We start from the raw sequence: 57,671 nt of genomic DNA on the forward strand, positions 1-57,671 counted from the left end.
TTGCATGCCGCTTCAACCCGGAACTCAGCGCCAAATACGACCTCCTCATCAAAGCCGGCAAGCCGCCGAAGGTCGCCATCACAGCCATCATGCGAAAGATCATCCTGCTGGCAAACGCACTCCTGCGGAAAAACCAAAAATGGACACCAAAAGCCGCTTGATCAAAACGGATACTCTAGCCTCGGCTGCAGCAGTCCGGCCGCTACGATTTACTCGTATTTTCATCGAGTGCTGAACGCAATTTCGCCTGCATCCACTGGAGGTGCTGTTCGAATGCATGCGCGCGGAAACTGGCGTTATTGAGGAAGTTCAATGTGAAGTCCGACAAACGCGTAGGGACGTTGTTCGGCAGAGCCTGCCATTCGGCAAGCGCCACAGGAAGATATCCGCGTATTGCCTGACGGTTCAGCCACGGACGGAGGTGCCGTGCGTCCCACGGTTCGGCACCGATCTGGTGACACATGTCGCCGACGAGTACAGTCCCATTCACGATACGAGCAGCGAGGGGTCGACGTTCCGCCAGCATGGCTTCGGCTGCCTCAAGGCCTTGGTCGAGATTGATCTCGAGCACCTCGATTTCGTTGGCCGAAGCAGTCGGATCCGGCGGAAGCCGCCAATCCTCACCCAACACTTCGGCGGCGCCGCGAAGATAATGATATCCATTGAGCTGCCGCTCTACCTTCTCATAGAGCCTGCGAAGGCCAGCCTTTTCCAACATTTGGAGGACGCGTGGACCAGCCTTGACGAGGGGGTCAAGGACAAAACCGGCTCGGGTGGCGATGATCCTTCGCAAACGTTTCTTCCACCCCTTTCTTCCGGCAAACCGATGGATCTCGAGCAGCCGCTGTATGTCGGGGTGCTTGCGAGCCATCAAGGCATCGGAGCGTCCCTCCTGATGCCTGCGCACCATCTTTCCGGTGAGTGTCATCGTCTGATGTTCGAGATGATAGCCGAGTGCGTCAGGAGCAAAACGAATTGGAACTCCCTTTTTGATCAGACGGAGACCAAATTCGAAGTCTTCTCGTGCACGGGCGAATTGAGGATCGAGCCCGCCCATAGCGTGAAATAGTTCCGCATCCAGCGACAGGTTTCCTGTCAGCACATCGGTAAAAGCGAACCGATGTCCAGGGAGGGACACGCGCTCGAAGTGCCTCGTCCACCATTCGCGGGCGCTGAGGCGGAAGCGGTCCGTCGCAATGTGCGGAAGTGGCGGATAGGGGCCTATCACTACGCCCCCGGGGTGGCGCTGATGTTCACCGACATGCGCCCCAACAAAGTTTTCCCCGGGCTCAATGTCGTCGTCAAGGAAGATTAATAAACGGCCGCTCGCGACCTGCGACCCCGCATTACGGGCGAGTGCCGGACCGACGCCCGGCAACGACAGGGTACGAAGGGGAACGCGGGTACGAAGCGACGCGAGCATTGTCGACGTGTCGTCCTCACAGCCGTCCGCCACAACCAGGATTTCGAATGCGGGGGTCCCATCTCGCTGAGCGTCGAGCTTGCCCAGAAGCGACCTCAGCATGGCGGCACGGTTATGCGTTGGTATGATAACGCTGATGTCAACCATCCTTATGCCCTGCCTTCGCTGCTCGCGCCCGCGCGCGCAGATAACGGACCGGGCCGCTCGCAGCCCCTCTGAACTGGGTTAAGGCGTCGTTGTAAGGCAGGCTGAATTGGTGTGTCTGTCGACGTTGAAAAACTCGCCGAAGAAGCCTGATGTAGGAACGAACCATGCGAGGGAGCGCACGCGGGTTTCCCTCGAACACGAGGGCTTTCGTCAAGATGGCGAACGATGCAGCCTCGTAGCCATACATCTGCTGCTGCAGTTCCTTGCTTGAGCGACGATGGCGGTGCCAGTTCAGAGCCTCGGGATCGTAGATGATCCGATAACCGGCTTCGAGCACACGCCGGAACATGTCCGTGTCGCCACCCGCCAGGCTGAGCGTTCCGGCGTCGAGGGCCTCGTCGAACCATCCTACCGCGTCAACGATGGTTCGGCGCAATGCCATATTGACGCCGGCACCCGCATGCCATCCGGTGAACGGGTCAAGGTTGTGGGCGTCATAGACCTGGCGCCTGAAGCCACGGCAAAAACCGCCAAAATGTTGAAAGGCGATCTGCGAGTCCGTTTCCAGCTCTGCCGCCATGGTGAGGCCGGTTACGGCCAGCACCAGGGGGTCCTCGAAATTGCGAAGCAAGGTTCTAAGCCATAGCGGGTCGGGGACCGCATCGTCGTCGATGAACGCAACGACGTCTGCTCGTGCGTTGCGAAGGGCAGTATTGCGCGCGACGTCGAGACCAGGGCGCGGTTCGCGCAGATATCTCACAGTGTTGAAGCGGCTGACTAAATCTCGCGTGGCGTCGTTCGATGGGGCATTGTCGACGACGAGGATATCGGCCTTATCGGGCATAGCCAATAGCCCGATGAGGCAGCGCTCCAGATCTTCGGTACGATCGCGCGTGCAGATCACGACGGAAGCCTTCGGCAGCTGACTTGGCCTCGGTGACGGGTCAGGGAGGGCCAGCCGATGCCTCAACCAGGCCTCGAACACCGACGAACCGGCCGCAGACAGAATTCGTTCCTTAATTGGCGTCTTGCCGCCTTCGGTGTCGAAGGCGATCACGGCTTGGCCGCACGGACGACCGGCGACCCGGATCAGCACAAGTGCACCCTGATAGTCACCCGTCGGTTCAAAATCCGGCGGAAGGTCAAGAATGTCGATGTCTCGAACCGCAAGGCGCATCAGGAGTTCGGATCCAATCTGGGCTGACCCAATGAGCCGTGGTCCGGCGAGGCGGCGGGGCGCGACTGCACCTGCTGCCACAGTGTCGGAGGATTCAGCATACCCTTTCTTGGGCCGGGTCCGGTCACGGCGAGCGGATAGACTTCGGCATGATAATCGTAAACCTGCTGCCAATCTGCCGAAAAAAGGCCTACCGTAACGCGATAGTCGCCCGGAGCCAGGTCGATTCGATTGAGTGTTGTTTCGATGCGCACCGTGTCCGAGTCTACGACAGGAGCGAATTCGGCCAACTTGCTGTCGATCTCGAAGCAGCACGTATCGTCCGCAGCGTAGACGCCGATGACGATAATGGCATTGCGATCTCTGGTGGCACCAACATAGGTCAATGAAATTGACAGCCGGTCGCCCGCAGCGATGGTGCTTGTCGGCGTGCTTTGCTCATTCAGCAACGCCACGGCTGTGATCTGGAGTTCACCATTGCCGAACCGGCTGACCTGCGGCACCAATTCGACGGGCAATTTTGTAACGGCGAACTGTTCGTGCTGGACGCTGGCGACCTTCGCCTCGACAGCCGAGGTATAAAGCGGCAGCATTTCGTCGATTGGCCCGTAGCCCACGACGCGGCCGGCTCTCAGGAACAGCACGTGATCGCAGATTTCTCTTATCTGCGAGACGTCGTGTGACACGAAGAAAATAGTGGCGCCGCCATTCAGTATCTCCTTCACCCTTGCAATGCACTTCTGCTGGAAGGCTTGGTCGCCCACGGCGAGGGCCTCATCGATAAGCAAGACGTCCGGGCGCACATGGACTGCCACGGCGAATGCTAGGCGCATGCGCATTCCGGTGCTGTAACTGCGAACCGGGTTCTCAACCGCCGCCTCCAACTCGGCGAAGGCCACAATCTCGTCAAACCGCTCGGCAACCTCGGTTCGCCGCATTCCCGCGATAACGCCCAGCAAGTAGATGTTCTCGCGCCCCGTCAAGTCGTCGGTCAGCCCCGCCCCAATATCGAGCAAGGCGCCAATTCGACCCACCACCTTGATCCGCCCTTCGTCGGGACGACCAACGCCGCCGATCAGACGCAGCAAAGTGGACTTCCCGGCCCCGTTCAGCCCGACAACGCCCACAGCTTGCCCTGGCGTAACCGCAAAGCTGATATGGCGCAGGCCCCAAAAGCTTTTCGACTGCACCATGGACCGCCTGGACAGAAGGTAACCCTTCAAGGTGGTGGAGCGCCCCCCCCCTTGCGCACCATAGCGTTTGCCGACGTCGTGGACGGTGATGGCGCCTTGTCTCATAGTTCGTCCACCAGGCGCGCGCTGCCACGCTCGACCAGCCAAATGCCGGCGAAGAGCATCGGCAAAGAAATCAGCGCAGTCTTCCAATAGATCGCAACGGGAGGCCACGCGTGTTCGACGAAAATGGCGCGGTAGCCCTCGAGAATCCAGGCCATCGGGTTCAAGGTGTGAATTAGCGCCATTGGCTCACTCGCCTTAAGCGGGCTGTAGAACACGGGCGTCAGGTAGAAACCCAGCATCAAAAATACACCTACCAAATGTTGAGTATCGCGGAAATGGACATGCGCGATCGCAACAAGATAGGACAGACCCATCGTGAACAGCGCCTGCGCAATGAAAACGAGTGGAAGTGCCGCGATGCTTAAAGTAAGGCCCCCGGTCTCGATAAACGAGATGATGAAGAGGAGTGGCAGAGCGAGCAGAAGGTGCACTGCCTGTGTGATGACTGCGACAACAGGGAGTATCCCGATCGGAAAGCCTGGCCGGCGCACCAATTCGCTGCTGCCGGTTATGGAAGTCGCCGCTGCGGGTACAGCAGTGCTGAACCAACCCCAGGCCAACACACCGGAAAAGACGAAGGTGGTGTAATGGGGAATATTTAGGGGAAGGACGTGACGAAAGATCAGGGAAAAAATCAGCAGCTGGCTCAATGGCCGCATCAAGGACCAGCCGAGGCCAATTGCAGACCGTTGATATCTCATCTTCAGATCGCGTGCCAGAAGTGCTAACAGCAGATCGTTCCATTGCAGACAGATGTGAATCAACGCCTTCCACCGATCACGACGCCAGTATTGGTCCCCTCGCTTCGCGCGATCCAGCGCATGATCCTTGAGATGCTCAGGCATTTCGGCTCACTTTTGCCATCGGTTAAATACACCTTGCCTCAAAGTAGTAAAGATCATCATACTCGCGAACTGACACGGTAACTCCAGCGTGATCTTTATCGCAGGAAGCAACAATTATGCCCATAGTTTCCATCATTACACCGGCGCATGGAGCGGAAACAACACTTTCCTCGACGTTGGAGAGCCTGATAGCGCAAAGTCATTCTGACTGGGAATGCATCATCATTGATGATGGCTCAACCGATCAGACCGCCGAGATCGCGGATCGTTTCGCAGCTCGGGATACGCGCTTCCGAGTGCTGCGGCAGGAGCAGAGCGGCGTGTCAGCTGCTCGCAATGCGGGGCTGGCAGAGGCGAAAGGCGAGTGGGTCGTCTTTCTCGACTCAGACGACGCGTTGGCACCGTCCCATCTCGAGATCATGCTGCATCACACACGAACTTTGCCGCAGGCCGACATTCTGCATTGTGGTTGGCGCCGCCTGAGACATGGGGCTCCCTGGTGGCAGCCTCACCCCGCGGTGAAAATGGACAATCCGTTTGCCGAAACAGCGCGCTATTGCCCCTTCGCGATTCACGCCGCCTTGCTTCGCCGGTCCCGGCTTGCAGAAATCGGCGGCTTCGATCCAGAGATGAAAATGTGCGAGGACTGGGACCTGTGGCAGCGCCTCGCCCGGGCTGGCGCCGAGTTTGCGCCTGTCGAAGGCCTGATGGCTGATGTTAGCGTAACGGCCGGCTCGCTGTCGTCAAACAGGGTCAAACATCTCGATTTTGGTCTTAAGGTGATCCGGCGCGGCCACCATTCCGATCCCCGCGTCACCGATCCGGTGCCGGCGCTCGCCCAGGGAATAACGCAGGCCGCGTTGGGAACAGCGTGCTGGTATCTCGCAATCTGGCTCGTCGGCGCCTCAATAGGCCAAGGCGACAATCCTGGCGAACTGCTCGACCGAGTGGCAGAGCCTATTCCACCTGACGCCGATGTCTACGCGCTCATTGCGGTAATGATAGACGGCATTGTGGTCGGCGCCTTCGCGGACGAGCCGATTTGGCCCGGACTTTGGGCGAAGATCCAGGACAAGCTTCCCGAACTGGAGGCTTGGTTTAATCGGCATGGTCCCCAAGAAGCTTTTGGTTCCCTGTTGGTTCGTTCAATGGAGCGAAAGGTCGCTGACCAACTACCCACCAACGTGCTCACCACGATCGGAACAACAAGGATACAGCCAATTGACTTGGATCGCCCTATCGTCGACCTCATCTTGCCCGGCATTGAGCGGTTGCGCTGTTGCATCTGGCGAGGTCCGACCCCGCTAGGGCAAGTGGAGTTTGTTGTCTTTGGAGCAATCGAAGCCGATACGATACGAAATCGACTCAGGATGGTGTTCGGCCCGGAGTTCGATCAGGATGACCGGCGCGCCTCCTCCGCCAACAGGGCAGCGCCAAGCCACCGCGGAGTAGCTCGACGGGTGCTGAAGCTCATGGCGAAAATATCATATTGGGCCAAAGCTAAGAGAGTCGCGCGTCGGTGGAGCAGAGAGGAGCCGACACCGACACGCGTCGAGTCGATATCGGGCATCGCGCATGCTGGGCGCGTTGAATTCGATCGAATCGTCGAAGAGGAACGTCAGCGGGCGGTTGCAGCCTCGACCCGGATGTTAAAGGAGACGCCGTCGAAAAAAACCGGACCGGTGGGCGATGAGGTGCCAAGGTACGATACGGAAGCGTACTGGGAGGAGCTTTTTTCCCAGGTCGATCCTTGGGACTACCGAAACAACTATGAGACTGTGAAATATTTCCAAACACTGTCATTGTTGGACGATCGGCGCTTTTCAAACGGCCTTGAGCTGGCCTGCGCGGAAGGAACCTTTACACGGATGTTGGCCGCCCGCGTCGACAACCTGCTGGCAACCGACATTTCGGCGTCGGCGGTCGCTCGAGCGGCCTCGCTTCAGGACCATGATTCCACGGTAGCCTATCGCCAGTTGGATCTTTTGCGCGACGACCTGGAAGGGCCTTACGATCTCATCGTCTGCAGTGAAGTTCTGTACTATTTCGAGAACAGAGAAAAGCTCCGGCAGATAGTCGATAAGATTGCGGGCAGTCTTCGCACTGGTGGTTGGTTCGTTACCGCCCACGCCAACCTCCTGGTTGATAGGCCGAATGAGACAGGATTTGGGTGGCCGCATGAATTCGGCGCGATTGGCATAGGTGAGATGTTTGACCAGCATCCGGACTTAACTCTCTCGGTTGAAGCCAAGAGTCCGCTTTATAGAATCCAAAGGTTCGAGAAGGTAGAGCACGGGGGCTTCCTTGAGCCGACACGCGTGGAAGTAAACACGGCGCAGCCTTTGCCTCTTCAGGTCGCCAGCCAAGTGCGCTGGAGAGGCGGGCAGGTTGTGGAAGCGGCCGCCGACTGGAACGATGTCCCGATCTTGATGTATCATCAGGTTTCCGACGACGGCCCGGAACAGCTTTCTCGATACCGCCAGTCTCCGGCGGCTTTTGAATCTCAACTGGCCTTCCTGCGCGACGCCGGATGGCGCGGAATAACATTGGATCGGCTGCTTGCCTGTTTCGACGAAGGTGCCAAACCGCCCGAAAAGACATTAGTTCTGACTTTCGACGACGCTACACGCGATTTTATGACGCATGCCCTTCCGCTGCTGCATCGATACGGCTTCCCATCCTCTCTCTTTGTCCCAACCGAGAGGGTCGGCGGCTCTGCAATATGGGATTCGGCCTATGGACCGCCTGCTCCACTGCTAACTTGGGAGGAACTTGCGGCGGTCGCGAACAGCGACGTGACGCTGGGCGCCCACGGTGCCCGGCACGTGCGTTTATCTGCCCTGGCACCGGAGAGCCTGTTGCGAGAGCTTGCTGGCTCCAAAGCTATGCTTGAGAAATGCCTAGGTCGCGAAGTGCTGGCGGTCGCATATCCGTACGGCGACTTCGACCCCGCTATCCGGGACATAGCCGAACAGTGTGGCTACCGGATCGGGCTAAGCTGCGTCGGTGGCACGGTGCGGGCGGATGCAGATAAGCTCGCATTGAAAAGACAGGAGGTTTTTCGCGGGATCACCCAGTCAGAGTTCGCAAATCTGCTATTTGGCTGAGACAAGAACGGAGGGTTCCACCGTCCAACCCGCATCGTACTTTGTTCCTAGAGCAAAGCGATGATTGGCGTTTGGAGAGAAACAAGATTCCCGTTTCAGCCATGATCGGGCCTTTCTTTTGAGGCTCCTCATTGCCTTTGATCCCGTGTCGACCGCAAGCATCTTGGCGGCAATTGGCTTGTCATGTCGCGACATTGTTGCCACAAGTTCGATGAGCGCGCGGTATCGGCCCTGTTCAACCGCCTTCTGGACGAGCCACCGGCCACAGCGGCGTAGGCCGACACGGATTACAAAATCCTTTTCCGGGTGTCTCTTGAGCATTTCCTCCGCGACCAGAATCCAGGACCTTAGCATTCGCGTCAGGTTGGATGACATGTTGTCGGGGGTCTGGCGATAGCCGACAAGATGATCCGGCACCACCACAAAAGATGAGAATTCAGCGGCCAAGCAGTAGAAGAGGAGATCTTCACATCCCTGCGCGTCACGCTGTTGGAGTGAGGCGTCAAATCCTCCCGTCGCGTCAAGAATATTCCGCCGTACGAGTGGCGAGCTTGCATTTCCAATGAAGTTATCCGCAAGTACCTCGTCGAGCACATCTCCCTCGATGGAAACTTCATTGCTGCGGTAAATGATGTAATTCTTGTGGTCAATCATCGCATACCAAGTGTAGACCAGCCCGACTTTAGGACCGCCTCTCTCCAATGCCGCCAATTGTCGCTCAATTTTATCAGGTGACCAAAGGTCATCCGCATCAAGGAATGCCACTAGGTCGGCAGACGTAGAGCGCCAACCCGCATTTCGAGCAGCCGCGACGCCGGAATTTCTTTGCTCTAATACTCGCACGCGCGGATCTATGTCAGCGATTGCTTGCGCAATAGCCAGGGTATGGTCCTTAGAACCGTCGTCCACCACGACGATATCGAGCGCTTGATGTGTTTGATTACGAACGCTGCTGATTGTTTCAGCCAGAGTTCGTTCCGCGTTATAGGCCGGGATTACAACAGCAACAGTTACATCACTTCTTGCCGATTTCTTCAAGCTCTCAACTCCGAAGTCTCCACGATCGCAATTAAGATACACCAAGATGCAGGCTTGAGTGTCAATAGATGGAATAGTGGTTACTCGACAAAGGTATTTCTAGCCAGCAGCTGTTGGTATTCGATAGATTGCCGGTCCCGCTGCGCTTTGGCGCGGGCCGCGCCAATCATGCGCGTTCGCAGGATGCCGAGCTCAAACTCGCCGATGCCGACATTCATGCCCAACAACGAACTTTAGCCCGACAAGGAACCCACACCCGTCGAGATCGATGACGCGCAGGGCTTTGGCCAAAGTGCGGCCGCTCAGAGGAATTGGACCCCCCTATCCCGCTGGTCGGCGGATGGTGACGCTTCAGGACGAAGGCCTTGTTCCGGCACCTATCGAAGATCGGCCGGTGCGGCGGAAAGTCCGTTGCGACGCCTCGAAGATGGAGCATCTCCGCCAATCGAGAGAAAACGAAATGCTTCGGAACGCCGGCGCTTCCACTCTATCGGCAAGACCCCTCCTTTTAAGTACAATTGAGAAAACCACAAATATTAGGCACACTGAAAAGGCGATAAATTGTGGGAAAAGCATAATCCACAATAATAATCCGTGACAATATCGAATTTAATGGCAATCATAGCTTCGTACTGCGCAGGCAATCTTGCCCGAGGACCCGTCACCACCCCGGCGGGTCCTCAGCTTTGCTGACCAGAGTCTTTCAGGGTTAGCTTGAAGCATTCCGCCGGGCCAGGTTTTCGTCAGGGCAAAGGCGATTGGCGACGGGCATACCCCTGGTAGGTGCGAGCCGATCGCCTTCGGCTGGAGATGCCGGACTGATCGCCGGCCGACTCCGTTTGAGCCAACGGCGATGGTTCCGGGGTCGGACAAGACGAAATCAGCGACAACACAAGCAAGGACCGAAGCTCCGGTGCAATGACGGGGCAGTTACGCAGGTGATATTATTGTCGATCAGAGATCATCCTGCTGTGGGTTATATTTGGTCACCGCATCTTATACATATCATTAGCAAAATCTCATTCATCTTTCGGTAGAAATATAAATGCAACTTTTGTCTGAAATGAATGTTTTCATGGTTTGATATAATTTGATTTGTATTATGCTCTCCTTGGGGCTTATTAATTTCTGACCGGTAGATAACCGATATGAATTCTTGTTAGAAAACACAAAACCGCTCCGGTTATTTTGCCCATCGCCGTGTCGGCTGCGCAGCAACCAAATAATACTTTTGAAGGGGCACAACGACCGGCGACCCGGCAGTCTTCGGATCGACCGGCACCGAAGACGTGGCGGCGCAATTCGATATCAAAGAATGATGATCTTGAGGCGAATGACGCTTTGAAACAGCGGTGAATCAAGGAATTATCGCCGTTCATCACGCCACCGACCAGATGGCATGAAGCAGCTTTCGACTGGTCATGACAATTCGCGTGATGAGCCGAGACCCTCGGTACGACAAGCCGCAGCCTAAGAGACGTCCACCCTTGTTCAAGCGCCCCCGCATGGAACGATGGCTCCGGAGCACCCAACGCCTCGCCGCAGGCAACAAGCCCCGAATGTCCGCTCACGACCAAACCTGTGTCGAAATGGTCGCACCTCGTCATCGAATTAACCGTTCATAAAGCATTTACTTGCTCAACTTGTAATTTGTGTCATGGTCACTGCAAGTAGTGAGGAGCCGATCTGATGAGTGATATGGCATCGCAGATTCCGGAATTTGGTTATGATGAACGCGTGATGATCTGCCGGAAACAGATTGAGAAGGCGGTTTATCAGTTCATTGCAAACACGAAGGTCGAGGGGTGCGATCCGGCGGAAGTCGCAATGGCTATCGCCGACATTGCCGACGATTACATTTTACTGCTGGCACAGAAGCGCAATTTGACCCATTGAAATCAGGGATCGGCCAGGCCGGCCGGCGCCAGACGCCCCTGAAACGAGCATCGCCGCCGTCTCCTTGCCCGGAGACAACGTCAACGAAACCGCTTACCATTCATTTGAGCCTATCTTTCTGCCGGGCATCGAACAAATTCTGACCAAGCGGCAATCATCCGACAGCCCACGAGGCGCCGGGCCTCTCCGAAGCTAATAATTCAGATGGATTGCCGATACACTGGGCCTGCAGAGCAGCTGGCATTTCAGCCGGCAGCACCCGTCTCTTGAAACGATCGAGACCCTGCTGTTCGCGACCATCACCGGTACACGGGCGCCCATGACCTCGGAGCCCACGCTATTTTTCACGGTTATCCAAAGTTCTGAAGCAGCAAGGCACCGACCGGCACATCGCCGGGAACCGCAATCGATTTTCGGAAAGCGCGATGCCTGGATCAGGGTGTTAAAGCGTCCTTTGTGCGTCCGATAGGACGCACGGGGCTCTAATGACTTTTTATGCTCACGAGGGGAACCGGAGAGCTCAATTCGGCCAACTCTCTGGTCAGCCCCTCCCCGACTTCCTGCTTCACCGCCTCAAGAGCAAGGTCGAGGCAATTCGCCGCGAATTGCAGTTTGACATCCTGAGCAACCTGGCGTGCATAGGCGATCATCCGTGCCAGTGCGACCAGTTCGTCCAGACCGTCTTTCGCCCCTAAATCTCCATCTATTTTAACAGTCGATGTCACGCCCATGCCCATTTCTCCAACGAATGGAAGGGATGATACGCGGGCTGACGTGGTCGGGCCCGTGAAAAAAGCGTGACACAACTCTCGGTGACGGTCGTCGGCTTCACTTCACAATACAGGCCGTGTGGAGAACGAGGTTTCGCGCAGTTTCCAGGACAAATCGGCATGCACGCGAATATCGGCGGTCGACTGCACCACCTTTAGCAATTCCAGTGCATCGACGCGCTTTTGATCAACGGAATGCGACACGAGGGCAGTCAGAAGCTGCGGGCGATCCGGCTCAGCTACGCCAGCGCATTGCTCGACGATTGCCCGCCACGTCCGTCTCTTGAAGAATATTGCGCTCGCGGCGTCCTCGATGACTTGGCGCCGCGGATCTGGGAGCAACTCATTCCTTTCCATGGCATCGAGCGTGGCGCTGACATTTACGAGCGGTATCGTCAGCGGCTTGCCGCCCAGTGCGCTCGGCGCATGCACGAGCGCGACGGCGGCATCATCGACCAGCCGACCCGTCCGGTAGTCTTCGAAAATGCGGCCGATCCCGATCATCCCGAATGAATGACATTCCGCAGCGCGCAGCGCGCCCATGCTTGCCGCCCCAAAGACCGTCACGCCAAGCGAAAGAGCACGGAGAATTTCCTTGTGCCAGACCGGCGCGGCGTATTCGAAACCGCCATCGATCAGGCCGATGACATTGGCACCCTGTTCCACCACAGCCAGAACATCGCCCTGCGTGGCGGGCGGCAGGACGCGTATCCCCTCGCCGGCAAGTGAGGCTGCGTCGGGAAGACTGGGACCCGCGAAAATGACCTTCAAAAACCTATCGCTCTAGCGAGCGCCCTTGTTCCAAACTGGCGAGCACGCGGCCCCTCCGGATTTTCGAGTTCGGGGATAACGACCTTGACGACGCCAAAGGGAAGCGTGTTGTCGCTCAGGCGTACGGCAATGACCGAACTGATCCCCTTGTTTCGCAATGTCTCCAACACATGCTGCAGCAAATGCGCCAGATCCCGTTGTTCCGGCGTTCGGTGGCGGAAAGGACCGGCAGCCGGCGAGACCGGAACTGCGTCGAAGGCTCGCCGCATCAGCGGCGGCAAGGATCTCGAGAACGTGGCGGGAGAAATATCGTCCCTGGCTCCGCTGATATAAGTAAGTCTGGATTGCGCGGCTTCCGTTACCGCCCGGATGGCCGCGCGCACGGGAGACGGATGGGCTCCCGTACCACCGGTCACCTCGACAAGGCGAATGTCGCTGCCGCCGCGGCAATCCCGCTGGCCTGGAGCGGAATCGCCGGGACCCAGAATGGCGGTGAAGCAGGGAATGGCGATGTCGCTTGTGATATCGAAGAGCCTGAGCGCCAATCCTGGTTTTTCGATCTTGTCGATCAACCCGGTCAGTGCATCGTCCCGGAAGCCGCGGGGGTCGACGCAGCCGGCATAACGATCCCTTTCCGCGCCAACCTGCCACAGCACATGCGCATCCCGCTCGATCCGTTCGAGCACCCCGTGGAAAACGGCCTCCTCGATATTGTTTCCCGATGCCAGGCCGTCAGATGACATCCAGTATCGCGCATCACGCGTGCGGTCGAGCAGCACTGCTTCAAAAGGGATATAAATCGTTTCGCCGGTGAGGATGTTGATGCCGGCCACCCATTCCGTCTCCTCGTCCGGCCCGAGATCGGGTTTATGCATGGCGATCAGGCAGTTCAGCGTATCGATCTTGTGCCCCATCGCCTGCAGACCGAACGAGGTGCTGCGGACAAGATCGACGAAAGGTTCGCCGGCAACTGCCCGTTCAATGGCCTCCATGACAGTGGACACCTTGGCATCGAGATCGGTCAGGCCCTTTCCTTGAGCAATCACGATTGATCGCGAATTCGGAGTATAGGCGCACCAGACGGGAATTCCGACGTCATCAAGCCCGGTATGTCGCGCAACCCTCGTTATGCCGAACCGAGCCAAAAAAGGCTCGACGCGGGAAAGGGTTTCCCGCGGCGATAGGATCCTGTCGGAATACATGGACCGGTCCGTCAGAATGCCGGCTCAGCCGTCGACGTGACCGGAAAGCGCGACCTGCGCCGACGAAACGGCGACGGCTAAATCGACGCCCTTCACGAATATGCCGCCGGCTTTGCGCAGGCTGCTCGCAGTCGCCAATTCCCCCGTCGGATTGAGCGGCTTGACGGTGCCTGCGTCGAGATCGGCTAGCCAAAGACCTTCCTCGCCCGGTATTCCTATAATGACAGCTTTCGCCATGGTATGCCCCTCAGCTATTGTTAAAAACCAGCCTTCAACAGGCCCTCCCGATATAGCTCTTTTTGCCAGTGCTCCTTGAAGGGAACGATGGCGAGCCACTTCTCGACGTCGAACACCGGGTTGATGCTTTCGGCGCGCTGCCGATGGAAGAGTGCCCGTTTTCGATCGCCGATCATTGCGCAACTGGCCGCGGCGATACGATGGGCCGGTGCTTTGTCTTTCATCGCCTCGACATAGGCGATGGCCTCCTCATACTGTTCCAGGAAGAAACTTGCTCCCGCGGCACACCAGAGATAGGCGTCAGGTGCGATCGGATTGAGCGAAATTGCCTTTCTGATCTTGGCGAGCGCGTCGCCGGGGCGGGATGCATGCACGAGCGTGTCGGCATGACTGTAGATGACATCGGCAAAATGCGGACTGAGCTCTTCCGCCAGATTAAGGGCTGCGACGCTGGCATCCACATCACCCAGATAAAGTCTGGTGACCCCGAGCTCACGATGGCCCGCCGCCGATTCCGGATCTCGCTCGATTGCGCGAAGCGCATGCTGCTCCGCCAGGTGCAGCAGTTCATCGTTTCCCTGCGCCGTCACGAGCCACTCGCTGGTGAACGTTCTTGCCAGCCCCGTAAATGACGGGGAGAAATCCGACCTATGCGACAGCGACAGCCTGAATGCCTTCCTTGCCCGCCGGATATGCGGCAGCGTCAGCTTGCTCATCAGGCTCGAGCCGACGAGATAGGCGTGATAAGCCTCAGGATTGGCTTCGAAACGTAGCCGTTCCTCCTCGTTTTCAGCCAGCTCACGCGCCACCGACTCGGTCAATTGCTGGGCGATAACCCGCCTTTGCCGCGGCAATATATCGGGGGTCATCTTAAAGCGATTGGCCCAGACGATCTCATCCGTGGGGAAATAGATCAACTGGGCGAACAATCCCTCTTCGGAAAGTCGGGTATCGAGAAGATAGGCGATCGAGTGCCTGGCGACCACCGCGGCTTTTTCGGAGTCGCGGCGGATCTGTCCGGCCGTGTGCGGAGCGACAATGGAAATATGCCGAAGCGCACAGAGTTCGATTGTGACGTCTTCGATCAGGGCGTTGGCAAGGGCAAGTCCGGCATCGGCGTGCTTCGCCGTCGGGGGAAGCAACACCAGACGGGGAAGGATCCGCGGGATCGGCGATATGCGTTCGATATCGGTCGACTGGCTGCCGGACTCGGGACGCTTCACCTCCACCCTTGCATGACCGCCGCCATCCGGCAATCTCTCGCCGAACGATGAGCCGCCGGATAGCCGATGCAGCAATGCCCTGACCTGCTCGTCATTTGGATCCCGCTCGAGGATTTGCAGGGCGGCGCTGGAAATGATGCGCGCCGCACCCGGCTTTTGCACATCGGGCACCGCCTCCAGCAATGCTTGCCGCAACTGCAGCGCATGGGCGTCACGCTGCGCCCTGATCCAAGCCTCTATCTGCTTTGTCGCCGGCTTGATATTTCCGATGAACCCGCGCTGGGTCGATTCGGCGATCGCCTGTAGTCGATCCAGCGGCGGGCCGCTGGCCCGAAAGACATCCAGATCGCTGGAAACCGCCTGCTTGTTGAGGCACACCATCGTGGCACTGAAATCGAAAGCTATTTCGGTGCGTCCGCCGTCCATCTCGCGGATGCGGGACAGCATTTTGCGCAAATTGAGCCGCGCCAACTCGGGCTCGACGTCGCTCCATAGAAACTGGGCCAGTTCATAACGGCTGAGTTCATGGCTCCCACCCGCATAGATATGGGCCATCATCAACAGACCTTTGATCGGATAGCGAACCGGCTCGCCATCCGATTCAGTCAGCCGCAGATCGCCGAATGTCTGCAGATGAAGCACGGCCCGTCCTCAGTTGTGTATAAAAGGATCCTGCAGGTCGCTGTCGACGTCAGGCAATCCCGTCATCGCCAGAGTTTTGGCCAAGGCGACCAGCTTCTGCCTGATGTTGGGATCCTCGATGGCGATGAACGCTTTATTGAGCGCGAGCCCTTCCTTCGAGGATAAAAACTTATTCAATTCGCTTGTCTCGCCTTCGATCGGCCCGGAACCACCGTTCTCGAAGAAGAAGCCGACCGGCACCCGAAGGATCTCGGAAATGCGCTGAAGGCGGCTGGCGCCGATGCGGTTCGTTCCTTTTTCGTATTTCTGAATCTGTTGGAAGGTGATGCCAAGAAGTTCGGCCAAACCATGCTGGGTCATCCCGAGCGTCTTTCGCCGAACTCTCACGCGGTTGCCAACATAGACATCGATGGAATTCGGCGATTTGGCCTTCATCTGCTTAAGTCTCCCGCTTCATCAGTACGCGCGCTGTATAATGGAGAGTTTAAGCAAGAATGCAACTAAAAGTAAATATTTCGTAACGTTTTTTTTCAGCACAGCATGCAGTAGAAACCAACCCTGAACTACTGCGGCGAACGACACGATGTCGCGCCGACTGGCTAAAGCGGCTTGTCGGCGACGGCGATCATTGATTTGGCGAAGGCAGGAATTCTTCCAACATATTCGAAACGGACGTTATCGAAGCCGGTCTCCAGCAACAGTGTGCGCAACGTGTTTTTCGACCAGAACTTGATATGCCCATGATCCTTCAACGGCATGAAGTGATCGTCCATTTTTCCCGTCGCAGCCAGTGCAAGATTCTTCAGATAGCCGTGATAGGGCGTCGATATCACCGCGATGCCGCCCGGCTTGACGAGATCAAACATCGTCGAGGTGAAGCTCTTCGGATCGTAGACATGCTCGACGACCTCCAGGCTGATAACGGCACTGAAACTGCCATAATCCCGGGACAGGTCGTCATAGGCCGAGCCAACGCTCAGCGCCAGCCCGGGATGACGGATATTGGCCTTTCCGATCCCGTCGCTGGAGGGATCGACGCCGACGACATCATATCCTGCTTTCGCAAGAGCCGCGGCGGCCCCGCCGGTGCCGCATCCGAGATCGAAGACGTCATTTTCCGCAGACCCGTCGAAATGATCCCCCAGTACATCGAAGATTTTGGGCAATATGTAGGAGTGTGCGGTTGTCGGTTTGGCGTGAATATAGGTGGTTGCGTCTAGCTCGATGGACATGGTCTCTCCTTTCTGCTGTTGCACGCAAACCCTATCAATTAATACGTCGAAAATTTGATCGAATTCACCTAAATTCGTCAGCATATAAATATATGTTTCTGCAAAACCTGGAATTCGTTGGATAATTCTAAATGCTTTGCGCGAAAAAATTGCGGAAATTAAGCTAATTTACCCGATAAAGATAGGAAGTATCCAAATATTACCGATCGTTAGTTGAAATAAGCATGTCAATTCAACAATCTTTTCAAAAAACTCGAATTTATTTCAATCCAGTTCCGAGAATGCCCGTTTATGCGATCACAGAAGCGGCAAGATCAGCGGCTACCTCTCGCGGAATTGCCGAACGCTGTGGTGGAATTCTCGGCTGGAATGCTGTTGAAGCGCTTTCGGCGAACCTGTCGCGCTTTTCATGAGGGCGCGGATGAAAGAGCGCGCTCGGTTGCAGACACGAAGCCAAAGATATTTAACCGGGTCATGTATACTCCAGACAGACCAACGAAACCCTTCTCGCGTGCCGGAGAAGACAAGCTTGCCCGATAATTCGTCGCCCGCATATGCGAAACAGCCGGCAGGAAAACCGCGGATTCCCGTGATCTTCTGGTTGTTACTGACGCTTTCCCTCTCGCTGGTCATCGGAACGGTGCTTCTGTCCAACGACATGAAACATTTAAAGGCGGTTGGGCATTATTTCGGCGTCGACCTTTCCCCCCCTGAGGTTAAGCCGTCACCGCCCAAAACCCTTCCCCGACCGGCGCCGCCGGCAGTCTACAAGCTTCCCCTGCATGCCACCGAAGCGCCCATGGCACAGACCGCGTCGGCCTTTCTGCGCACATGGCGCATATCCGGGCCTGCAATGTGCGCGGCGCTGCGCCAAGCGGGCGTTCAGACCAGCGAATGGGCGGCGGCCAGCTTCAACGCCGGCACGTTCGAGTGCTTTTACGAGCACAGTGCCAAGCGCGAAAAGGATCAGCTCGCGAATTCAATCTTCGTCATTGTTCGTGGCGATGCCGCCGGCACGATCAGCAGTATGCGCGTAAAGGTCGTCAATCCCGGAACGGATCAGAACGGCCAGCTCGATCCGGCTATCCTGCGCATTTTCGAAACCATGCTGCGTCAACCGCAATGGCTCGATTTTCATGAGACCCTGAATGCGATAAAAAACCTGAAGGATGTCAAGGAAGACGGCTTCGGAGCCAACATCGCCTTCACCCACGAAGTGCTCAATCCGGAGCGCTACAATTTTACCCTCTCGCTGGATGCAACGTCGGGCCCCCAAAGAAGGGCGAGGAATTACTTTTCCGGCAGAACATGGCTTCCTGCGCCGGAGCCCACAATTGCGGCCAACCGCATGCAGCCGCAACTTCCCCGTCAAGAGCCGCCGGCAGAAAATCGCAATTAGAGCCGCGTGCGGCGCACTTCAGACGATGCGACTTGCATCACCGTGATGTCTGGACAGGATCCTGTAAAGCTCCATCAAGCTGACTGAACCTGGCCGTTCGGCCCCTTCACCGCCGGCCAGACGCCAGAGACGCTCCACATTGAGGTCCTGAGTAGCCTGCGCAAGTTCGTCGTTGAGCGAGCGGATGACGCGTGCCGATCGACGCAATCGCAACGAGGTTCTGACGAGCGCGCCGAACAGGAGGAGAATGATGCCGACTACCCCGAGAGCAAACGTCGCGAACTGCCGATCATCAAGAAGGGATACGCCGCTGCGAACAGGCGCCATAAAAAAAGCGGCATTTTGAAATGCCATACAAAAATAGTTCATCAGGTAATTAAACCATCTTTCATAGCGAGCTTCCTCCCGCAGCGGTTTGATATCTTGGATCATGCAGAAGAATCTGGAAATTACCGTTGTTATCCACATCGCTGAAAAGACATCGAAAGTTGTACCGATATCCTAATTAAGATCGACGTCGATGGATCGCAGTCCGCAAGCTTGACCCGTTGATTCCGCCGCAGACGTTAAACACAGCCAACAGTGAGAGAAAGAGTGAATAGAAGACGTTTCCTCGCCTCCATTCCGCTCGCCCTGTTATATGCCCGCGAGGGTCAGGCTTTGGCGCAGGTGCCGCCGTCCGCGGGGCTGCGCGCCCTTGCCGACAGAAAATCGTTTCGATTCGGTTCGGCGATCGATCCGGAGGATGTCGGCAATCCGATTGCGTCTCAGATATACATCGACAACGTCAATTCGATAACGCCGCGAAATGCGCTGAAGTGGAATGCAACGGAAAGGCGGCCAGGCGTCTTTTCCTTCGGGCCCGCCGATCAAATCGTTGCGTTTGCACGCAAAAACAACATGAGGGTTTATGGACACACGCTCGTCTGGTATCGCACGCCCGACTGGGTGTCCGCCATCACCGACGCTGAGACCATTCGGGCGGCGATGAACCGTCATATAAAACAGATTGTCGCTCGCTATAAGCGGTCGATCGATGCGTGGGATGTGGTGAACGAACCTTTGGAATATGATGCGCCGGATCTGCGGGACTGTATTTTCCGACGCCTTCTTGGCGACGACTATATCCGCATGAGCTTCGACATGGCACACGAGGCCAATCCCGACGCGGTGCTGGTTCTCAACGAGACGCACCTGGAGAAAAAATCCGGCGTGTTCGAACAGAAGCGTGCACGCATCCTGAAGATTGTCGAGGATCTCGTCGCCAGAAAGACGCCGATCGGCGCCGTCGGGCTGCAATCGCATTTCCGCCCCGGTCTCGATCGGATCGATCCGGAGGGAATGGGCCGATTCTGTGCAACGCTGAAGGGTATGGGTGTCGGGGTTTTTATCACCGAACTCGATGCGTCCTGCCACTTCCTCAGCCGCGACACGAGCTCCACGCCGGTCTCCTATGCCGAGATTTTCGGTGACGTGATCACCATCGCAGCCGAGCGTGGTGACTTGAAAGGCGCCACCGTTTGGGGCATGTCGGAGAAATATGGCGGGCTTGACGAGAAGGACACCAAACCCGGCGCGACATGCACGAAGCGCGTTAATCTTTACGACGAAAACAACGATCCGAGAAGTTCGATTGACGGCATCAAGCGGGCAATAGAGGCAATGTGATCGCCAAGACAGTGGAGACGCGAACAGATTCATGAGAAAAGCCGTTATTTACGTGGAAAAATTTCTGCCTGCCAGCCAGGCATTTGTTCTCAACCAGGCAGTGGCGTTTCGCTCCTTCGAAGCTGAAATTCTTGCCGGTTCGCGAATCTCTTCCGCCCATACGAAAAAATCCACTGTCCCGGTTCATGACATCCGCCGGTCTCCGGTCGCGCGGGCCGGTGAGCTGCTTCTGAAAATCCCGCAGATCGGGCTGCCCTTCCTGTTTCCCGCGATCAGCCAAGCCGATCTTGTCCATGCCCATTTCGGCAAGAACGGCTATGTCATCGGTCCCCTGGCGCGGGCCGCCGGCAAGCCACTGGTCACGACATTTCACGGCTTCGACGCCACCTATCGCGGCGATCCTAAAAAACCGGGCGGCTTCAATCAGGTGCGTTTCTTCGCCAAGGGCCGGAGCGAGATGGCAGGCTGGAACAGCTGGAACATAGCCGTTTCCGATTTCATCCGAGAGCGGCTGCTGGCGCTCGGCTTCCGCGCCGACCGCGTCTTTCGCCATCACATCGGCATCGATCTCGATCTCTTCAAAATGGAGCCGCGTCCCCGAAAAAAGGGATTGGTGGTTTCCATCGCCCGTTTCGTCGACTATAAGGGCCACCGCTTCATGATCGACGCGCTTTCACGCGTGGCGGCCGCCGGTACCCCGGTTGAATTCGTCATGGTCGGACAGGGACCATTGAAGGAGGAAATCGAGGCCTTGGCGCGCCGTTCCTTGCCAAGCGTCACGATCCATGAAAATCTGTCTCAGACTGAGATAAGGGATCTGCTCGCCAGTGCGGAACTCTATCTTCATGGCAGCGTGACGCTCGACAATGGTCATGCGGAAGCCTTCGGCCTCGCCAATCTGGAAGCCGAAGCCGTCGGTACTCCGGTCGTCGCATTCCGCTCGGGGGGCGTGGGCGAAGCGATCGAAGAGGGGAAAACTGGTTATCTCGTGGAGGAGCGGGATGTCGCGGGCATGGCGGAAGCGGTCGGAAGGCTGCTCAACGATCAGGCCCTGTGGACAGCCTTCAGCGCGCGGGCACCGCTTCTGGTGGCCGAGCGCTTCGACATATGTCGTCAAACGGGGATGCTAGAGGACTACTACAGTTCCGTTCTAGACGAATTTTCCAGCCGGGGTCGGACTTGATGGTGCAGACAGGAAAGAAGCCGAAATGGGGACTGAACGTATTTCGGCCGCTGCGGAACGGGATCGTTAAGGCCAAGTGGCTCTATTACACGAAATTCTGGGGTATGGACATCGATCCGACTGCCAGCTTTTCACTCAGCGTGCGCTTCGACAAGACCAATCCGAAGGGACTGCACATCGGCGCCGAAACCTACGTCGCCTTTGAAGCCGCCATCCTGACCCACGACCTCACGCGCGGGCTTTACCTTCACACGAGGATCGGCAAACGCTGCTTCATCGGCGCCCGCAGCATCATCCTGCCCGGCGTCGAGATCGGCGACGAATGCGTCATCGGCTCCGGCTCGGTGGTGACCAAGAGCGTGCCGCCGCGCTCGCTCGTGGCCGGCAACCCGGCCAAGATAATCCGCAGCGACATCAAGATCATTTCGCGTTACGGACGCATGGCCCGCGAGGACGAAACGGTCACGCAGATCGTGACGCACTTGCCGACTGGAGAAGCACGATGAAGATGTTTGCCTATCGCGGGAAACACGAGAATTTCGGCGACGAACTGAACCATTGGCTCTGGGAACGTCTGCTGCCCGGCTTCTTCAATGACGATGAGAGCCGGCTCTTTCTCGGCATCGGTTCGATCCTCTACGACAATTTCGACCCGAACATACAGAAGATCGTCTTCGGCTCGGGCTATGGCGGCTACACCAACGCGCCGAAGGTCGACGGCACCTGGACCTTCTACTTCGTGCGCGGAAAGAAGACTGCCGAGGCCCTCGGCATCGATCCGAGCTACGCCATCGGCGATTCGGGCATCCTCACGCGCAGTTGCTGGGATGCAAAGAGCGTTGAGAAGCGCTACCCCGTCTCCTTTATGCCGCACTACGAAAGCGCCATGTACGGCAGCTGGGACAAGGTCTGTGAGCTCGCCGGCATCCATTACATCGATCCCCGCTGGTCGGTGGAAAAGGTTCTGACCGAAATCAGCGCATCGCATAAGGTCGTCTCCGAGGCGATGCATGGCTGCATCATATCGGATGCGCTGCGCGTTCCGTGGCGGGCGATCCGGCCGATCGCACCAAGCAATCGCGCCAAGTGGTATGATTGGGCGAGTGCGCTCGATCTGGAGATCGACTTCGATCCCATCGGCCCTTCCAACCTCGTCGAGGCAGGCGCATCTTTGGTGCGGAAGAACACATATCTGTTGAAGAACATCACGTTCCGTCACCGCCGCATCCGGCAGCTGACCGGCAACTATGTGTTCGGCTCGACCGTCAAGACGCTGCAGCGGGTGGCTGAGAAGCCCGGACAGCTCAGCTCCGACGAGGCTATCGGAAGAGCGCACGAGAAAATGCTGGTCGAGCTGGATCGGCTGAAGCAGGATTTTTCCAACGACCAGCGCCCTTTGATGTCGCAGACCCCGTGACGAGGCAATAAGGCATGAAGCTTTCTAATTCCGCCAATATTCACCGCTCCCGCAAGGGCAAGAAGCACTCCGGATGGGACCGCAGCCCGCTGAAATGGTCAACGTCATCGACCTCAGGAGCCGTTCGCCCATGAGCAGTGTTACCGACCGGCTGATTCAGGGCAGCATGTGGCTGAGTTTGTCCCGCGCCATCGTCAACGGGCTCTCGGCGCTCAGCACCTTCGTGCTCGCCTGGTATCTGGTGCCGGCTGATTTCGGTCTCGTCGCCATTGCAACGACGATCCAGGTCATTCTGAGTTCGGTCACCGAACTCTCGCTCAATCAGGCGCTTATCCGCCACGAGTCGCCCAGCGAAACGCACTTCAGCGCGGTCTGGACCCTGAGCGTGACGAGAAGCGCGATATTGGCGCTGCTGTTTGCCGCCGCATCCTATCCGATCGCCGAGTTTTACAACGAGCCGCGGCTGACGAGCGTCATGCTCGCCTTGAGTTTCAGCCTGCTCTTGAGCGGTCTTGCCAATCCGCGCCGTGTCATGCTCCAGCGCGATCTGATCTTCTGGCAGGAATTCGTCCTCAACGTCTCGCAAAAGCTGGTCGGCTTCATCGTGACGGTGGCGATTGCGGCCATCTATCAGAGTTACTGGGCTCTCGTGATCGGCACCCTCGCCTATCAGGTGACCAATATCATCGTTTCCTATACCGTCCTGCCGTTCTGGCCGCGCATCACCTTTCGGCATGCACGCGAATTGTTTTCGTTCTCGGTGTGGCTCACGGCCGGACAGATCGTCAACACGCTGAACTGGCGGATCGAATATCTGCTGATCGGAAAGCTGCTCGGCGCCACGCAGCTCGGCCACTACACGGTCGGCAACACCCTTTCGACGCTGCCGACGCGCGAGGCCACGGCGCCGTTGAACCAGACGATCTACCCAGGCTTCTCCAAGGTCCGCAACGATCCGGTCCGGCTGGTCGCAGCCTATCAGCGCGCCCAGGCGCTGCTGGCCGCCGTGGCGCTTCCGGCGGGCATCGGCATGGCCGTGGTGGCCGAGCCAATGATGCGGCTTGCCTTGGGAGAGAAGTGGATTCCCGCCATCTTCATCGTCCAGGCGCTCGCATCGGTGTTTGCCCTGCAGACACTCGGCTCGCTCGTCCAGCCGCTCGGCATGGCGAAGGGCCATACGAAGATGCTGTTCATCCGCGACACGCAGATGCTGGTGGTCCGCATTCCCATCATCATCGCCGGCCTCATGATGGCCGGGCTTCCGGGCGTCGTTTATGCCCGCGTGTTGACCGGCCTGATTTCCACCGTGGTCAACATGCTTCTCGTCAAGCGCTTGATCAATCTGCCGTTCTTCCAGCAGCTCGCAGCCAATTTCCGCGCGCTTGCCAGCGTCGCCTTGATGGCCGCCGGCGTCTGGGGATTGTCGCACATTCTGAGCATGCCTACAGACAAGCTGCACTTGGCGCTCTATCTCGCATTGCTCGTCATCACGGGCGGCATCATCTACGCCGGGTCGAGCTTTGTTCTCTGGGTTGCGATGAAAAGGCCCAACGGCCCGGAAACTGAAGTTCAGCGTATCGCTGTCAAGTTCCTGTCAAAAGCAAAACGTATTGCCGTACCCAAATCGGCCTGAAGTTAAAACGAACATCAACAAGAGAGGCAGAATGACCAGCCAATCCAGATCGGAGCTGATCGCAAAACTCAACGGCATGATCCATGATTGCCTGAAGGACTATGTCTCGCGCGATGAACCGCTTGCGATTCTCGACTTTCCCGACATCCGCAATTGCGGCGACTCGGCGATCTGGCTGGGAGAGATGGCCTATCTCAGGGATCGCTTCGGAAAGCGCCCGGACTATGTCTCCAGGCTTCACGACTTCTCCGCCGACGAGCTGAAACGGCGTGTGCCGACCGGCCCGATCTTCATTCACGGCGGCGGCAATTTCGGCGATATCTGGGTCGCCCACCAGGACTTCCGTGAAATGATCATGGAACGCTTCCCGGATCGGCAGATCATCCAGTTCCCGCAGTCGATCCACTACAGCTCGCCCGAGCGCATCGAGCAGTCCAAAAAGGCCATCGGACGCCACAAGAATTTCGTACTGCTGGTGCGCGACGAAGAATCGAAGGAGTTTTCCGAGAAGCACTTCGACTGCACCGTGCGGCTGTGCCCGGACATGGCCTTTGCCATCGGCCCGCTGCCGGAAAGGGCGACGCAGATTCCCGTCCTCGCCATGTTGCGCGAGGATGCGGAACGCGTCGGCGGCGGTGATCGCAAGATTCCTTCCGATATTCCTGTGGAAGACTGGATTACAGAATCGAAGCGGAAGGTGGACATCGCCAAGAAGTTGGGCGTAGCCTCGGCTTATCTCGCATTGAAGCCGAGCGAAGTTGCCTTGCGCAGGCTGGACGCTGCGGCTCATAACCGCTTCGAGCGTGGCATCAGTCAGATTTCGCGCGCCCGCGCGATCGTGACCGATCGCTTGCACGTCCATATCTGCTCGCTGCTGCTCGGCCGTCCGCATGCGGTGCTGGACAACAGCTATGGAAAGATCCGCCGCTTCATGAATGCTTTCTCCGGCGGTACCGACCTTTCCTACAAAGCGACATCGCTCGAAGACGGAATCGAGTGGGCGCGTCAGCAGGCTGCCAACGGACGCGTCGCGGAGAAAGAAGCTGTGGGCCTGCGGGCTTAAGGGGGAATTCGATGCCACTTGTCACCTTCATCATCCCGGTCCGACATCAGGACAACGCGCGCGATTGGAGCAAGCTGAAGGCAAATCTCAGCCAGACCGTGGCCTCCATTTCCAATCAGACCAATGGAGATTGGCGCGGCATCATCGTAGCCAACGAAGGCGCCGACCTGCCTGATCTGCCGGAGAAATTTTCCGCCGTTCGTGTGACGTTTCCGCCGAACGACATGCACGAACTCGGAAAGGGCAGCAAGGAAGACTTCCTCGATGCCTTCCGCGCCGACAAAGGCCGGCGCGTTCTGAGCGGCATGCTGGCCGCGGCCGACAGCCGCTTTTTCATGATTGTCGATGACGACGATTTCGTCAGCTCCCGGATCGTGCAATATGTATCGGAAAACCGGGATGCCAACGGATGGACGATCGACCACGGTTACATCTGGGACGACGGCGGCAATTTTCTGCTCGGACATGACGACTTCAGCCATCTCTGCGGCACCTCGCTGATCATTCGCGGCGATCTGTATGAACTGCCGCAGCGGTTTGAAGACGCCTCTCTCGACTGGATCAAGTCGATGCTGGGCAGCCACGTCCGCATTGCGGACATTCTTGCCCAGCGCGGAGCGCCCTTGACCAAACTGCCTTTCCGGGGAGCAGTCTACCGGGTCGCCCATGGCGGATCGCACAGCCGCGCGCCGAGCCTGATGCGGCAGTATTTTCTCAATCGTGGCGTACTTCTGAAGCCGCGACGGTTGTTGCGCAATTTTCGCAAGCTGAGGGTTCTCGGCGGCGGTTATCGGCGCGAATTCTTCGGCGGGACGCGGTCGAATCCCGCATAGCAAAACGATCCGTCCAATAGGCATAGGCAGTCAAATCATGAGGCTTTTCTCTTTCGACTTCACCAAAAGGGTTGGTAACTGATGTCGGATCTTTTCGTCAGCGTGCTCTTTTCATCCTATAATGGCGCCAGCCGCCGGCTGCGCCATACTCTGGATTCATTGGTGAGCCAGGAGCTTCCCCATGATCGATGGGAATTGATCGCTGTCGACAATAATAGCAAGGACGATACGTTCGACCTTCTGAAATCGTATAGCGAGAAGCTTCCGATCACCATCCTGCAGCAGCGCAAGCCGGGAAAGTCCAGCGCGCTGAATCTGGCCTTGGATCGGGTGAAGGGGGATCTCGTTGTCCTTACCGACGACGACATCCGCGCCGAACCAAATTGGCTGAAAGCGATCGTCGACTGTGCCGCAGCCCATCCGAGCTATGGCGTCTTCGGCGGCAGAATCGTTCCAGATTGGGAGGAGGAGCCGAAGGACCGCTTTATCGACTGGATTCCCATGGGATCGACGTTCGCGATCGTCGATGAAACGCAAAGCGGACCGTGCGATCCGACAAAGGTTTGGGGCCCGAACACAATCGTTCGGCGAGAGCTGCTGGGGACAAGCGTACGCTATCGAGAAGATATCGGCCCTCTTCCGGGAAAGATGTTCGCAATGGGTGAAGACGCTGAAATCATCATCCGCCTGGCCGCGGGCGGAGCCAAATCCTATCGTTGCGCCGAAGCCGTGGTTCACCACTGGATCCCGGCATCGAGCGTGACCGAGGATTGGGTGCAGAAACGCGGCGAGCGGCTTGGCTACGGCATGCCGGCACTCTTTCCTGATGAGGTGCCGGAAGGCGTGAGGATAAGCGGCGTTCCATTGCCGACCTGGATCGAAAGCGCACAGTGGGCTTTCCGTGCTGCCCTCCTCTATCTCCTGCCGCGCTCAAAGAAGCGTTTCTGGGCGATTTGGAAATATTACTACATGCGTGGCTATCGCGCGGGTATTCGCCGGTACGTGCCTCAGACAATGGCACAGTGATCGATTGCCCAGGAGGCAGTAATTTGAGACTATCGGTGCTTACCAGTCATTTATGGCAGTATTTGCGTCCACGCATCGACAGCGTTCTATCGGAGGCCCAAGTCATCGGCAAGACGTGAGCCGAATTCGTACTGGCAGGCGATCCGACGGAAATGAGGGTCTGGAGCAGCAAATGAGCAAAGTCAAGGTTACAATACTTTTCTCGACCTACAACGGAGAGAAGACTCTACCAGCGATGCTTGAGGCACTCTGCGCCTCCACCCTGCCGAAAGAAGAATGGAAAATCGTTGCTGTCGATAACAACAGCAGCGACAACACCGCAGCAGTCCTGAATTCCTATAAGGAGCGGCTTCCGCTGGAAGTTTATTTTGAGCCGAAACAAGGCAAGCAGCATGCATTGACTTTGGGCTTCCGCCATCTGGAGGGAGAACTCGTCATCTTAACCGATGACGACGTCATTCCCGCGCCGGATTGGATCGAGCAGTTTCTGACCTTGGCAGATGAGCAACCGCAGTTTGCCATATTCGGAGGTTTGATCACGCCCGAATGGGAGGAAAAACCTGCGCCATGGTTGATTAAGTATGGGCACCTGGGAGTTCTTTATGCTCTCAATGACGATCTTCCCGAGGGCCCGATTTCAGCGGCGTTAATATCGGGGCCGAATTCGGCCTTCCGCCGTTCCGTTTTGGGGCCCGGCTATATCGTACACGACGGTCTCGGTCCGGATGCCACTGTCGCTCAGTTCCCGATGGGTGAGGATACTGCCTTCGCTCTGAGGTTGGAGAAGAATGGAGCCAAGGCTTTTCACTCGCGGCATCCCAGGGTTCGGCACATTGTAAAAAAGGGCTATGTCAAAGAAGGATGGGTTTTGCGACGCGGCGAGCGCTATGGCATGGGTCTGGTTATCGTTCGGCCGGACCTGTTCGAGAGCAAAACGAAAATCGCCGGTCTGCCGGTCGTCAGCGCCCTGAGATGGCTTCTGATGGCGCCGGCCAATGTCGTCGTCAAAAGGTTTCCCCTAAGCGGCCTTCGCTTCAAATTGCTGTGGGCGCAGTCGGTGAGACAGGGAATCCTGCGCCAATTTCTGAAGCAGCGATCTGCGACGAACAAAACGTTCTATTCTCAGGTTGGCGCCAAATGATGACAGCCCTCAGCCACAGCACCGACAGGAAACGCTCCAGCTGCGAAGGCAAGGAGCAGGATTTTCGCACTTCGGGAGGCGAATCGGTTTGACGACTGATTTAAAAATTAGTGTCATCTTTTCGTCCTTCAACGGCGCTAGTAGACGGCTTCAGCAGATGCTGGAGTCGATGCTGGGCCAAAACCTTCCGGCTGAACAATGGGAACTGATTGCCGTCAACAATAACAGTGAAGACGAGACGCAGCAGCTTCTCAATCAATATGCGGAGAAGCTTCCAATGGTTGTCGTCAATCATCCCCGGCCAGGAAAATCAGGAGCCATGAACGCCGCTCTGGCAATAGCTCGAGGAGCATTGATCGTTTTTACGGACGACGACATCGAGGCGGATGCGAATTGGTTGCGTTCGATTGCGAGCTGCGCAGAGACGAATCCGGATTACGGCGTTATCGGCGGCCGGATACTTCCAAATTGGGAGCATTATCCTCATGGAGACCCGCTGTTGGATTGGATTCCCATGGGATCAACCTTCGCCATAGCCGACCAGGAATCCAGCGGCCCATGCGACCCGACAAAGATTTGGGGTCCGAACACAACAGTGCGTCGTGAACTGCTTGGCAGCACTGTGCGGTTCCGCGAAGACATCGGGCCGCTTCCCGGAGGTCTTTTCGCAATGGGAGAGGATACCGAAATTGTCAATCGCCTGTCCCGAAACGGCGTGAAAACATATCGGTGCGCCGAGGCCGTCGTCCATCATTGGATTCCAGCCTCGAGTGTGACAGAGGCTTGGGTACAGAAACGTGGGGAGCGTCTTGGCTACGGAATGCCGGCGCTCTTCGCTGAGGACATTCCCAAGGGTTTAAGGATCGCGGGAGTGCCCTTAAGAACTTGGATCGAGAGCGCCAACTGGGCGGTTCGGGCAGCTCTTCTTTATCCTTTGCCGCGATCAAAGAAGCGGTTCTGGGCCATCTGGAAGTACTACTACATGCGCGGCTACCGCGCCGGACTTCGCCGATACGCACCGGCGGGAAATCATTCTGGTCGACTGGTGCAGGAGGTCGTGCGGTGAAATTATCAGTGCTCATCAACAATTTCAATTACGGCCAGTATTTGCGTCCATGCATCGACAGCGTTCTGTCGCAGACCTATCCAGATTTCGAAGTGATCGTCGTCGACGATGGCTCCACCGATGATTCCCAAGAGATCCTTGCTTCCTATGGCGAGCGGATCCAGACCGTTTTGAAGGAAAATGGGGGCCAAGCCTCAAGCTTCAATGCCGGTTTTGCGGCCGCGAGCGGCGATATCCTTTTTCTTCTCGATGCCGATGACGCGTTTTTGCCCGGAAAACTCGCGCGCATTGCCGAGGTCTATGACCGCAACGAGATCGACTGGTGCTTCGACCGTGTGACGACCAATGACGGCGACCAGCCTCCCGCGGAACTGCAGGTGACGCTGTTCGACAAGCGCGACACGTTGCGCAGGGGCGGCTTTCCCTCGCTTCCGGTGCCGACCTCCGGCTTGAGCTTCCGCCGCAACCTGCTGTCCCAGATCCTGCCGATGTCTGTCGCGAAAGACGTCGTCCTCAGCGACAATTACATCAAGTTTGCAGCCGCATATCTGGGACGCGGGGCCATCGTCGAAACACCACTGACCTTTCAACGTATTCATGCCACGAACCGCTATACGGGCACGAGCAGGGCAAGAACGCTGCGCCCGCGCATCATGATTGCGACAGGATTGGAACTGGCACGCCGCTATGACGGGCTGCATGCGCTCGGCAAGAGCTTGGTGGCCGGCGGCATTGCCGAAACGACGTCGCTCCTCAAGCTGAGGAGTGAAGCTCGCAGTACCGTGGCGGGTGGACCCTTCGGTGATGATGCCGTAAACGAAGTGGCCCTGATGGCCGCGCGCAAGCGTTTGGGAAATATGCTGCGGAGAGGGCAGTCATGAACCAGCAAGACACCTTTCCGCCTTCATCTGCCAGAGCTGATCAGCAAGTTGTGTCGCCGTTGAACATCGCCGTCGGCGTGCTGACCTATCGGCGGCTGGACGGGATTGCCAAGCTGCTCGATGTGATGACACGCCAGACCAGGCATCCGGCTCGCCCCTATCATCTGACGATGGTGATCGTCGACAACGATGCCGCCGGCAGCGCAAGAGCCACGGTCGAGGCTTTCGGCCAAACGGGCGCCTATGATCTGATCTATGTCGTCGAACAGAACCAGGGCATCCCCTTTGCGCGCAATCGGGCGCTCGATTCTGCCCCTGCCGGCACCGACCTCTTCTGCTTTCTTGACGATGACGAATGGCCGGTCGATGGCTGGCTCGATGCGATGCTGGAGACCCGGGAGACAAACCGCGCCGATTGCGTCTACGGTCCGGTCCAGCCGGTCTACCCCGAAAATCCGCCGGAATATTTCATCAAAGCAAAAGTTTTCGAGCGCAAGAAGAACAAGGACGGTCAGCGCATTTCCTATGCGGCTTCGAACAATGTGATGTTCGATTATCCCCTCATCCGCTCATGGAATCTGCGCTTCGAAGAGAAAATGCGCTTCACCGGGGGCACTGATTATCTCTTCTTCAATCAGGCAATTCGTCGTGGCATGCAGGTTTTCTGGGCTGACAGGGCGCTCGTCTATGATATCGTTCCCGCCAGCCGCATGACTTGGAAGTGGGTGTTGCAGCGGCAATACCGGCTTGGCAACACTTTCGCCGTCAGCGAGGTCCTGCACGGCAATCTCAAACGCCGGCTCTATCGCGCGGCCTACGGCGCCACGAGAGTGATGCTCGGGGTGGCCATGCTGCCGACGATCCTGATTTCACCCTATTGGGGCATGCGGGCGCTCACTCATGTTCTGCGTGGCGCGGGCATGGTCAACGGGATCCTTGGACATGCATACCAGGAATACAAGCCCAATGCCGCCCTCTGATACTGATTGCAGGAGCGCCCTCGGATGAGTTTCGGCCCTACATATGTTCGAGACGGAGATATTGGCGTGCGGCCGGCCGTCCGTGCGCGGTCACGCCATGGCATCAGAAAAGAGACGCTCGTCCGCCTGCTCCTGACGGGCATTTTCTACATCGCCCTGCTGCGGGCAACCGGCATGTGGTACGGTTATCCCTCGAATTTCGATGACGGGGCATCCGTCGATCCGCTGCCGCAGAAACTGATGCTTTATTCGCTGATCCCATTGATCGGCCTTTATGGCCTTCTTGAGCCAAACCGGTTTCTCGCTTTTTTCCGCGGCATTTCGCCCCTCGTCTGTGTCGTCATCTTTTCGATCGTCGCCTCATTCATCGGCTCGCTGGATTTCGGCGCTTCTGTTCGCGGTGCGGCGGCCGTAGGTCTGCTGGCCCTTGGCCCCCTGCTCTTTCGGCTGCGCTACGGCAACGAGGAAACCGTACGCCTGCTCGCCAACTTTGCCATTTTCTCTGCCTTCGCAAATGTCCTTTATACGGCAGCGTTCCCGCGTTTCGGGATCATGGGCGGCTCGCTGGCAGGAGCGGTGAAGGGACTGTTTTATCACAAAAATACAATGGGGCAGTTCAGTGCGATCTGCTTTATCGTGCTGATTTCACATCGGCTGCCCTCCCCTCGGCTCCGCTACAGCGGCTTGCTGAAAAGCATCGCCATCATGCTGACCCTGCTCCTCGTCGTGGTCTCCTTGTCGTCGACGGCGGTGGTTATGGTGGCGATCGGTCTCGCCACGATCGTCGGGCTGAAGATGATGGAAAATGTCCGACACAGCATGACGCGTGCTTTCATTGTCTTGTTCCTTTGCCTCCTCATCGGCTTAGCCGGCTCGATCGCCTATCTCGGCGTCGCACAGGCCGTCGCTCAGGCTTTCGGAAAGGACCTGACGCTGTCGGGACGGTCGGATATCTGGGAACAGGTCATCCCGCTGATTTATGATCGGCCAATCTTCGGCTATGGCTTCGCCACGTTCCGGCAGGCAGATATTGTCGAGGAATATGTCCGTCTCGGCCATACCGTCCACTCTCTGCACAACACCTACCTTGAGATTTGTCTCAACATTGGTATTCCGGGCTTTCTTTGTTGGATCAGCTTCCTGTTGACGCGACTTTTCAAGAAGATCGCCGTCGTCTACCGGAGCCATCAGCTTCAGACCGTTCAGGCCAAAGAAGTTGCATTGATCCTTCTCGTCATGATCGGCGCGATGACCGAAGCGGGAATGATGCTCGCGCCGATTGGTCTGTGGCCGGTCCTCGTCTCTGTCTTACCGATGAGGACGGAACCTGTTGTCCCCCGGCCACGTCAGCGGTCTCTTTTAAAGGGACCGACCGGGCGGCGCAGCCTCCGCTATCCACAACCCGCTTTAGGAGAATAGGCAATGACCAGCGCCCCAATGGCCGTGCCGGAAGCGAAAAGAGCCGCGGTCAGCGTTGAACGCGAAAAACTGCTGGATATCGAACGCGGCAAAGGCGTCGGCATCCTATTGGTCGTCTACGGCCACCTTGTGATGCAAGGCACGCTGGGCGAGCAGGCGTGGTACCAGGCGACGAAATCCGCGATCTATACGTTCCACATGCCCTTCTTCATGTATCTCAGCGGCTTCGTGTTCTTGTTCACAGGCGCCCATAATGCTCTTGATCGCAACTTCGGCCGGTTCTTCGCCAAGAGATTTGATCGGCTGCTGATCCCCTTTATCGTGATGTGCCTGATCAACGTCTTTGGCAAACAGATCGCCGAGACGTTTATTCATGTCGATGACGGCGTCAGCGGCTTTTGGCAGGGGCCATGGGCGGTGATTTCGAACAGCCCGAACAACCCGACAATTTCGATCTGGTATCTCCTGGTGCTTTTCGTCTATTCGGTGCTGACACCAATCCTGTGGCGGCTGAGCGGCCGACACATCGGTATTCTTTTCCTTTTCTCGTTGGCAATCTTCTTCATTCCCGCTTCAGAGAGGTTTTATGTCGCACGAATTCTGAGTTATTTCGTATTTTTCGTGGCTGGAATGGTGAGCTGCAGATATTCCGAATACTTTCTGAAGATATTCTCCAAATATATCATTCTCTGGCTGGTCGTTTTCGCAGCCGCACTTTATGTCGGTCGGAGCTTTCCTTATTGGCTTCTTCTGTGCGGGGCGGCATCGATTCCGTTCCTGCACGCTCTTGTCAGAATGCCGATATTTGACAACGACAAGATTCTTCTCTGGTTTGGCCAGAATTCGATGGTGATTTATCTGTTCAACACAATCTTCATTGGCATAGCAAAGGGTATTTATGTGAAGATCCTGCCGTATCACGGTCCGTGGTTTGCGTTTATGGTCGTTATATTGATGATTTCCGGAACGTTACTGCCAATTCTCGCCAAGATGGCGCTTCAGGCGGCCCCTATGGCGGGGCCGATTTATAAATATGTCAGGTAAAAGATTGTCCGGAGCTGAGATTTTTCTTAATCCGCGAGCTTCGACGTGCTGGTTAATAATGTTAGAATTCCATTGAACTGCCGCGATACAGCCACGGTTTCAGTGGAACGAACTTACCCTCTCGTCATCGGTCAAACATAGGAGATGCCTGTCTATGGCTGAGAAAAAATTGAAAGTTCTCGCTGCTTCATCAGGGGGCGGTCACTGGGAACAACTGATGGCCATGCGCGGCGCGTTCGACGGCTGCGACATAATTTTTGCAACGACCATCCCGGGGCTTCTTTCGAAATATGATATTCGCGACGGACTGGTCCTTCCTGATTGCAGCCGTGACTCAATAACCATGTCAATCCGGTGCTTTTTCAGCGCTTTTGCCATCGTTATCAAGCACAGGCCCGACGTCATCATCTCCACCGGTGCGGCGCCTGGACTCTTTTGCTTGCTTGCCGGCAAGATGACGGGCAAACGCACGATCTGGATCGATAGCGTCGCCAATGTCGAGAAACTGTCTTTATCGGGAAAATTGGCCGGCCATATTGCAACGCTCTGGCTCACGCAATGGCAACATCTCTCGCGGCCGGATGGCCCCCATTACGCAGGAGCTGTCCTTTGATCCTTGTCACCGTCGGAACGCAGCTGCCGTTTGATCGCCTCGTCAAGGCCGTCGATACCTTCGCCAAGGATCTGACCAGACCGGTGCTGGCTCAGATCGGCAAGGGCACCTATACTCCACAGAACATGAAATGGATCAAGAATATCGAGCCTGCGGACTTCGATAAGGTCTTTCGCGATGCGACTGTCATCGTCTCTCACGCGGGAATCGGCACGGTCCTCACGGCGAAGCGTTTCGGCAAACCGATCATTCTTGTTCCACGGAAGGCGGCTCTTGGTGAGCATCGAAACGATCACCAGCTTGCCACGGTCAGTCAGCTTGTCGGCCGGCCGGGCATCTATGTCGCCCAAAGCGATGACGAACTCAAGGATTATCTCCTGCAGGACCTGGAAAGCCCCTCTCATGAAGATGTTTCCGATGCCGGCCGGACGTCGCTGGTCAAGTATTTGAAGGGTTATCTCGCGGAAGGTTGAACCCGCCAACAGGCGCAGACGCCCTCGAGACAGAGGAGATTCATTCTCTGCAATCTCGGCCGGCTATGTGCCGGGCGAGTTGGGGAACGATGATCTTAGATGCGACTTCGGGCCGCGGATGGGCGCCGTCAGGAATTGCAGCGGCCAGATCGTCAGGGGTCAGACGCTCCCAATCGGGCCGATAGTCGATAAACTCCAGGCCCCGTTTCCGTGCTTCCGCCTGATGAGCCGAGATATAGCTACCGGCAAAAGGACGGATCAGCCCCCGCAGTCCCGAAAATGGATTCATCGCCATGAGGATGATCCGCGCCCGCGGCAGGCGTTGACGAAGCTGATCGAGGATGTCGGCAATATTCCTTCGGCTTTGTGCCAGGGACACGAACCGATGCAATGTCGCGTCATTGGCGTAGAGCTCGATCAGAATAATATCCGGCTGCTCGGCAACGACCCGATCCAGCTGGGTCAAAGCCCATGTCGACGTCTCGCCGCTCTTTGCGACGCTCTCCACTCTCACGGATCTCTGCAGGCAGGCAGAAAGCCTTGTCTGGAGGCCGGGCTGCCATCCCCCGCGCGCTGTCAGCGATGTTCCGAAAGCCACAATTTTCAGCGGCGGAAGGTTCTCGGCATCACTCTTTCCAGTCATCAAAACCATTACGAGGCACGCTAAAAGCAGAACCAGAACCGATGCCAGTCGCCTCTCGGTCGGCGCCGCTCGCCAAAGCCGCAAACATATCATGACAGAACCATATCTCGGCGAGAGCTATACGTCGCCCGGCAGGAGAACCTTGTGGAACGGCTGGCAGGCCCTTGGAGCCGACCTTGCAGCAGGCTTGAGACAATATCATGAAGGACAGATTGTCACGTCCGCTTCAGTGCGCAAATCAGCCTCGCATCCAACCGGGATAGCAGCTGCCTCGACATGCCGCAACGACGCCGAGGAGCGCCAATCACTCCTCACGAAATACGTGCTGCATCTGATCGGTCAGAGGTTTTGTGAGATAAGAGATGACGGTCCGGTCGCCGATCTTGATAAAGACTTCGGCCGGCATGCCGGGATAGAGCTTTATCGATTTCAGCTTCGCGATACTTTGAGCCTCCGGCTTGACGCGCAGTGGATAGTAGCTGATCCCCGTCCGCTCATCCTTGACGATATCAGGCGCAATTGAGGTGATCACCGCCTGCACATCGGGCGTCGTGCGCTGATCAAAAGCGCTGAAACGCACATCGACGGATTGGCCGACATGGACCTGGTCGATATCGCGGGTGGCGACCTTCGCCTGGACGGTAAGATCGTCATTTTCGGGAACGACGAGCCCCAGCGTCTGACCGGCTTCGATAACGCCATTGACGGTGTGCACCGACAATTCGTGAACGCGGCCGCTGAGCGGCGCGGTGATGTCGAGACGGCGGAGTTGATCGAGCGCAGTGCCGCGGCGCTCCTCATTTTCGGCGATCTGAGCTTCGACATCGGTCAGGTCCTTTGCGATCTCCGAACGGCGATCCTCATCCAGCTGAATCGACTGTCGGTCGATTTCGATCGCCTTGCCCTCGGCCTCTGCCTTTGCAGCGATTTCCTGACCGCTGTTACCCTGGAGATCGGCGCGGGCGCGCTTGAGCGTATTCAAACGCTGAAGCGTGACCAGACCCTTCTTGTAGAGAACATCGACGGCTTCGAGCTCCTGTTCGATTAAGCCGAGGGAATCGCTTGTGGCGTTAATCTGAACGACCAAGCCCTTGATCTGCTCGCCCAGTTGATCCTTGCGCGACGCCAGCTGGCTCTTCATTCCGGTCAGCGCCGATCTGCGGCTGTCGAACAACTTTCGCTCGCCGTCGAGCAGCTGCTGCGCCGCGGTGCTGGATGTCAGATCGCTGAGGTTTTCTTCGACTTCGAACGACTCGGCGCCAATCCGCTCCGCCTTCAGGCGGGCGCGGCGCGCATAAAGCTGAGCAAGCGTGCTCTCGACAATCGACAGCTGTGCTCTTGTCGCCGTTCCATCAAGCCGTATCAAAACCTGTCCGGCCGACACATGCTCGTTTTCGGAGACCAGAAGTTCCGAGACGATGCCGCCCGTCAGATGCTGGATCTTCTTGACGTCGCCGTCGACGACAACGACGCCTTCGCCGATGACGGCGCTGGAAAGTTCCGTCGTCGCCGCCCAACCGCCAATGCCGCAAACCAACGCAATGGAGAGCGCGCCGACAACCGCCACATGGCGATTGAGGGAGCGTTTGGATTCACTAATAACTTTGCTCACGATCTTCCTTCCGGCCTATTCCGCCGCATTGCCGTCGACCACGACCTTAAGCTGAGCCACGCGCTCGGCAATCGGGGTTCGTGCTGCCTCGGTCCGGCTGACCCGCGCCAGAACTTCTTCCTTAGGACCGAATGCGATCATCCTGCCCTCCTGCATCATCAGCACGAAGTCGCACACTGCCAGAACGCCGGAGCGATGCGCGATGACAACGACGATGCCGCCACGTGCACGCACGCTCATGATCGCAGCACTCAGCGCCCGCTCGCCTTCCTCATCGAGATTGGAATTCGGTTCATCGAGCACGACGAGGAATGGTTCGCCGTAGAGCGCTCTCGCAAGCGCGATACGCTGTCTCTGGCCCGCAGAAAGCGCAGCACCGCCTTCGCCGATTTCGGTCTCGTAACCGTTCGGCAGACGCAGAATGAGGTCGTGAACGCGCGCCGCCCTCGCCGCGGTAACCACCGCTTCCGGCGACATCTCTTTAGCGAAGCGGCAGATATTCTGCGCGACGGTGCCGGAGAAGAGCTCGACATCCTGCGGAAGATAACCGATATGCCGGCCGAGTGCGTCGCCGTCCCACTGGTCAAGCGCCGCGCCATCCAGACGAATGGATCCCCTGACCGTCGGCCAGATGCCCATCATCGCCCGCGCCAGCGACGATTTGCCAGAGGCGCTGTAGCCGATGACCCCGAGAGCGCTCCCGGCTTTCAGGCCGAAGCTGATATCGGAAATGACCAGCCGCTGGCCGGCCGGCGGTCCGCTGGCGACACCTTCAACCGTGACCTGCTTGGAAGGTGCAGCCAGCGCGAGAGGGGCTTGGATCTCCGGAATTGTCTTCAGCAGGTTCGCAAGCCGCGCCCAGCTCTGCTGGGCGGAAACGAAACCGCGCCAATTTCCGATCGCCGCCTCCACAGGCGCCAGAGCGCGGGACGTCAGGATGGAACCGGCGATGATAATACCCGAAGAGGCTTGACCCTGAATGACCAGGATCGCGCCTGTTGCCAGCGTTCCCGATTGCAGGGCGATGCGGAAAATCTTCGACAGCGTCGCATATCCGTTGCCGACATCCGATGCCTGCCGGGTGATGTTCCGGTATTCGCCGTTCTTGCGGTCCCAGATCTCGGCCATGGTGCCTGCCATGCCCATGGCATGAATGACCTCGGAATTGCGGATCGAGCTCTGCGCAAATCCGTTGCGCATGTTGGCGGCTTCCGATTGCCGCTTGGAGAGCGTGCGCGTGCCCTGGTTGGTCAGGAACGTCAGAATGGCGAGAACGAGCGATCCGCCGATCGCGATATATCCAATTGCCGGATGGAACAGGAAACAGATAACGAGATAGAAAGGAAGCCAGGGCAGATCGAACATTGCCGTCGGGCCCATGCCGGACAGGAAGGTTCTTATCTGATCGAAATCCCGCAGGGGCTGAAGCCCGTCTCCGCCGATCTTGACCTTCAGCGGCGCTTTGATCAACGCCCGAAACACCCGCCCATTGACCATCTCGTCAAGCGCACCGGCAACGCGAACGAGCATTCTGCTCCTAAGAACTTCGAATGCGCCTTGAAAAGCGTAAAGAGTTAACGCAAGTATTGCCAAGGCGGCCAGCGTCGGGATGCTTTTGCTGGGAATGACGCGATCATACACCTCAAGCATAAAAAATGAACTTGTGAGGTAGAGGATGTTGATAAGCGCGCTTGCTATGCCGATGAAGATCAGCCCTCCTTTGCATTTCCGCAAGGCTTTGGACGGTTCATTGACGTCAGCTGTCGAACTTTGAAACACCAAGCAATCCTCTCCTACCGCATGGCGCATCCGGTCAATACGCGGATGCACACTGCAGTTGCGGGCCTATCAAGCCCAATCATTGACATGGCTGCCTTCGGTGGCCCGGCACCGATGCCGACCCCCGCTTGCAGGCCTATAACCTAGCCCATGAGTCCCACTGAAGAATGACCGAAAATACAAATTTATCACGAACAATTTCAGGGGCCCTAACTTTAACGCTATGATAATTATACCGGCCGAAGCAAGTGATAATCACAAGCCGCCGAATAACGGCTCAAAGCGGCAAACATGTGGCGCGCTTAGGTCCGATGTTTACTGGGGAATTAACTATAAATGCAATCTTTAGTTAATAATTTCGGGGAGCCGGCGGAAAATCGTTTCGAAATCATCGCGAGACTTCAGCGTCGGCCGATAGCGACAGCATTCGACGGACTTGAAGGTTGAAGCACTTCCGCCGCTCGGGGAAGCGCTTCGGGATCTGCATCAAGCCAGCATTTGCGAGACATGAGTGCCGTGGAATGCGTCGATGTTAATGGAGACGCTCAAGCTGTCGGTATCGATATGGGAAGCGCCATCGGAGATTTTGTATTGGAAGGTCTCGCTCACTTTTCCGGCCAAACCAGCGATTTTCGCGGCGTCGACCGTGTAGGTGTAGTCGCCATCACTCTCAACATGAATAACCCCGTATTTTCCCGCCAGCGTCAGGCCATGCTTGTCAACTGCGCTATCGCCGAAGCGGCGAAGCAATACGATTCCGTTGCTCGCGCTGTCGTTCTCCAGCAGATTGCCATGATAACCGCCGCCGGTATCGGCTGAAATCTTCAAGGTGTCATGCACTGCGACAATTTTGGGAATGACGACTGCATCTGTGGTGGGAGCAGCTGTTGTGGTGGTCGGCGGGGGCATCACCACCGGCTCGGCGACAGCCGGCGAGGTGTTGCCGCTCGCGCTGCCTGTGGCGCTGTCTAGTTCTGCCTGCGCCTGCTCGAGAGTCTTGTTCTCTCCGATGGAGAACGTATTCTGGGCGGCGATTGTCGCCGGCATCGTGAGCGTCGATACATCGCTGTCGATGATATTGTCGTAGAACGAGCCCGATGCCGGTTTGTCCACTTTCAAAGCCGACGAGGACAGTTCGTCGAAGACGTTGTCGTGGACAGCGATGTTCTCGCGGATGTAGCTCGGGTTGCCGACGGCGCTGACCAAGACGCCATAGACGCCGTCATGCAGGTAGTTTCCGCTGATGTCGTAGTTCTTCGCATCCCCCTGATCGCCGAGACCAATACCGTACGACCAACTATAGCCGCCATATCCCGAGATCTCATTGTCGTGGATGGCGATATTCGTTCCCGCCTGCGCGCTCACCCCAAAGCCGCCGCCGACCAGAGTGTTGCCCTCGACCACAGCATTGGTCGCCCGGATCAGCACCAGGACACCCTTCGCGCTGTTGGTAGCCGTCTGATCAAGGTGGTTGTCAGCGATCAATATATTGCTGCTGTCGTTGAGCTGGATCGCATCTGCGGCGCTGCCCAGACTGTTGGTGACGGTATTGTTGATGAGGGTGACGCCGTTGACCTTGTCCATCCAGATCCCGTCGGAATGCACGCCGGTCAGCGTACTGTTCTCGATGGTGATATTCTGGCTGCTCTGGAAGCTGACCGAACCAGGTTTACCGGACAGGCCGGTATTCGAAACCTCGACATTGCGCACGGTCCAGTTCGAAACACTGCCGGCATAGATCGCGTTGGCGCCGGTATCGGCAATCTTGATATTCTCGATGATGATGTTCGAGGCCTTGGAACCGTGGATCCCGTCATTGCTGCTGTGAATGACCGGCGCATTACCGATGCCATAGCTGCCGATGGTGATCGGAGCGCTGACAGTCCCGGAATATTTCAGATCGAACTGTTCGTTGAAGACGCTTCCGGCAGCGAGTAACACGCTGTCGCCGGGATTCAGCTTCAAGGCTTCCACGGCAGACAACGTCGCAAAGGCTGAACTCTCACCGGTTCCGCTGTTATAGTCGGATCCCGTCACTGAATTCACGTAATAGACGGTCATGCTGCGATCTCCCGAGGTTATGGAAGACCTTCTAACTGCGGACATCTCACCGGCTGCTAAAATGAAACACTAAAATGCGCGATATCTCGGAATATTCTTACATTCCAAGCATGATTATTCTAGTGTACTCAAAGTATTGCATCACGGTAAGGTTGCAGAGCCCCCCGACGCCCATTCTACCTCGGTGCAGCACACTACCGCACTGTGATCCGCAGCAAGCTGAAGCCGGCATATACCCGCTCCAGCGCAGCACAACGTTCCCAAACTGAACCTATATGCGGTAAACGGAAGGGTTTATTTTCGGCGATATACTTACCAACCGAGGGGAGAGGGCCCTGCGACTTTGCAACTCCGCTTAATAATCCGTCGCGATTACACAATAGCCCTACGGGGTGATACACTGTCGGACAAGATTACTACATTTGTCATGGAACAACGATTTTCTAATCGCGAAAGAACCATACAGCGAGGCTGCAACGGCACAGGCGATCACTAATTGTTAAAACTATAATATTTAGGACTTTCATCGACTTATGCACATTGCGCGCGTATACTTGCAGATCAATACACTCTGAAGTGCTTGTCTGTTGTTAACTACACGCTTGACTCCATGTATTAAGATACTCTTAATCATCCGGCTTGCCGAAGTCAAAAGTGACCGGCGAAGAGCAATTTCAAGGAGAGACACAGATGGCTATTCACGCAACCGACGATACTGCAACATTTCTGGAAACCGACGTCATTTCCGGGAACCTGCTCAGCAACGACACATCCGATGGCAACCTTTTCCTTCGCGCCTTCGACCACCAGAGCGTTGGTGCCAAGCAGGGCAACAATCAGATTACCGCAATCGCAGGCGACTACGGAACGTTCTACGTCAAGCCGGACGGAAGCTATACTTACGTATTGAGTGACGCTGCAAAGGTCGGCTTCACCGCCGGTGAGACGCTCCACGAACGGGTTTCCTACAAGATCTCCGATGGCGCCGGCCATACCGATTTCGGCCTATTCACGCTGAATATCCAGGGTGTCACCCAGGTAAAGCCGATTGCTGTTGACGACCATCTCAGCTTCAACGAGGGCGACGCTATCGCCGGCAATCTGCTGACCAACGACATTCCTGGCGACAATGGCCATCTTTTCCTGCGTCAGTTCGCCAACACCAGCGTAAACGGCGACCCGACCGCAACAACGAACATTGCCGGCACCTATGGGACCTTCCATGTCAAGGCGGACGGCTCGTTTACCTATGACCTAGCTTCGGATATCGCTCCAGGCGACCATATCACCGAAACAATCCAGTACTACAAGATCTCCGACGGTGAAGGCCATACGGATGTCGGCATTCTAACGCTCAACATCACGGGCACGGACGTCGTCTCCGGCGCAACCGTCTGATCATCGATAAACCATCGATGATGCAGCGCCCGCCGCTTACGCGGCGGACGTTGTTGATGTTGTATCAAGACCTGCTTTGTCCGCTCTGACAATGTTTCATCTCAGATGCGGGTTTAGGCAGCTTAAGCTTGCTACGCTCTTCAGGAATGGCGGAGAACGATTATCTGCCGCAGCGCTGTCGAAACCGCGCTGTAGCCCCCTCTCCTACGCTCGCCCAAGTTCGATCGAAGATCGGGCGGAGCTGCGGGTTGACCTTCCTTATCGCGGCATTGACCATACAGCGATCGCCAAGTTTCAGCATTGTGGTGAGATCGCTATCAAGCGCAATCTTTGCAGCGGAAAGGGTTACGCTGGTAAAATCGTTCCAGAAATAAAACCGCGATAAAATCATTCCTTGATCGTGGGGCGCGAGCACGACCGAACGCTTCATCATTTCCGCAATCGAGACTGGATCTTCTGCGATTTTCGACTGCACGGCCGCAAGTCGAAGCCAAAAGTTGCTATTTGTCGGCATGCACGAGAGGGCATGCCGCAAATATTGACGCGCATTTGACGCCGCAGCGGCCCAAGCGTCGTAGTTGACATTGACGTTCTGTCGATCGAGCTGCGTCAGAATGAGCGTGACGCCGGCGGCGACGATGTCAGATCGGCAATAGTGTCCGTCGACCACCTCGACAGCGCGCGCCGCATATCTGGCCGCGACATCGTTCGCGACAGTTTCGCCGCGTTCTATCCTCTCGGCGACAAGCGAAATGCTGGCCGTCCTTATCGAAGCATAGAGTTCTCGGCCGGCCAGCGCCGTAAAGACCACAGCGACGAGGAGGAAAACGATTCTCGTGGGCGAAACATACGGAATGCCGAGCATCAGCTTTCGGTATAGTACCGCGAATAGCGCTTATAATAATACTCGCTGGAACCGAATGTCCGGTAGAGCTTCATCTGCGCCGGATCGACCTTGGTCAATATGGCACCGACGCACTTCGTATAGAGATCCGGTTCGGACAACAGTGTCGACTGAACCACCTTCCGCGAAGTCTTGCCCCACTCGATCACGAAAACGACCGCGTCGAGCTTCGGGTTAATGGCGCGTGCATCCACCACCGGAGCCAGAGGAGGCAAGTCGACGATAATGTAATCGAAACTTTGACGCGCAAGCTCGAGAAGCTGATCCATACCGCGCGACGCGAGCAGCTCCGACGAATGCGGGACGCGATAGCGTGCCACGGTCGGCAGGAATGCGAGCTTTGTTTTGGGGTCAAGGAGAATGAGATCCTTCAGCGGGCGATTGTCGACGATTGCTTCAAGCAAGCCGGCCTCCGCGTGGCGGCCGATGGCCCGCGTCGCTCCCGGATTGCGCATATCGGCGTCGATCAGCAGGCACCGTGCCCCTTGCATGGCCAAAAGCTTGGCAAAATTGATGGCGGTCGTCGACTTGCCTTCACCGGGCAAGCTCGACACCACACCGATGACTTTGCAGCGCTGGTCGGAGGCACTGATATCGATCGCGATCTTCGCGCTTCGAAGCGTCTCGGCGAATGCCGACAGCGGATGCTCCTCGACATAAGTCGTGGTCTTGCCGCCCCTGGCGATGCTTCGCGGGTTCCCGGGATCGACGAGCGTCGGATCCTCGACGTTGTTCTCGATCAACGGCATGACGCCAAGTGATTCGACGTCGAGCATATCCTTGACATCGTCACCGGTGCGGAAGAAGCGATCGCGGAATTCACGGAAAGCGCCAATGCCGCTACCGAACGCGCATCCCAGGAACATGGCGAAAGCGATGACGAGGCTTCTTTTCGGCGCGCTCGGCTTCGTCGGCGTCTCCGCAGTCGTGATGATGCGTGCGGCGGTAATTGGGAAGCTCTGCTGCTGGATCGCTTCCTGATAGCGCGCCAGGAAGCTCTGATAGAGGTTCTTGTAAGTATCCCGCGTCCGCTCGAGTTCGCGGAGCTGCACCTGCGTCTCGCCCGCCGTTGCCGCCACACCCGTTGCCTTATCAACGCTGTCGCGCAGCGATTTTTCGCGGGATTGCGCAACGGTGAGCTCGCTCTGATAGCTTTCGGCGATGCGATTCAGCTCGTCGAACATGAGCCGTTCGTATTCGGCCATCTCAGCACGGAGCCGGACTGCCTGCACGTGGTCGGGACCAAGCCGCGCCTCGATCTCGGCCTCGAGCTTCGAAGCTTCCAGATATTTCTTGCGAAGGTCGTTTGAAATCGAACTGTCAAGCACATCGGTCACGATCGCATCGGTCTGCTTGGCTTCGATGATCGACTTGATGCGAGTATATTTCGCCTCGGCCTGCGCCGTTTCGGCCTGAGCCTTGATCAACTGGCTGTTCAGTTCGGAAAGCTGCTGCTCGCTGAGCAAAGTGCCCGATCCTGCCTCGACAAGTCCATGCTCGCTGCGGAACTTCTGCACTGCGAGGTCGGTGTCCAGCGCCTGCTGCCGGAGTTCTTCAATACGCTCCTGCAGCCACTCGCCGGCCCGGCGTGTCGCCTCATATTTCGAATTGAGCTTATCAACCAGATAAACATCGGCGATGGCAGCGGCGATTTCTCGCGCCAGATCCGGCGACTGCGAGGTATAGCTGACGTCGAGGACGTAGGATTTGCCGACACGCTCGACATCGATATTTCCGGCGACGGTTTCCGCAGCCCATCGCCGCTTCATTTCCGCATCAGGAGCAACGGCCCCGTCGTCGGCAAACCAGGAGCGGAAATTGACCAGGGATTTCAGCGTTGCGACAGAAAAAAGCGAGTTCTTCTGCGCCGTGAATACAGGATCATCGACAAGTTTCAGCTTGTCGACGACCGCATAGGCGATCGTGTCGGACTTCAACAGCTCGACCTGGCTGAGGACCGTGCCCTCGTCATCGTCCAGCTGGCCGAAAGCCGCCAGCTGGTTAATCATCTGATTGTCGCTGCGGTCGATCAGCACTTTGGTCTCGGCCGTGTAGACCGGCACCGCAGTCAGCACATAGACGACACCAAGAATGGCGAAGGCGAAAGCGCACACCGCTACGATCCGCCATTGCCGGCGAACAATTGCGATCAGCTTGTCGAAATCGATGAAATCAGCTTCGTTTCCTGTATCGCGGGAGGCGTCGATACGCGGCGTAAGTTTATCTGGCGACAGCAATTTCGATCTCCAACAAAGGCGTCAAGCGCCAAGATCTACAGGCAATTCCAGCTATTGTGTGACCGGGACGCTCTGACTCGTCGACTCCGTCGTGTCAGCGGACGACTGTCCTCCCCCATTCGTGCTGACAAACGTAGTAGTGGTAGTAGTGCTCGAAGACGAGTCGGAATCTGCGTTCGAAACTATCAGCGTACCGGCAGTCGTCGCAGCGCCGTCGAAAGGCGTGCCATCGTCCGACCCCGGGCCGGTTTGTCCAACCTGCCCATCATTGCCGATGCCGGGTGCTGCGGCGGCAGCACTTGCGCCGGGGCCGAGCGCCGCGGTCCCGCCTTCGGCCAGGACCTTTGCAAAGGCAGCAAGCAGCGGCGCGAGGTTCGGATCGGCGCTCGCCGCCTCGGCGACAGCCTTTTCGATAACCAGCTTGAATTGCGGATCTGTCACCTGGCAACTGTTTGCCGCCCGCGCGAGACCGGAGCCGATGGCCGCCATCTGTGCGGCATTCGCCTTCTTGGCCTGCTCGATCACCGGCGACAGCGCGTCGTTGCTGCTTCCGACCAGCGCACGAACACGCGACGACAGAACCAACGGATCGGACAGATCGAGCAGAACGGCGGGATTGGCCGTAAATCCGCCGACATCAATGGAAGTCAGGTTTGCAGGACCCAGGCAAGCAGCCGCAAAGGCGCCCGACGTCATGCCGACAAAAATTGCCGCGGCAATTCCGCTATATGCAAGTTTACGATGAACACTAAACCTTGCCATAAAAGTGGCTTCCTTCATCAAATCCGCTGTCGAAAACAGGCCGCGGCGCCGATCGTACGCGTTCGGCGCCGGCTCTTTCCCACTTAATTTCCGAGTTCTTGCACCGCATTACGGGTATCGCGTGCGTCGTCCGACACGCCGGCGACAGTGGACGATACCGAGTTTACGATGTCAAGGAACTTGACCAATTCGACAGAGTCCGAATTGGAAATATAGATAATATCCTTGTCTTCCATCTTGAATTGCTGAGCGGCAAACAGGGTTGCCGGATCACGAAGATTGGCGCGGATAATCACGGGAACCGTATCGCCCGCAAACCGCGTCGTATCTACATGCATCGCCGCAAGCGTCTTCCTCGGGAGAAGGCGATAGAGCAGAACCTGGGCTGGGTCCGCTCGGTCGTCGCGCAGGCCGCCCGCCTTCGCGATGGCCTCCCCGAGAGTCAGATCCGACTCTTCGAAATCGAACCGGCCGCTGACGCCGGCGGCGCCGAGCGCGAGATAGGTACGGCGCTCATGATCGACCGAGATCGTGTCATCCGGCGCGACATAGATATTCTCCGCCGGATTTTTCAACAGCGTATTGTAGGCGACGGTCGCCGTTCTGCCGCGGCGCTGCAGCGTCACATTCGTTTCAATGTTATTGGTCGTCAAACCACCCGCGGCGGAAATGACGTCGAGAATGCGCTCACCGGCCGGGCTGATCTGAACGCGTTGCGGATTGTTGACGTCACCAAGCACGGCCACCTGACTGGAGCGGTTGGTTGTCGTGGTGATAACCACCTGCGGCTCGATTGCGCGGCTGGCCAGACGATCTTCGACATCCTGCTCGACGGTTTCCTTCAGGCGACCCGCAGCCGGCACGCGACCCGCATAGGGAATCGTGATCGTTCCGTTTCTATCGATGGTCTGCGCCGGCAGAGAGATATAATTGCCGGGCCGGCTACCGGCGTCGGAGGGAATGAAGAGACCGCCGGACTGAGCTTCGAAAATCGCAACCTCGACGACATCGCCATAACCGAGCGGAATTTCAGGCGCTCCGCCGCGCCCACCGCCAAAACCCTTGAAGGAGGTCGGTTGCGGAGAGGTGAAATAGGACAGGACGTTCTTGCTGAGGTCAACCAGGGCGTAGTCGATACCGACGCGACGCTCCTTCGTTGTTACCTTTACCGCGGCCCCTCGATCGACATCTTTGTGATCTGGACCGGATCTTGGCAAGGACGTGCAGCTTGCCAATATACTCGTTAGCGCTACAACAATGGCGACGCGTGTACTACCGACAGGAAAACAACCCATAGAATAACCCGTGTTGACGCCCTTGAAGCTACTGCTCCGCAATCGGACAAATTACAAGACAATCCCTGATCAATAATTACCGAATGCCGTTTATCATTCTCTAACTGTGGCAGCCCGGCAACGCCGAGCCCTTCAGTAAACGAACGGCTCAGCCCGGCTCTCTGACGCCGGCAATAATCTAAAGGCTGCGTCCGCTATAAAATTTCTTGCGTTTAAGAGTCAACCCGCAGCCCTCAATCAATCGGTATTTTCGAAAAACCTTCATAAATTCCATTCATTTAAAGCCGTTTGGCGCGGATCGATCACCCATATTGCCGATCGATTTCGCCGCGACTGCGGCCGAGGCTGATCGCAACGACGGCGCTCAGGAATGCGGAAAAAAATACCGCGAAACCAGGGATTTGCAGCGAAAAATCGACCGCGGCATGAAGGGCGACCAGAACGGTCCCCGCTATGCCGAGCAGAACATAATGTCGCAGGCGCCGCCTGTCGGAGAGCCCGCGCCGGAAGACTTTCGCAAGCACTGCAAAAACAAGAAACGTCGCAACCGGAAACATTATCCCCAGACCCAGAATGCCTTCGAGGTAGAAATTGTGCGCACGGTCAAAAATCCCGAAGATGCCGCAGGCGGGATCGCGGTAGGCGGAAAACACGGTGCGGAAGGTTCCAAGGCCGGTTCCCGTTAGCCAGTGATCCGAAATGGCACGCCATATGCCCGGCAGAATACAGAAACGATCATCATCCTCGAGCCGCCGTTCCTGCGCGCGCAAAATCGCCTGCCCTGCAAACATGCTCAGCAACAGGACGACGAAAATGACCGCCGAGAGAAACTTCAATACCGAACGCCATTTCGACACCGGTGTCAAATGTTGTCTTGAACCGTTCCAATTGAGGGCAAGCCAGGGAAAATAAATGAGCGCGGCGACAAAGGTCGCGAATATTCCGGCGCGTGATCGGCTCAGCATCAACGCGGTGAAACATGCGCATAGGAGCAGAATATAGATCCACGTTCTCAAGAGCAGAAGGTTTCGGCCTGGTTCGCCGGGCGGATGGACTGAGTAAGACCGGGCATTGTCCCTGACCAGCGTCAGCATGAGCAACGTTCCTAGCCCGAGGAAAGTCGCGGCCGTATTGCGGTTGACGAAGACGGCCGTCAGGCTGTCGAGGTAGGCGTGTTTCTCTATGACGATCAGGATGGTGGGAAACATCGAAAATTGCAGCAGGCCGAAAACAGCGATGCCCCCCGCCGCGAGCCCCAGGCTGGTCAGCACTTTCCGCGCTCGTTGATCGGTATCGCACAAGATAAGTCCGGTCAGAAAAGTCACGAAAGGCAGGGCCACCCTGAGTATCGACGCAAGCGTGTCGGCCGGCTCGACGGAGATCGCCGCATATTGGACGCCCGCCAGATCGCGCGCAGCGCCCCAGGCGGGGTTTGCCAGCCAGTTTGCCGGCAGTTCAATCGTTTGGATGAATGCCCAGCTCGCCAGCACGACGAGCAAAAGCAAGGCGATCTTGAACACCCACCTGCTTTGTATTGGCTCGGCAAACAGCAATATCGAAACGATCGCGAGAGCAAACATTCCGATTGCGGCGAAGGCGAAGGGCAAAGGTGTGACACTCCCAAAAGGAATGAGCGTCAATATCACCAGGCCGATGAAGGCAACGAGAATCGTCTCCCGCAAGACCTGCCTGTTGATGAGGTTGGATAACATTTGGGACTTCACTCACCGGCAGGGAAAACGAGGCAATCACAACCATTACGGTTAATATACTCGTACTAACATAAGTTGCATATCAAGCGCTTGCGTGTTAAAGTGCAACAGAATTCCACATCGTTAAAATTGTCGCGAACGGCTTAAGCCAATCGAGACAGGACCCGCTTATGCTCCTTCAAGCAGCAGAAACGGGACAGGCGTTCTGTGCCCAATACTTGGCAGATCACTAAATCGCCATGCCATTGACTGAGCCAAAAGGCAAGCCTGATCTCAATCGCTTGCCCTGACGGGGATTAAGAGATGAAGAAAACCTTCGTTACACTTCTGGCACTGGCTTTTACAGTAGGAAATGCCTGCTCTGCACTTGCGGCCGGCCCCGCAGGTTTCGCCCGCGGCCTGACCAGCAGTTCCGAGGTCAGCTATATCTCCGAAAAAGAAAAGATCGTTCCGCCTTTCGCCCAGGTGCTGTTCTGCGCCCAGAACCCTGCCGAATGCCGCGACAACAACGGTCTGGCGGTCATCGCACTGACGGACAAGGAAATGCTGCAGCTGAAGAATGTGAACAACACGGTCAATCGTACCATGATCGGCCGCAACGATTCCCGCAACGAACTGAACGGCGATGTCTGGAAGGTGAATGTGCGCAGCGGCGACTGCGAAGATTTTGCATTGACCAAGCGCAGCCGGCTGATAGCGATGGGCTGGTCATCGCGGGCCTTGCGGATTGCAACGGCCTATACACCCTCCGGCGAAGGGCATGCCGTCCTCGTGGTCAGAACCGACAAGGGCGACCTGGTCCTCGACAACAGGCAAAGCAGCATCAAGAACTGGCGCGATACAGATCTGCGCTGGGACAAGATCCAATCGGGAACGGACCCGTACCTCTGGTACCGGCTGTAGCAGCCGAGCAGCCGATAGAGCGGTTCGTCTCATTCCCGGATTGAAATCGAGCCGGCTCTCACGAACGGCTCGACTTGTCATATCGCCCACATAAACCTATGTTTTTGCTGTCGAGCGGGTGGCCGGCAACGAACAGCGGCACCCTCGACACGACTTCCGATGTGGGTATTAAGCGATCTTCGATATTGTCTTTTGGCCCAGATTCAGTATGACGAACGCCATGCTGCGACGCAGCATGACGTTCTACTCTAATGATTTGAGGGAAATATGCGCATCACGATGATTGGATCAGGCTATGTCGGCCTCGTTTCAGGCGTTTGCTTTGCGGATTTCGGCCACGACGTCATCTGCGTCGACAAGGATCTGAGTAAGATCGAGGCTCTTCGCGAGGGCCGTATTCCGATCTACGAGCCGGGTCTCGATCAACTGGTTGCTGAAAACACCAGCACCGGCCGCCTGTCGTTTTCGACGGATGTCGGCGAAAGCGTTCGTGGCGCCGACGTTGTGTTCATTGCGGTCGGAACGCCGTCCCGTCGCGGCGACGGCCATGCCGATCTCTCCTACGTCTACGCGGCTGCGCGCGAGATTGCCACCTATGTGGAAGGCTTCACAGTCATCGTCACCAAGTCGACGGTGCCGGTCGGCACTGGAGACGAGGTCGAGCGCATCGTGCGGGAAACCAATCCTTCGGCTGACGTCGCCGTCGTCTCCAATCCCGAATTCCTGCGTGAAGGCGCGGCGATCGAGGATTTCAAGCGTCCTGATCGGATCGTCGTCGGACTGAACGACGACCGGGCACGCGAGACCATGACCGAAGTCTATCGTCCGCTTTACCTCAACCAGGCTCCCCTGGTCTTCACGAGCCGCCGCACCTCCGAGCTCATCAAATATGCGGCTAACGCCTTCCTGGCCATGAAGATCACCTTCATCAACGAGATCGCCGATCTCTGCGAAAGGGTCGACGCAAACGTCCAGGACGTTTCGCGCGGCATCGGCCTTGACGGCCGTATCGGCTCCAAGTTCCTGCATGCCGGTCCGGGTTACGGCGGTTCGTGCTTCCCCAAGGATACGCTTGCCCTTGCCAAGACGGCGCAGGATTACGACGCACCGGTCCGTCTGATCGAAACGACGATCTCGATCAACGACAACCGCAAGCGGGCAATGGGCCGCAAGGTCATTTCGGCGGTCGGCGGAGACATTCGCGGCAAGAAAGTCGCCATCCTCGGACTGACCTTCAAACCGAACACCGACGACATGCGCGACAGCCCGGCCATCGCCATCATTCAGACGCTGCAGGACGCCGGCGCCCAGGTCGTCGGCTATGATCCAGAGGGTATGGACAATGCCCGCAAGGTCATCGAGAACATCGAATATGCGAACGGCCCTTACGAAGCCGCGGCCGACGCCGATGCCATCGTCATCGTCACCGAATGGAACCAGTTCCGCGCACTCGATTTCAATCGCCTGAAGCAGTCGATGCGCGCTCCGGTCCTGGTCGATCTGCGCAACATCTATCGCAGCGACGAAATCCGCAAACACGGCTTTACCTATACCGGTATCGGCACCAATCTTTACCAGGACGCCTGACGGAGCCTGGCAGCCATGTGAACCTTCTGACGCCGCGGCACAATCCCGCGGCGTTTGTTTTTGGAGCGTGCGCCACGCTCTCTTCGCCGAGCGCATCGGCACGAAGATCAGAAATGACTCTTGGAAAAATACGATGCGCAAATCCAGAGTGCGGAGAGCGCGTCCTTCGTCTGAAAAATCGCACGGCGCGCTAAAGCAGCCCTACCCTCGTCCCCTTGATCGTCAGTACGGTCAGCCGGCCCGTCGCCGACACCGCGGTGTCGATGCCGATGCGTTGCGGACCGAATGTCGGGGCTCGCCCCGGAGTATGTCCGTGGATCACGAGGACAGGAAGCTGCGGTCCTTCGTCCAGGAAGGGCTGCCGGATCCACATCAGGTCGTTGTCTTTTTGTTTCTCGAGATCGATGCCGGGTCTGACGCCCGCATGCACAAAAACCACCCTGCCTAGGCGCACCATGATCGGCAGCGATTCCAGGAACTGGATATGCCGCTCGGGTATCATATTGCGAATGACGCGGGTGATCGTTTCATTTCCCGCCGCCGACTGCAGGAGATGCTCGATATCGATGCCGTATGAGTGCAGCGTCTCCGTCCCGGCGAAACCCAGCCATTCGAGAATACCAGCCGGTTTGCGATAGAGCTTCACCAGTTCAGCATCGTGATTGCCGCAAAGAACCAGGCGCTGAAATCCTGGCGGCGGGTTCTTGCTCAGGAACTCCAGAACCGCGCTCGAATCGGGTCCACGATCGACATAATCGCCGAGCATGACGATGAGTTTCGGCCCCTGAATGCGTGCTGCATCCTCCTCGATGCGGCGATGCACCTCGACGAGCTCGTTGTAACATCCGTGAACATCGCTCATGGCGTAGACCGCAGCGAAGTCGCCTTCGGCAAAGCTCAACCGAGCGCGCTTCTTACGATTGCCGGCCAGTATCGGTATCTGTTGTCGCCACCGTCCTAGATAATTAGACATGTAACCCATTTATGAGACCCGACCGATTGGCGGGTTGATCGATTTCCCATCCATCGCTGCAATGGCACGCAACTCAGTGTTCATAAGAAGTTGGCCTGATCGCGGCGTTGACAATGTAGCCGCAACTTATTGCCACATTCAAAACGACCTGATCTTTCGCCGCTTGCTGAATCGCCTTCACCAGCCTCGTCTGGGGTCGCGACAGAACGCTGCGCGTCCAACACATCAAACAAGCGGCTTGTCCATCCCTGTAGCTCCCAAGTGAAAGCGCAAGGGTCTCCTGCGTGAATCCTGGGTGCGAAGCGAGGCAAGCTCGCCAACGATAGATAAACGGCTGCCACGGACAACGGCGTTTCTGTGCTTATGTTTTCGTAGAGAAGATATCACCATCAATATCAAGTTGTATTTTAGTACATGATGATTAATCGCCGGTTAATCTTCTGTCTACTGGATCGATTCTTTCATATTCGGCTGTGCCACCCAAAGTCTCCAGACCGGGGAGAACTCGAAACCGACGGCTTTCCACAGGCGAGGCCTCCGGAAAAGCTGCATAAATCAACTACAGCGAGAGGCATCCGGAAAAAATGAACGTTAAAGCAGATCACGCTTGACGACCCTGCGACGCCGCTTAAAGATGGTGCGCCGCGAGCGTGAATGACGATTATTGATCAGGAATCTGAGATCCAAAACTGCGGGGTGCAAAGTGGAAACTGCGGTTGATTCGAAACTTATCGAGGCGATCAGCTACGACGAAGACAGCCGGCATCTACGGGTCTATCTGACCAACGGCCAGAGACGAGAATATGAAGGTGTCCCCAAAGGCGTCGTCGTCGGTTTGACGATGGCAGAATCGCCGGGGAATTTTTACATGAAGGCAATAAGGGGCAAATATCCTCATCGCCCCTGAGCATGTCGCGCAAAACTGTGCTGCGGTTTTGCAGCAACGCCATGCGTAATCAGCGACCTAAAGCGCAAGGAGCGAATCGAAGATCGCGACGCGCTTCAGATAATTGGTCGATCAGCGACGATGCGGGGCCGGCATTCGCCGGCCCCGTTCGCAGTCTTGGCCACTGTGGCAAAGGTCAATAGCCGCCGAGGAAGTCGCTAACCGCATTGATCTCCGATGGCGCGATCTCGTGCCCACCGGCATGCCAGACCGTCCTGACTTCCGCGCCCCGGCCCTCCAGGTGCGCAGACAGCGCCTGGGTCACCGCGGCCGGAGCGATGGGATCCCGCTGCCCGGCTGTCACCAGAACCTTTCTTCCGGTGAGCGTCGAGCGAGCCTGGGGCTGAAACGGAATGAGCGGATGCATCAAAACCGCCGCATCGAAGATGCCTTTTTCGATCAGCACGTTAGCAAGAATATTCGCCCCATTCGAAAAACCCAGGCCGAGAATGTGGGAAGCCCGATATTCGTCGGCAAACGCCTTGACATAGGCCGCCATCTTCTCCGTCGCGCGTGAAAGGTCGGACATGTCGTAGACCCCTTCGCCGGTGCGGCGAAAGAACCGCGCCGCGCCGTATTCGGAAACATCGCCACGCGGCGAAAGAATCGTTGCTTCGGGCAACAGCCGTCGGCCGAAGTCGAAGAACTGGTTTTCGTCGCCGCCGGTGCCGTGCAGCACGAGCAGAATAGGTTTGTCAGGTGCACCGGCACGCAGCCGGTGCACATATCCGGTTTCGGTCATCTCGCCCTCCCTACGCTTCGAGCGGCTGCAGATGCTGCTCGAGCAAGGCACGAAGATGAGCGTGCTGCTGCGGCAGCTTCAGCGCTTCGCCGAGATGAGCCGTGTCTTCGTCACGGTCGAAGCCGGGCTCATTGGTCGCGACCTCGAACAAAACACCGCCCGGCGTGCGGAAATAGATCGCCCAGAAATAATCACGGTCGATCACAGGCGTCACCTGATAGCCCGTATCCATCAGGGCCTTGCGCACTTCGAGCTGCTTTTCGCGATTCTCGACGGCAAAGGCGACATGGTGGACGGAGCCGGCGCCGGGAAGCGCGCGGGCAATGTTCGGCATCGTCTCAAGGTCGATGAGGTGCGCGCCGTTGCCGTCAGGCTTGATCAGCCGCTTGATGCCGTCCCGCTCCTCAGCCACTTGATAACCCATGAACTTCAAGAGTTCGGCCGTCGCGCCCTCGTCTCTCAGCCGCATGGCGACGGAGTGGAAGCCGCGAATGGCGTGGTCTTCGCTGATGCCGCCATGCGTCCAGGGCTGGCGGGCATCATCCTTGACCTCGACAAGCGCGAAGCCGTCACCGTCCGGGCCGGAGAAGTTCAAGCGCTTTTCGCCAAAGCTTTCCTCAGCCTTCAGACCGCCGAGACCAAGCGTGGCGAAGCGGTCGCTCCAGAAGCCGAGCGAGCCTTGCGGGACAGAAAATACCGTCGTGCCGACTTCCCCGGTCCCGGGCCGGCCCTGCGCCATCTTCGGGAACGGGAAATAGGTCATGATCGTGCCGGGCGCACCGCTCTCATCACCATAGTAGAGATGGTAGACATCAGGCGCATCGAAATTGACAGTCTTCTTGACGCGCCGCAGGCCGAGCGCATGGGTGAAAAACTGATTGTTGGTGCGGGCGTCCTGCGCCATCGACGTGACGTGGTGCAGACCCTTGATCTGATCGAGCATGTGAGACCCCTTTCTTGCCCGCAGTCCGCGGGCTTTTGATGGATCATAAATGCGCCTCAGCCGGCCTCCGGAATAGACCCAGAGACCAAAACGCATTGTCTATTATTAGTGAACGAAGATCGCGCCGCGTTCACATCAGGCGCCGTAAGGATCTGCCGGCAATTGCCAGTCGATCGGCGCCCGTCCGCGGGACTGAAGGAAGGCATTCGCCTTGGAAAAATGTTTGCAGCCAAAGAAGCCGTTATGGGCCGAAAGCGGCGAGGGATGCGGCGCCTTGAGCACCAGATGCCGCGTGGTATCGACAAATGCGGCCTTGCGCTGGGCATAGGAGCCCCAGAGCATGAAGACGACAGATTCGCATTCGTCATTGACTTTGCCGATAATGGCATCGGTGAAGCGCTCCCACCCCTTGCCCTGATGGGCGGCCGCTTGCCCTTCCTCGACCGTCAGCACGCTGTTCAGCAGGAGCACGCCCTGCTTTGCCCAATGTTCGAGAAAACCATGGCGCGCTGGCGCTATGCCGAGATCCGTCTCCATCTCCTTATAGATATTGACGAGCGAGGGCGGTATGCGCACGCCGGGTCGGACGCTGAAGCATAGTCCATGAGCCTGCCCAAGCCCGTGATATGGATCCTGTCCGAGGATGACGGCCTTGACGTTGACAATCGGCGTCAGATCAAGAGCGCGGAAATATTCGCTGCCCTTCGGGAAGATCCGCTTGCCCACTCGTTTCTGCGCGACGAGAAAGGATTTGAGTTGTTGCATATAGGGGCTTGAAAACTCCCCCGCCAGCGCGGCCTTCCAGCCCTCATCGAGACTGACGGATGTATCGCTCATCAGGAACCCTTCAGCATAGGACGAAACAATGGACACACGGTTCTAACAAAATCGATCTACGCTGCAATGCCTGTCGGCAATGGGTCTACGTCTTTAGGATCGGCGGGAGAAGACTGCGAGAGGCTGTCCGAGGCATCGTCGTTCGTGTTTAACTATATGACGGCTTCGGTATTTACGCCGGCAGGCGGCCTGAGTAGAACCTTGATTGTAAACTGGAGGCACCTCTTCAAATGAAATTCGGCACGAGCGGCCTTCGCGGACTTTCAGTGGATCTCAAGGGTCGTGCCTCGGCTCTCTACGCGATGGCGTTCGGCAAATATCTGCTGAAAAGCGGCAAGGCACAGACCGGCGACGTCATTTTGATCGGCCGCGACTTTCGCGATTCCAGCCCCGAAATCTCGGGCAATTGCGCTGGCGCGCTTGCCGCGCTCGGCTTCCGCATTTTCGACTGCGGCAATGTCCCGACGCCAGCCCTTGCTCTTTATGGTCTTGAAAGCAAGGCCGCATGCCTGATGATAACCGGCTCTCATATTCCGGCGGACCGCAACGGCATCAAGTTCTACCGTCCGGACGGCGAGATCGACAAATCGGACGAGGCTGCGATTACCGCCTTGGCCGCCGAAATCGAGAAAAGCGGCGAAGCGGTCATGCAGGCGCCAGCGGCGATGGAAGATCGTGAGGCGATCTGTCGACAGCTCTTTTTCGAACGCAATACGGCCCTGCTTCCGCAAGGCGCGCTGTCCGGCCTGAAGATCGGCGTCTACCAGCACAGCACCGTAGCCCGTGATCTCCTGGTCGACGTTCTTGCCCATTATGGCGCTGAGGTCACCGTTCTCGGGCGTTCGGAAAGCTTCATTCCGGTCGATACAGAAGCCGTTTCCGAGGAGACTATCACGCTGATGAAGCGCTGGGTCTCCGATCACAGCTTCGATACAATCGTCTCGACGGATGGCGATGGCGACCGCCCGCTGGTCGCCGACGAAACCGGCACGCCACTGCGCGGCGATCTTCTCGGCCTGGTGGCAGCCAATTTCCTTGGAGCCGGCACGGTGGTGACACCGGTGACCTCCAATTCCGGCATCGAGGCAGCAGGCTCCTTTACCGTCACGCGCACCCGCGTCGGCTCGCCCTTCGTCATAACAGGCATGGAAGAAGCCGTCGCCGCTGGGCGAGATCACGTAATGGGCTTCGAGGCCAATGGCGGGCTGCTGACCGCAACCCCCTTCGTTATTAACGGCAGAGCCGTGCGCGCCCTGCCGACACGCGATTGCTTCGTCCCGATGCTGGCGATCCTGTCGCTCGCCGCCAAACGCCGGCAGCCGCTCTCTGTTATCGCCGCCTCCTATCGCCTGCCCTTTGCCGCCGCCGACCGCCTGGAGAATTTCGCGGTCGAGACCAGTGCGGCGCTGATGGGATATCTGCGCGCCTCGGATGAAAATCTCTCCGCTTTCCTGCTGCCGATCGGCGAGGTGGCGGCGAAATCCGACATA

Annotated in this window: 52 protein-coding genes (1 of these 52 running past the window's edge); 25 read left to right on the plus strand and 27 right to left on the minus strand. The window is 57.3% G+C overall.

Annotation, left to right across the window (positions count from 1 at the left end; genetic code table 11):
- Window positions 1–202: 202 nt before the first annotated feature.
- From HJB91_RS27255 to HJB91_RS27270, 4 genes are all read right to left on the minus strand, one after another.
- Entirely contained in the window at window positions 203–1,570 is a 1,368-nt protein-coding gene (locus HJB91_RS27255; protein ID WP_221156449.1) for a glycosyltransferase family 2 protein, read from the minus strand.
- The gene (locus HJB91_RS27260) at window positions 1,563–2,747 is read right to left on the minus strand and encodes a glycosyltransferase family 2 protein (RefSeq protein WP_210630280.1); all 1,185 of its coding nucleotides are present in this window, start codon (window positions 2,745–2,747) and stop codon (window positions 1,563–1,565) included. The genes HJB91_RS27255 and HJB91_RS27260 overlap by 8 nt, the downstream gene beginning before the upstream one ends.
- The gene (locus HJB91_RS27265; protein WP_259665253.1) at window positions 2,747–3,940 is read right to left on the minus strand and encodes an ABC transporter ATP-binding protein; all 1,194 of its coding nucleotides are present in this window, start codon (window positions 3,938–3,940) and stop codon (window positions 2,747–2,749) included. The genes HJB91_RS27260 and HJB91_RS27265 overlap by 1 nt, the downstream gene beginning before the upstream one ends.
- A 101-nt stretch (window positions 3,941–4,041) precedes the next feature.
- Complete coding sequence (locus HJB91_RS27270; RefSeq protein ID WP_210630277.1) at window positions 4,042–4,890, minus strand: ABC transporter permease; 849 nt, start codon at window positions 4,888–4,890, stop codon at window positions 4,042–4,044.
- A 116-nt stretch (window positions 4,891–5,006) separates the two neighbouring features.
- Between HJB91_RS27270 and HJB91_RS27275 the strand changes: the two genes are divergently transcribed.
- Window positions 5,007–7,997: a trifunctional glycosyltransferase/class I SAM-dependent methyltransferase/polysaccharide deacetylase gene (locus tag HJB91_RS27275; RefSeq protein ID WP_221156453.1), complete on the plus strand. Its 2,991-nt coding sequence runs from the start codon at window positions 5,007–5,009 to the stop codon at window positions 7,995–7,997.
- On the opposite strand, the gene HJB91_RS27280 is transcribed toward HJB91_RS27275, so the two are convergent.
- Together HJB91_RS27280 and HJB91_RS27285 are read right to left on the minus strand one after the other, a co-directional pair.
- Window positions 7,986–9,035: a glycosyltransferase family 2 protein gene (locus HJB91_RS27280; protein WP_221146913.1), complete on the minus strand. Its 1,050-nt coding sequence runs from the start codon at window positions 9,033–9,035 to the stop codon at window positions 7,986–7,988. The two genes, HJB91_RS27275 and HJB91_RS27280, sit on opposite strands and share 12 nt — an antisense overlap.
- An 80-nt stretch (window positions 9,036–9,115) precedes the next feature.
- A complete protein-coding gene (locus HJB91_RS27285) occupies window positions 9,116–9,253 on the minus strand; it encodes a hypothetical protein (protein WP_221102647.1) in 138 nt (45 codons plus the stop codon).
- 1,471 nt (window positions 9,254–10,724) lie between these two features.
- Here HJB91_RS27285 and HJB91_RS27290 point away from each other — a divergent pair.
- The gene (locus HJB91_RS27290; protein WP_004676311.1) at window positions 10,725–10,931 is read left to right on the plus strand and encodes a hypothetical protein; all 207 of its coding nucleotides are present in this window, start codon (window positions 10,725–10,727) and stop codon (window positions 10,929–10,931) included.
- Window positions 10,932–11,413: 482 nt separating this feature from the next.
- Here HJB91_RS27290 and HJB91_RS27295 read toward each other — a convergent pair whose 3' ends face one another.
- From HJB91_RS27295 to HJB91_RS27325, 7 genes are all read right to left on the minus strand, one after another.
- Window positions 11,414–11,662 carry a hypothetical protein gene (locus tag HJB91_RS27295; RefSeq protein ID WP_210630270.1) on the minus strand — a complete coding sequence of 83 codons (249 nt, stop codon included), beginning with the start codon at window positions 11,660–11,662 and terminating at the stop codon, window positions 11,414–11,416.
- A 102-nt stretch (window positions 11,663–11,764) separates the two neighbouring features.
- Window positions 11,765–12,472 (minus strand): TfuA-like protein, encoded by a 708-nt coding sequence (locus tag HJB91_RS27300; protein ID WP_210630268.1) that lies wholly within the window; start codon window positions 12,470–12,472, stop codon window positions 11,765–11,767.
- Entirely contained in the window at window positions 12,469–13,674 is a 1,206-nt protein-coding gene (locus tag HJB91_RS27305) for a YcaO-like family protein (RefSeq protein WP_221156454.1), read from the minus strand. The genes HJB91_RS27300 and HJB91_RS27305 overlap by 4 nt, the downstream gene beginning before the upstream one ends.
- 24 nt (window positions 13,675–13,698) lie before the next feature.
- The gene (locus HJB91_RS27310) at window positions 13,699–13,911 is read right to left on the minus strand and encodes a hypothetical protein (protein WP_085779099.1); all 213 of its coding nucleotides are present in this window, start codon (window positions 13,909–13,911) and stop codon (window positions 13,699–13,701) included.
- Between the two features lie 20 nt (window positions 13,912–13,931).
- The gene (locus tag HJB91_RS27315) at window positions 13,932–15,776 is read right to left on the minus strand and encodes a peptide antibiotic resistance protein (RefSeq protein WP_221156456.1); all 1,845 of its coding nucleotides are present in this window, start codon (window positions 15,774–15,776) and stop codon (window positions 13,932–13,934) included.
- A 9-nt stretch (window positions 15,777–15,785) separates the two neighbouring features.
- Window positions 15,786–16,211 carry a helix-turn-helix domain-containing protein gene (locus HJB91_RS27320; protein ID WP_210630264.1) on the minus strand — a complete coding sequence of 142 codons (426 nt, stop codon included), beginning with the start codon at window positions 16,209–16,211 and terminating at the stop codon, window positions 15,786–15,788.
- A gap of 164 nt (window positions 16,212–16,375) precedes the next feature.
- Window positions 16,376–17,008: a bifunctional 2-polyprenyl-6-hydroxyphenol methylase/3-demethylubiquinol 3-O-methyltransferase UbiG gene (locus tag HJB91_RS27325; RefSeq protein WP_184453866.1), complete on the minus strand. Its 633-nt coding sequence runs from the start codon at window positions 17,006–17,008 to the stop codon at window positions 16,376–16,378.
- A gap of 224 nt (window positions 17,009–17,232) precedes the next feature.
- On the opposite strand from HJB91_RS27325, the gene HJB91_RS27330 reads away from it, so the two are divergent.
- Both HJB91_RS27330 and HJB91_RS27335 read left to right on the plus strand, forming a co-directional pair.
- A complete protein-coding gene (locus HJB91_RS27330) occupies window positions 17,233–17,421 on the plus strand; it encodes a hypothetical protein (RefSeq protein ID WP_210630262.1) in 189 nt (62 codons plus the stop codon).
- A gap of 116 nt (window positions 17,422–17,537) precedes the next feature.
- Window positions 17,538–18,407: a DUF6030 family protein gene (locus HJB91_RS27335; protein WP_259669964.1), complete on the plus strand. Its 870-nt coding sequence runs from the start codon at window positions 17,538–17,540 to the stop codon at window positions 18,405–18,407.
- A gap of 18 nt (window positions 18,408–18,425) precedes the next feature.
- Here HJB91_RS27335 and HJB91_RS27340 read toward each other — a convergent pair whose 3' ends face one another.
- A complete protein-coding gene (locus HJB91_RS27340) occupies window positions 18,426–18,839 on the minus strand; it encodes a hypothetical protein (RefSeq protein ID WP_221156460.1) in 414 nt (137 codons plus the stop codon).
- A 162-nt stretch (window positions 18,840–19,001) separates the two neighbouring features.
- Here HJB91_RS27340 and HJB91_RS27345 point away from each other — a divergent pair, with 162 nt between their 5' ends.
- The 16 genes from HJB91_RS27345 to HJB91_RS27420 all read left to right on the plus strand — a co-directional run bounded on the left by HJB91_RS27345 (window position 19,002) and on the right by HJB91_RS27420 (window position 34,847).
- On the plus strand, window positions 19,002–20,075 hold the full coding sequence (locus tag HJB91_RS27345) for an endo-1,4-beta-xylanase (protein ID WP_221156462.1): 1,074 nt from the start codon (window positions 19,002–19,004) through the stop codon (window positions 20,073–20,075).
- A 31-nt stretch (window positions 20,076–20,106) separates the two neighbouring features.
- Complete coding sequence (locus tag HJB91_RS27350; protein ID WP_210630255.1) at window positions 20,107–21,258, plus strand: glycosyltransferase; 1,152 nt, start codon at window positions 20,107–20,109, stop codon at window positions 21,256–21,258.
- The gene (locus HJB91_RS27355; RefSeq protein ID WP_064804382.1) at window positions 21,258–21,764 is read left to right on the plus strand and encodes a DapH/DapD/GlmU-related protein; all 507 of its coding nucleotides are present in this window, start codon (window positions 21,258–21,260) and stop codon (window positions 21,762–21,764) included. Before HJB91_RS27350 ends, HJB91_RS27355 begins: the two co-directional genes overlap by 1 nt.
- A complete protein-coding gene (pssM, locus tag HJB91_RS27360; RefSeq protein WP_221156464.1) occupies window positions 21,761–22,675 on the plus strand; it encodes an exopolysaccharide glucosyl ketal-pyruvate-transferase in 915 nt (304 codons plus the stop codon). The genes HJB91_RS27355 and pssM overlap by 4 nt, the downstream gene beginning before the upstream one ends.
- A 130-nt stretch (window positions 22,676–22,805) precedes the next feature.
- A complete protein-coding gene (locus HJB91_RS27365) occupies window positions 22,806–24,308 on the plus strand; it encodes a lipopolysaccharide biosynthesis protein (protein WP_221146907.1) in 1,503 nt (500 codons plus the stop codon).
- Between the two features lie 31 nt (window positions 24,309–24,339).
- Complete coding sequence (locus HJB91_RS27370; protein WP_210630251.1) at window positions 24,340–25,371, plus strand: polysaccharide pyruvyl transferase family protein; 1,032 nt, start codon at window positions 24,340–24,342, stop codon at window positions 25,369–25,371.
- A gap of 11 nt (window positions 25,372–25,382) precedes the next feature.
- Complete coding sequence (locus HJB91_RS27375) at window positions 25,383–26,204, plus strand: glycosyltransferase family 2 protein (protein WP_221156466.1); 822 nt, start codon at window positions 25,383–25,385, stop codon at window positions 26,202–26,204.
- Between the two features lie 81 nt (window positions 26,205–26,285).
- A complete protein-coding gene (locus HJB91_RS27380; RefSeq protein WP_221146906.1) occupies window positions 26,286–27,230 on the plus strand; it encodes a glycosyltransferase family 2 protein in 945 nt (314 codons plus the stop codon).
- Between the two features lie 172 nt (window positions 27,231–27,402).
- Complete coding sequence (locus HJB91_RS27385; RefSeq protein WP_221156468.1) at window positions 27,403–28,371, plus strand: glycosyltransferase; 969 nt, start codon at window positions 27,403–27,405, stop codon at window positions 28,369–28,371.
- 82 nt (window positions 28,372–28,453) lie between these two features.
- Complete coding sequence (locus HJB91_RS27390; RefSeq protein WP_221146997.1) at window positions 28,454–29,437, plus strand: glycosyltransferase family 2 protein; 984 nt, start codon at window positions 28,454–28,456, stop codon at window positions 29,435–29,437.
- Window positions 29,434–30,318 (plus strand): glycosyltransferase family 2 protein, encoded by an 885-nt coding sequence (locus HJB91_RS27395; RefSeq protein ID WP_221146904.1) that lies wholly within the window; start codon window positions 29,434–29,436, stop codon window positions 30,316–30,318. The genes HJB91_RS27390 and HJB91_RS27395 overlap by 4 nt, the downstream gene beginning before the upstream one ends.
- Window positions 30,315–31,298, plus strand: coding sequence for a glycosyltransferase family A protein (locus tag HJB91_RS27400; protein ID WP_221156470.1), 984 nt, complete (start codon window positions 30,315–30,317; stop codon window positions 31,296–31,298). The genes HJB91_RS27395 and HJB91_RS27400 overlap by 4 nt, the downstream gene beginning before the upstream one ends.
- 24 nt (window positions 31,299–31,322) lie before the next feature.
- Window positions 31,323–32,717 carry an O-antigen ligase family protein gene (locus HJB91_RS27405; RefSeq protein ID WP_221146996.1) on the plus strand — a complete coding sequence of 465 codons (1,395 nt, stop codon included), beginning with the start codon at window positions 31,323–31,325 and terminating at the stop codon, window positions 32,715–32,717.
- Between the two features lie 3 nt (window positions 32,718–32,720).
- On the plus strand, window positions 32,721–33,761 hold the full coding sequence (locus HJB91_RS27410) for an acyltransferase family protein (protein WP_221146902.1): 1,041 nt from the start codon (window positions 32,721–32,723) through the stop codon (window positions 33,759–33,761).
- Window positions 33,762–33,915: 154 nt separating this feature from the next.
- Window positions 33,916–34,374: a glucuronosyltransferase gene (locus HJB91_RS27415; protein ID WP_221146901.1), complete on the plus strand. Its 459-nt coding sequence runs from the start codon at window positions 33,916–33,918 to the stop codon at window positions 34,372–34,374.
- Entirely contained in the window at window positions 34,371–34,847 is a 477-nt protein-coding gene (locus HJB91_RS27420) for a glycosyltransferase (protein WP_221146900.1), read from the plus strand. The genes HJB91_RS27415 and HJB91_RS27420 overlap by 4 nt, the downstream gene beginning before the upstream one ends.
- Window positions 34,848–34,887: 40 nt before the next feature.
- Here HJB91_RS27420 and HJB91_RS27425 read toward each other — a convergent pair whose 3' ends face one another.
- The 4 genes from HJB91_RS27425 to HJB91_RS27440 form a co-directional block, all read right to left on the minus strand.
- The gene (locus HJB91_RS27425; RefSeq protein ID WP_210630232.1) at window positions 34,888–35,583 is read right to left on the minus strand and encodes an SGNH/GDSL hydrolase family protein; all 696 of its coding nucleotides are present in this window, start codon (window positions 35,581–35,583) and stop codon (window positions 34,888–34,890) included.
- Window positions 35,584–35,794: 211 nt separating this feature from the next.
- Complete coding sequence (locus HJB91_RS27430) at window positions 35,795–37,102, minus strand: HlyD family type I secretion periplasmic adaptor subunit (RefSeq protein ID WP_210630230.1); 1,308 nt, start codon at window positions 37,100–37,102, stop codon at window positions 35,795–35,797.
- A gap of 15 nt (window positions 37,103–37,117) precedes the next feature.
- Window positions 37,118–38,881, minus strand: a complete 1,764-nt coding sequence (locus tag HJB91_RS27435; protein ID WP_221146899.1) for a type I secretion system permease/ATPase — start codon at window positions 38,879–38,881, stop codon at window positions 37,118–37,120.
- A gap of 486 nt (window positions 38,882–39,367) precedes the next feature.
- The gene (locus HJB91_RS27440) at window positions 39,368–40,942 is read right to left on the minus strand and encodes a right-handed parallel beta-helix repeat-containing protein (protein ID WP_221156472.1); all 1,575 of its coding nucleotides are present in this window, start codon (window positions 40,940–40,942) and stop codon (window positions 39,368–39,370) included.
- A gap of 690 nt (window positions 40,943–41,632) precedes the next feature.
- Here HJB91_RS27440 and HJB91_RS27445 point away from each other — a divergent pair.
- Window positions 41,633–42,340 carry an Ig-like domain-containing protein gene (locus HJB91_RS27445; RefSeq protein WP_210630225.1) on the plus strand — a complete coding sequence of 236 codons (708 nt, stop codon included), beginning with the start codon at window positions 41,633–41,635 and terminating at the stop codon, window positions 42,338–42,340.
- A 160-nt stretch (window positions 42,341–42,500) separates the two neighbouring features.
- Here HJB91_RS27445 and HJB91_RS27450 read toward each other — a convergent pair whose 3' ends face one another.
- The 5 genes from HJB91_RS27450 to HJB91_RS27470 all read right to left on the minus strand — a co-directional run bounded on the left by HJB91_RS27450 (window position 42,501) and on the right by HJB91_RS27470 (window position 49,250).
- A complete protein-coding gene (locus tag HJB91_RS27450; RefSeq protein WP_221146896.1) occupies window positions 42,501–43,205 on the minus strand; it encodes a hypothetical protein in 705 nt (234 codons plus the stop codon).
- Window positions 43,205–45,481 (minus strand): polysaccharide biosynthesis tyrosine autokinase, encoded by a 2,277-nt coding sequence (locus HJB91_RS27455; RefSeq protein WP_210630221.1) that lies wholly within the window; start codon window positions 45,479–45,481, stop codon window positions 43,205–43,207. Before HJB91_RS27455 ends, HJB91_RS27450 begins: the two co-directional genes overlap by 1 nt.
- A 51-nt stretch (window positions 45,482–45,532) precedes the next feature.
- A complete protein-coding gene (locus tag HJB91_RS27460) occupies window positions 45,533–46,243 on the minus strand; it encodes a sugar transporter (RefSeq protein WP_210631575.1) in 711 nt (236 codons plus the stop codon).
- 83 nt (window positions 46,244–46,326) lie between these two features.
- Window positions 46,327–47,538 (minus strand): polysaccharide biosynthesis/export family protein, encoded by a 1,212-nt coding sequence (locus tag HJB91_RS27465; protein ID WP_210630219.1) that lies wholly within the window; start codon window positions 47,536–47,538, stop codon window positions 46,327–46,329.
- 302 nt (window positions 47,539–47,840) lie between these two features.
- On the minus strand, window positions 47,841–49,250 hold the full coding sequence (locus HJB91_RS27470; protein WP_221156474.1) for an O-antigen ligase: 1,410 nt from the start codon (window positions 49,248–49,250) through the stop codon (window positions 47,841–47,843).
- Between the two features lie 303 nt (window positions 49,251–49,553).
- Here HJB91_RS27470 and HJB91_RS27475 point away from each other — a divergent pair, with 303 nt between their 5' ends.
- The gene (locus tag HJB91_RS27475) at window positions 49,554–50,153 is read left to right on the plus strand and encodes a transglutaminase-like cysteine peptidase (RefSeq protein WP_221123064.1); all 600 of its coding nucleotides are present in this window, start codon (window positions 49,554–49,556) and stop codon (window positions 50,151–50,153) included.
- A gap of 267 nt (window positions 50,154–50,420) precedes the next feature.
- The gene (locus HJB91_RS27480) at window positions 50,421–51,740 is read left to right on the plus strand and encodes a UDP-glucose/GDP-mannose dehydrogenase family protein (protein WP_210630213.1); all 1,320 of its coding nucleotides are present in this window, start codon (window positions 50,421–50,423) and stop codon (window positions 51,738–51,740) included.
- Between the two features lie 190 nt (window positions 51,741–51,930).
- Here the strand turns inward: HJB91_RS27480 and HJB91_RS27485 are convergent, their stop codons facing one another.
- Window positions 51,931–52,722 (minus strand): metallophosphoesterase, encoded by a 792-nt coding sequence (locus HJB91_RS27485; protein WP_210630211.1) that lies wholly within the window; start codon window positions 52,720–52,722, stop codon window positions 51,931–51,933.
- A 655-nt stretch (window positions 52,723–53,377) separates the two neighbouring features.
- On the opposite strand from HJB91_RS27485, the gene HJB91_RS27490 reads away from it, so the two are divergent.
- Window positions 53,378–53,620 (plus strand): KTSC domain-containing protein, encoded by a 243-nt coding sequence (locus tag HJB91_RS27490; protein WP_064804427.1) that lies wholly within the window; start codon window positions 53,378–53,380, stop codon window positions 53,618–53,620.
- Between the two features lie 175 nt (window positions 53,621–53,795).
- Here HJB91_RS27490 and HJB91_RS27495 read toward each other — a convergent pair whose 3' ends face one another.
- From HJB91_RS27495 to ung, 3 genes are all read right to left on the minus strand, one after another.
- Complete coding sequence (locus HJB91_RS27495; RefSeq protein ID WP_210630209.1) at window positions 53,796–54,401, minus strand: alpha/beta hydrolase; 606 nt, start codon at window positions 54,399–54,401, stop codon at window positions 53,796–53,798.
- Window positions 54,402–54,411: 10 nt separating this feature from the next.
- Entirely contained in the window at window positions 54,412–55,344 is a 933-nt protein-coding gene (locus HJB91_RS27500) for a VOC family protein (protein WP_221156476.1), read from the minus strand.
- A gap of 135 nt (window positions 55,345–55,479) precedes the next feature.
- Window positions 55,480–56,181, minus strand: coding sequence for a uracil-DNA glycosylase (gene ung / locus HJB91_RS27505; RefSeq protein WP_210630205.1), 702 nt, complete (start codon window positions 56,179–56,181; stop codon window positions 55,480–55,482).
- A gap of 230 nt (window positions 56,182–56,411) precedes the next feature.
- Between ung and HJB91_RS27510 the strand changes: the two genes are divergently transcribed.
- Window positions 56,412–57,671 carry the 5' portion of a phosphomannomutase gene (locus tag HJB91_RS27510; protein WP_221156478.1) on the plus strand. 204 nt of this gene lie beyond the right edge of the window, so only the first 1,260 of its 1,464 coding nucleotides appear in the window; the start codon lies at window positions 56,412–56,414; its stop codon lies off the right edge, out of view.

This window comes from Rhizobium sp. NLR10b (assembly GCF_019685435.1).
Lineage (GTDB): Bacteria > Pseudomonadota > Alphaproteobacteria > Rhizobiales > Rhizobiaceae > Rhizobium.

Coding starts and splice junctions, on each gene's coding strand:
- HJB91_RS27400 (WP_221156470.1), top strand. CDS start 30,315: ATGAACCAGCAAGACACCTTTCCGCCTTCATCTGCCAGAGCTGATCAG.
- HJB91_RS27485 (WP_210630211.1), bottom strand. CDS start 52,722: ATGGGTTACATGTCTAATTATCTAGGACGGTGGCGACAACAGATACCG.
- HJB91_RS27290 (WP_004676311.1), top strand. CDS start 10,725: ATGAGTGATATGGCATCGCAGATTCCGGAATTTGGTTATGATGAACGC.
- pssM (WP_221156464.1), top strand. CDS start 21,761: ATGAAGATGTTTGCCTATCGCGGGAAACACGAGAATTTCGGCGACGAA.
- HJB91_RS27330 (WP_210630262.1), top strand. CDS start 17,233: ATGTCAATTCAACAATCTTTTCAAAAAACTCGAATTTATTTCAATCCA.
- HJB91_RS27320 (WP_210630264.1), bottom strand. CDS start 16,211: ATGAAGGCCAAATCGCCGAATTCCATCGATGTCTATGTTGGCAACCGC.
- ung (WP_210630205.1), bottom strand. CDS start 56,181: ATGAGCGATACATCCGTCAGTCTCGATGAGGGCTGGAAGGCCGCGCTG.
- HJB91_RS27270 (WP_210630277.1), bottom strand. CDS start 4,890: ATGCCTGAGCATCTCAAGGATCATGCGCTGGATCGCGCGAAGCGAGGG.
- HJB91_RS27460 (WP_210631575.1), bottom strand. CDS start 46,243: ATGGCAAGGTTTAGTGTTCATCGTAAACTTGCATATAGCGGAATTGCC.
- HJB91_RS27340 (WP_221156460.1), bottom strand. CDS start 18,839: ATGATCCAAGATATCAAACCGCTGCGGGAGGAAGCTCGCTATGAAAGA.
- HJB91_RS27465 (WP_210630219.1), bottom strand. CDS start 47,538: ATGGGTTGTTTTCCTGTCGGTAGTACACGCGTCGCCATTGTTGTAGCG.
- HJB91_RS27350 (WP_210630255.1), top strand. CDS start 20,107: ATGAGAAAAGCCGTTATTTACGTGGAAAAATTTCTGCCTGCCAGCCAG.
- HJB91_RS27445 (WP_210630225.1), top strand. CDS start 41,633: ATGGCTATTCACGCAACCGACGATACTGCAACATTTCTGGAAACCGAC.
- HJB91_RS27305 (WP_221156454.1), bottom strand. CDS start 13,674: ATGTATTCCGACAGGATCCTATCGCCGCGGGAAACCCTTTCCCGCGTC.
- HJB91_RS27295 (WP_210630270.1), bottom strand. CDS start 11,662: ATGGGCGTGACATCGACTGTTAAAATAGATGGAGATTTAGGGGCGAAA.
- HJB91_RS27410 (WP_221146902.1), top strand. CDS start 32,721: ATGACCAGCGCCCCAATGGCCGTGCCGGAAGCGAAAAGAGCCGCGGTC.
- HJB91_RS27450 (WP_221146896.1), bottom strand. CDS start 43,205: ATGCTCGGCATTCCGTATGTTTCGCCCACGAGAATCGTTTTCCTCCTC.
- HJB91_RS27285 (WP_221102647.1), bottom strand. CDS start 9,253: ATGAATGTCGGCATCGGCGAGTTTGAGCTCGGCATCCTGCGAACGCGC.
- HJB91_RS27380 (WP_221146906.1), top strand. CDS start 26,286: ATGTCGGATCTTTTCGTCAGCGTGCTCTTTTCATCCTATAATGGCGCC.
- HJB91_RS27365 (WP_221146907.1), top strand. CDS start 22,806: ATGAGCAGTGTTACCGACCGGCTGATTCAGGGCAGCATGTGGCTGAGT.
- HJB91_RS27495 (WP_210630209.1), bottom strand. CDS start 54,401: ATGACCGAAACCGGATATGTGCACCGGCTGCGTGCCGGTGCACCTGAC.
- HJB91_RS27440 (WP_221156472.1), bottom strand. CDS start 40,942: ATGACCGTCTATTACGTGAATTCAGTGACGGGATCCGACTATAACAGC.
- HJB91_RS27475 (WP_221123064.1), top strand. CDS start 49,554: ATGAAGAAAACCTTCGTTACACTTCTGGCACTGGCTTTTACAGTAGGA.
- HJB91_RS27275 (WP_221156453.1), top strand. CDS start 5,007: ATGCCCATAGTTTCCATCATTACACCGGCGCATGGAGCGGAAACAACA.
- HJB91_RS27500 (WP_221156476.1), bottom strand. CDS start 55,344: ATGCTCGATCAGATCAAGGGTCTGCACCACGTCACGTCGATGGCGCAG.
- HJB91_RS27470 (WP_221156474.1), bottom strand. CDS start 49,250: ATGTTATCCAACCTCATCAACAGGCAGGTCTTGCGGGAGACGATTCTC.
- HJB91_RS27385 (WP_221156468.1), top strand. CDS start 27,403: ATGAGCAAAGTCAAGGTTACAATACTTTTCTCGACCTACAACGGAGAG.
- HJB91_RS27425 (WP_210630232.1), bottom strand. CDS start 35,583: ATGATATGTTTGCGGCTTTGGCGAGCGGCGCCGACCGAGAGGCGACTG.
- HJB91_RS27405 (WP_221146996.1), top strand. CDS start 31,323: ATGAGTTTCGGCCCTACATATGTTCGAGACGGAGATATTGGCGTGCGG.
- HJB91_RS27310 (WP_085779099.1), bottom strand. CDS start 13,911: ATGGCGAAAGCTGTCATTATAGGAATACCGGGCGAGGAAGGTCTTTGG.
- HJB91_RS27375 (WP_221156466.1), top strand. CDS start 25,383: ATGCCACTTGTCACCTTCATCATCCCGGTCCGACATCAGGACAACGCG.
- HJB91_RS27355 (WP_064804382.1), top strand. CDS start 21,258: ATGGTGCAGACAGGAAAGAAGCCGAAATGGGGACTGAACGTATTTCGG.
- HJB91_RS27480 (WP_210630213.1), top strand. CDS start 50,421: ATGCGCATCACGATGATTGGATCAGGCTATGTCGGCCTCGTTTCAGGC.
- HJB91_RS27325 (WP_184453866.1), bottom strand. CDS start 17,008: ATGTCCATCGAGCTAGACGCAACCACCTATATTCACGCCAAACCGACA.
- HJB91_RS27415 (WP_221146901.1), top strand. CDS start 33,916: ATGGCTGAGAAAAAATTGAAAGTTCTCGCTGCTTCATCAGGGGGCGGT.
- HJB91_RS27370 (WP_210630251.1), top strand. CDS start 24,340: ATGACCAGCCAATCCAGATCGGAGCTGATCGCAAAACTCAACGGCATG.
- HJB91_RS27255 (WP_221156449.1), bottom strand. CDS start 1,570: ATGGTTGACATCAGCGTTATCATACCAACGCATAACCGTGCCGCCATG.
- HJB91_RS27260 (WP_210630280.1), bottom strand. CDS start 2,747: ATGCGCCTTGCGGTTCGAGACATCGACATTCTTGACCTTCCGCCGGAT.
- HJB91_RS27265 (WP_259665253.1), bottom strand. CDS start 3,940: ATGGTGCAGTCGAAAAGCTTTTGGGGCCTGCGCCATATCAGCTTTGCG.